Consider the following 55715-nt stretch of genomic DNA (forward strand, 5'->3'; position numbering starts at 1 on the left):
CGCCACCAGCCAGGGCAGCAACGCGCCCAGCACTGTGAGCAGGACGGTCATCGAGACGACGAACGCCTTCCAGCCGCCCCTGAGCCCGACCAGGAAGCCGGTCTCGGCTTCTTCCTCGGTGTCCTTCGCCGCCGGGCCCGCCAGCGACACGGTGATCGTGGAGAGGGCGGTCAGGTCGGCCAGGCGTCGCTTCTTGGCCTCCAGCGAGGCCAGGTCGGCCTCCCGTCGACCCAACTCGTTCTCCAGCGACACCAGGTCGGTGATCGAGGTGGCCCGGGACAGCAACCGGCGGGCGCTCTCCACCCGGGCCCGCTGACTGGTGATCCGGGCCTCCAGGTCGACGCTCTCCTCGGTGACGTCCTGAGTGTCGATCTGCCGGCTCTGCTGCTGACCGAGCTTCGCGATCTCCTCCACCACACCGGTGAACCTCGCCGCCGGCACCCGCAACTCCAACTCTGCCACCGCGTCAGCGTCGGCGCTGCGCCGCTGGTCGCCGCCGACGAAGCCGCCGGCCTGGGTGGCCACGGCGGTGGCCTCACGGGCGGCAGAGTCCACATCGTCCACCTGCACCCGCATCCTTCCGGTGTAGATGATCGCCCGCTGGTCGACCCGTAGGTCCGGTGCGCCGGCGCCGGCCCCCTCCGGCGCGTCAGCGGCGGCGTCCCGGCCCGCCTCGCCGCCGTTGGCCGGTGGCGCCTCGGCCGCCGAGCCGGCGGTGTCCTGCGCCCCGTCGCCGGCACCGCACCCTGTCAGCGCCAGGGCCGCCGCCAGTGTCGTAGCCGCCAGCAGCGCACCGCGGCGTCGTCCCACCTGTCCGTCCATCCCCGCTCCCATCGTCGTCAACCGGTGTGGCGATAGCTCGGACGCGACGCGCACATCGGCTGGTTCCGGCAGACTGCGCTGAGGACGTCACGATTCGATAATCGAGGAGTCACGATGCGGCTCACCAAGTACGCCCACTCCTGCCTTCGGGTGGAACACGACGGGGGAGTGCTCGTCGTCGACCCCGGGGTGTTCGGCGACGCCTCGGCGGCGCTCGACGGTGCGGACGCGGTGCTGATCACCCACGAACACCCCGACCACCTCGATCTGGCAGCGGTGCGCCTCCAACTCGACCGGCAGCCGTTCCCGATCTACGGCCCCGCCTCACTCGGCGAGACCCTCGGCGACGCGGCCGACGTGCTGCGCCCGGTCAGCGTCGGTGAGTCGTTCACCGCAGCCGGCGTCGCGGTGCGCGCGTACGGGGGGCGGCACGCCGTGATCCACCCCGACATCCCGGTGATCGACAACCTCGGTTACCTGATCAACGACGTGGTCTACCACCCGGGAGACTCGCTGGTGGTGCCCGACGAGACACCCGTCGACACGCTCTTCGCGCCGATCCACGCCCCCTGGTCGAAGTTCTCCGAGGTGGTCGACTTCATCCGCGCGGTGGCACCGCGACGCGCGTACGCAGTGCACGACGCGTCGCTCAACGACAACGGGCTGGGCGTGCTCGACCGGCAGTACACAGCGCTGTCCGGCACCGAATACCAGCGACTGGAGCCCGGTAGCCGGGTGGACGTCTGACCCGATGCCCGGCCTCTCCGCGGAGCTGGTGCAGCAGCTCTACCGCACCCCACCGGACCGGTTCGTGGCCGCCCGGGACGCCGCCGTGGCCGAGGCCCGCCGCGCCGGCGACCCGACCACCGCCCGGCAACTGGCCCGGCTGCGTCGCCCGACGGTGGCCGCCTGGTTGGTGAACCTCCTCGCCATCCGACGCCCGGAACTGGTGGCCGATCTGGTGCAGCTCGCCGACGCCCTGCGGGTCGCCCAGCGGGAGTTGCGCGGGCCCCGCCTGCGGGAGCTGTCCGCGCAGCGCCGGGCGGTGGTCGGCGCGCTGGTCGCCGAGGTTCGCAAGCTCGCCGCAGCCGAGCCGGACGCGCCACCGGCGAGCCGGCTGCCCCTGGCCGAGGTGGAGGCGACGCTGAACGCGGCGTTCTCCGACGTCGAGGTCGCCGAGCAGGTGCGGGCCGGCCGGTTGCTGCGGGCGGCCAGCTACGCCGGCTTCGGCGAGGTGCCCCGGCCCCAACTGCGGCTGGTCACCGACGATGACGAGGAGCGCGAGGAGGAGCGCCCGGCCCGCCGACCCGGCCCCCAACGGGGCCGTCCCGAGGCGGCACCCCGCACGGACCGGGCTGCCGAGCGTGCCGAGCAGGCAGCACAGCGGGCGGCCCGAGCCGAGCGGGCCCGGCGGCGCCGTGCCCTGGACCGGGAGTTGGCGAAGGCCCAGGCCGAGCAGGAGCGGGCCGAGACCGAGCTGACCGAGGCGACCGGGCAGGAACGCGACGGTGTGGCAGTACTCGATCGTCTTGAGGCCGAGCTGGCCGAGCTGGAACGGCGGCGCGCGGTCGCCGAGCAGGACCTCAGCCGGGCCAAGCTCGCCCGGCGTGCCGCCGAGCGGGCGGTCACGGTGGCCCGGCGACGCGCCGGTGAGGTCGAGGCGGCGGTCGAGGCACTGGCGGCCGAAGAGGGGAATGCGGACGAGGGCGGCGGCGCGGCAGACTGACATCGATGGACGACGACGAGTGTGCGGGCGGTACACGGCGAGTGGCCCCGGGTCGGGGCATGGTCGTGGTCGCCGGGTCGGGTTGCCCGAGCCGGGCGGCGCGATGACTCCGGAGCAGGTCGCAGCCGCCAGTAAGCCCGTCGTGCTCGACCTCGGCGACGCCTTCAGTCGGGACCCGACCACGTTGCGCCGGGCCCGACTGCTCGGCATCTCCGGCTGGGCCTTCTACATCAGCGGCCGGGCCGGTGCGCTCGGCGGTGTGCGGGCCGAGACGGCCGCCGCCGCCCTCGGGTTCATCGCCCCGGACGCGGTCGCCGACGGTTGGGACGCCGCCGCCCGGGTCGTCGCGCCGTTCGAGGTGGCCGCCGCGAGCCTCGCCGAGTGCTGCCGGTGGGGGGAGCAGCAGCTCGGCCCCCTGCCCGGCACCGAGCGCCTGTCGGCGCTCGTCGAGCGGGCCGTCGTGGCGGCGGAGGCCAGTGGCATGCCGCTCTTCGCCGCGTGGCGGGCCATGCCGCTCCCGGATCTCTCGCCCGGGGCTCGCAGCGCCGCCGGGCTGCGGCTGCTCCGGGAACACTTCACCGGCGCCTACCTGCTGGCGGTACGCGCCGCGGGGATGACCCCGTTGGAGGCGGTGCTGGCCGGTCCGGAGGGCGAGGCCGGGGCGGTGGCCTGTGGCTGGCCGCCGCCGTACCCGCCGATCGGGCCGTTGGTGCGCCGCCGGCTCTGGGCGGAGGCGGTGACCAACCGGCTGGCCGCGCCGGCGTTCACGGCCCTCGGGCCCGCCGACGGCGCGGAGTTGGTGGAGTTGCTGCACCGCACCCGGGCCGACCTCGGCTGAGCCTGCCGCCGGCCGGAAAAATGGGCGGCGTCGGAGCCGAGCGGCTGCCAGGATGTCCTGCCGTGACCCTTCCCGCTGGTTGGACGACGCGCCGACCCACCCTCGACGACGTGCCGGCGATCCTCGCGGTGGTGCACGCCGCCGACACCTTCGCCATCGGCCATCCCGACTTTGACGCCGAGGACGTCGCGGCGTCGCTGACCGGCCCGCACTTCGACCCGACCCGGGACTCCTGGCTGGCCATCGACCCGGACGACACGGTTGTCGGCTGGGCGACGCTGGACAACCCGACCGGGGTGGGCAGGGAGTTCGTGGAGGTCTACGTCGACCCGGTACGGGCCGCCGCCGTCCGCGCGCCGTTGCTGCTCCGCCAACTGGACCGGGTCGCCGAGCGCGCTGCCGAACGGGGTCTGCCGTCACTCACCGTCCGCTGCGCGGTCTTCGCCCCGGAACGCGACTGGGCACACGCCCTGCGCGGGCTGGGGTTCGCCCTCGTCAAGCGGTACGTCCGGATGAGCCGGCCGTTGATCGACCTGCCCGACGAGCAGGCCGGGCCACCGTCCGTGACGGTGCGACAGGTCCGCCCGGACGACGAGACCGACCTGATGCAGTTCCACCGGATCCATGAGGCCGCCTTCGGCGACACCCCGGACCACGAGCCGCTGTCGTACGAGCGGTGGCGGGCCCGGATCGGCGACCTGACCGCCTGGGACGAGTGGTTCGTCGCCGAGGTGGACGGGGTGCCGGTCGGCGCGTTGCAGTCCTCGGACCAGGCCCTCGACCAGCAGTCGGGTTGGGTGAAGAGTCTGTCGGTGCTGTCCGCGTACCGGCGTAGGGGAGTGGGTGCGGCGTTGCTGCGACGCGCCTTCGCCCGCTACGCCGAGAAGGGACGGCGGTCGGTCGGCCTGGGCGTCGATCTCACCAACCCGACCGCCCCGCTGTCGCTCTACCGGTCGGTGGGCCTGCGGGAAACCCACTGGACCGACATGTACGAGCTTTCCGTTCCGGCGGCCGGTGTGTGATTGACGACCCCGGTCCGGCCCGGCCGGCGCCGCGCTCGACAGCGGGAGCAGACTGGAGGCGTGCGATACGCGCTGCTACGCCGAGGCGGTGCCGGTGGGGCGGGCCCGCAACTCGGTGACGTAGTCGTCCGGGGCGCCCGCCTTCTCGGCGGCGTTCGCGATCTCCGACAGATACCACGAGGTCGGCAGGCCACCCTCGTACCCGTTGAAGACGTAGATCCACGCGGTCACGTCGCCGTCGAGGGTGGAGACCCGCACGTGCAGCTTGCGGTACGTGCCGGCGGTCACCCCCTCGATCTCGTCGAGTTGGCCCGCGTCGTAGGGGTGGATGTCGTAGAGCGCCACGAAGACCCGGTCACCGGGCGACTCGACGAGGGTGCTCACCGCGCCCTCCCAGCCGATCACATCCGCCCCGGCGAAGGTCAGCCGCCAGCCCTCCAGCCAGCCGGTGCCCACCATCGGCGAATGCGGACAGTAGGCACGCATCCGGGCAGGGTCGAGATTTGAGCCGTAGGCGGCGTGATGACGCACGGCGATGACGATAGCCCGGCCGACGGGTGGGGGAGAATACGACAGTGCGTGTCGAATGCGCTCGGGAGAAGAAAGTCACTGTGAGCATGGACGAAGGGCTAACGCTGTGAGCCGGATCGTGATCATCGGCGGGGGGCCGGCCGGGTACGAGGCGGCACTGGTCGCCGCCCAACTGGACGCCGATGTCACAGTGGTGGAGGCCGACGGTGCCGGGGGTGCCTGCGTGCTGTCGGACTGCGTACCGTCGAAGACCTTCATCGCCAGCTCGGGGGTGGTCACCGGCTACCGCGACACCGAGGAGTTCGGGGTGCACTCGGACGGCCTGGAGGCGGTCACCGTCGACGCGCGGGCGGTGCACGGGCGGGTCAAGCGGCTGGCCCTGGCGCAGTCCGCGGACATCCACGCCAAGCTGCTGAAGGCGGGGGTCACCTTCGTGGCCGGCACCGCCCGGCTCGGCGAGGACTCCCTCGGGCACACCCACCGGGTGGTCGTCACCCCCGCCGACGGCGGCGAGGAGTACTCGATCGACGCGTCCACAGTGCTGGTGGCCACCGGTTCGACGCCCCGCCAACTGCCCACCGCCGTACCGGACGGTGAGCGCATCCTGACCTGGCGACAGGTGTACGACCTGCCCGAGCTGCCCGAGCACCTGATCGTGGTCGGGTCCGGCGTGACCGGCGCGGAGTTCGCCAGCGCGTACCTGGCGATGGGGGTCGAGGTGACCCTGGTCTCCAGCCGGGACCGGGTGATGCCGCACGAGGACGCCGACGCCGCCTCCGCCATCGAGCGGGTGTTCCGCAACCGCGGTATGGAGATCCTCAACAACTCCCGGGCCGACGCGGTCCGGCGTACCGCCGACGGCGTCGAGGTCGAACTCTCCGACGGCCGCAAGGTGACCGGCTCACACGCGCTGATCACCGTCGGGTCGATCCCGAACACCGCGAACCTGGGTCTGACCGAGTACGGGGTGGAGCTGGGCCGGGGCGGTTACCTCACTGTCGACAGGGCTTCCCGGACCAACGTGCCAGGCATCTACGCCGCCGGCGACTGCACTGGAGTGCTGTTGCTGGCCAGCGTCGCCGCTATGCAGGGCCGGATCGCCATGTGGCACGCGCTCGGTGAGGCGGTCCGCCCGCTGCGGCTGCGTACCGTCGCGGCGAACGTCTTCACCGACCCGGAGCTGGCCACCGTGGGTGTCTCGCAGGACGAGGTGGACGCGGGCAAGGTGCCGGCCCGGCAGGTGATGCTGCCGCTGTCCGGCAACGCCCGGGCCAAGATGGATGACCTCTCCGACGGTTTCGTGAAGCTGTTCTGCCGTCCCGCCAGCGGTCAGGTGATCGGCGGTGTGGTTGTCGCTCCGAAGGCCAGCGAGCTGATCCTGCCCATCACCATGGCGGTGGAGAACAACCTCACGGTCAACGAGCTGGCCCAGACCATCACCATCTACCCGAGCCTTTCCGGCTCCATCACCGAGGCCGCCCGCCAGCTCATGCTGCACGAGCTGGAGTGACGACCCGACCCTCCTCGTCGATCATGGGCTTGTGGTGGCCGTCTCACACCGCCACACCCCTTTCCTGAGGCACCACAACTCCATGATCGACCCGCGCGGGCCGGGTCAGGGCCGTCGCTACAGTGGCCAGGACCGCCACCTCGGTGAGGATCAGGAGGCGTTCGGCCAGGCCGATGAGCATCCGGTCGCCGGGGTAGGCGGACCAGATCATCGCCGCCGCCAGGGCCAGGCTCAGCAGGACCAGGGCGCGTAGCGTCCGGGCGGCGGGCGTCAGGTCAGGTCGGCGGGCGAGCAGCCAACCGGCCGCGGGCAACGCCAGGAAGGCGATCACCGACGCGTACCGGTGCAGGTAGGCGGCGGTGGTCATGGCGGTGCCCGGTTCGTTCGTCGGCACCACGGCGGCCAGCAACAGCCCACCCACCCATGCGCCGAGCAGCAGCTCGGCAGTTCGCCCGGAGCGGGGTCGGGGTGGGCTGGCGCGGCGCAGTCCGTACAGCAACGCCACTGTGGCGAGCGCGAGCACCACCATGGCGATGTCGATGACGCCGCCGCGGTCGGAGACCGCGAAGTCGCTGATTGTCAACGCCCACGGGTTGAGGTCGTCGTTGACTTCGAGATGGCCGATCACGGTGAGCAGCGCCGCCAGGGCGATTCCGCCCAGGGCCAGCAGGCCGGTACTCCGGGAAACAGGCATGCCCCAGCCTGTCGCCGCTGACACCCCACCCGAATCCGGGACGGCCACCGAAAAAGTTCCCCGGGACCACCCCTAGAGGGCCGCCGCCAACCCGCCGCGATCTTGCACTTCCGGTCGTCCGAATGTGTGGCAAGCACCGATTGTCGGGACAGTAAGTGCAAGATCGCGGAGGCTGGGGCGCGGCACTCAGTCGATGGGGACGTCGACCGCGGCCACCGCGGCGGCGGCGCGGGCGTGGCGGGCGCTGACCATTGTCATCGCCCATCCCGCCGCGGCGAAGCCGGCCGCCGCGGCGGTGGCGATGATGGCCAGCCGCCAGGCCGACTCGGTCAGTGCGGTGCCGCCCAGGTGCCCGACCAGCGCGCCGTAGGTGGCCCAGCCCAGCGCGGCGACGGCCTCGTAGAGCACGAACAGGCGGTACGGGTAGCGGCTGCGCCCGGCCGAGAAACAGGCCGCCATCCGACCGCCGGGCACGAACCGGCAGAGCAGGATGACCAGCGGCCCGGGTTGTCGCAGACCCTGGGTGACCCGGCTGGCCACCCGGCGGGCGCGGCTCAGCTCCGCGTGCCGGGGCTGCCGCCGATCCGGTGCGCTGCGCCCGAGCAGGTAGCAGGCCAGGTCGCCGACGAATACGCCGAGCGCGCCGACGGCGATGGTGACCGGCAGGCTGAGCCCGCCGTAGACGGTGAGCGCACCACTGGTGATCATGACGATCTGGGTGGGGATCACCGGCACGAAGGCGTCCGCCACCAGCAGCGCGAGCAGCACCAGGTACGCCCACGTCGGCGACGCGACGTCAGTCAGAAGTTCGGGCACGCCTGCCACCTCGCCGGATGCGGCCGATTGGGTTTCTTGAGCCTGACGTCGTGTCCGGCGTCACGGTGGACGGCCCCGGCCCGTCGTGACCGTCGACACGACTGGGCCACCCAGCTACAACGAGGAAAATCGCTGCCGGGTGACGGGCCCGGAGGCTGGTCCACCCGTTCGAGGCGGGCGGCAGAACGGCGTTCGTCGGCGTACCGTTGTCGGCGCGGCCATGCCCGTCGGGTCCCCCGTTCCTGACGATTCGGCCGCCAGGGCCGCCGGCGGGTCCCGCGCCGGCGGCCCACCCCTCCGCCGCAAATCCGGGTGCATCCCCGAACGTCGCGCGGGTACTGTCGCCGTATGCGCAGCGCGGTAGTGATGACCACGACGCCGGGTGTCCCCGGCGTGCCGCTCTGACGTAACCACAGTCGACCAGGCCCCGGGGCGATCCGCCCCCGAGGGCAGCGCGCCGTTCGGAGCTCAGGTCGCCTCCGGGTCGTACCCGATCCAGGAGCCCGACATGATCGACCACCGTAGGCTCGGCCGCGAGCTGGACCTCTTCGTCTCCGACCCGCTGGCCGGTGCCGGCCTGCCGATCTGGCTGCCCGCCGGCGCCGCCGCCCGGCACGCCGTCGAGGAGTACGTCAGGGAGTTGGAGCGCCGCTCCGGCCACCAGCACGTCTACTCGCCGCCGCTGGGCAAGCGGGAACTCTTCGAACTCTCCGGCCATCTCGGTTACTTCGCCGACGACATGTTCCCGCCGATGCGGCTGAGCGCCGACGACGAGTTCGTGCTCCGGCCGGCGCTGTGCCCACACCACGCGTTGGTCTTCCGAGCGCGGGGCCGTTCCTACCGGGAGCTGCCGTTGCGGATCGCCGAGCTGGGTGGGATGTACCGCTCGGAGCGCTCCGGTGTGCTCGGCGGGCTGTCCCGGGTCCGCGCCATCTCGCTCAACGACGCGCACACCTTCTGCGCCCCTGAGCAGGTCGGCGCGGAGGTTGTCGAGATCCTCGGGCTGATCCGTGCCGCGCACGCCGCGCTCGGTGTCCGGCCGGCCGGGTTCCGGCTGTCGCTGCGCGGGCCGGGCGAGAAGTACGTCGGCGACGACGCGCAGTGGGCCCGCGCCGAGGAGTTGCTCCGGGAGGCGCTGGCCGGGGTGGAGTACGTCGAGGCGCCGGGGGAGGCCGCCTTCTACGGTCCGAAGATCGACATACAGATCGTCGACGCCGCCGGCCGGGAGTCGACCATCTCCACCATCCAGCTGGACTTCGACAAGCCGGAACGGTTCGACCTGTCCTACACCGACTCGGACGGCAGCCGGCGTCGGCCGGTAATGGTGCACCGCAGCCTGGTCGGCAGCATGGAGCGGCTGTTCGCGTACCTCATCGAGGTGCACGAGGGGGCGTTCCCGGCCTGGTACGCGCCCATCCAGTTGGTGTTGCTGCCGGTCGACGACGGTCAGGTCGACGCGGCGGCCGACCTGGCCCGACGGGCCGGCGACGCCGGCCTGCGGGTCGCTGTCGACGCCGCCGGCTCGCTGGGCGCCCGGGTCCGGGACGCGGCCAGCCGCCGCGTCCCGTACCTCGGGGTGTTGGGTGCCCGGGAGGTGGCCGACGGGCACCTCGCGCTGCGCCTGCGCGGCGGCCGCGCCCTGGCGCCGATGCCCGCCGACGAGGCTCTCGCCCTGATCGGCGGGCAGGTCGCCGCCCGCGCGACCGACCTGCTGCCGCAGGGCTGAGTCGCCGGCCGTCCCGGGGCGCTGCCACATGTTCTAGACCGCCGCCGGTTCGGCGGCCGGCTCGTCGTCGACGACCGCGCCGGTGAACTGCGAGCGGTAGAGCCGGTGGTACGCGCCCTGGGCGGCGAGCAACTGCTCGTGGGTGCCCTGCTCGACGATCCGACCGTCCTCCATCATCAGGATCAGGTCGGCGTCGCGGATGGTGGAGAGCCGGTGCGCGATCACGAAGCTGGTCCGGTCCGAGCGCAGCGCGGCCATCGCCCGTTGCAGCAGCACCTCGGTGCGGGTGTCCACCGAGCTGGTGGCCTCGTCGAGGATCAGCAGTGACGGCTCGGCGAGGAACGCCCGGGCGATGGTGATGAGCTGCTTCTCGCCGGCGCTGACGTTGCTGCCCTCCTCGTCGATGACGGTGTCGTAGCCGTCGGGCAGGCTGCGCACGAACCGGTCCACGAAGGTGGCTCGGGCGGCGGCGAGGATCTCCTCCTCGGTCGCGTCCGGCCGCCCGTAGGCGATGTTGTCGCGGATGGTGCCGCCGAACAACCAGGTGTCCTGGAGCACCATGCCGATCCGGCCGCGCAGGTCGTCGCGGCGCATCGTGGTGATGTCCACCCCGTCGAGCGTGATCCGGCCCGCGTCCAGCTCGTAGAACCGCATCACCAGGTTGACCAGGGTGGTCTTGCCGGCGCCGGTCGGGCCGACGATGGCCACAGTGTGTCCGGGCTCGGCGACCAGCGAAAGGTCGTCGATCAGCGGTTTGTCCGGCTCGTAGCGGAACGAGACGTGCTCGAACTCGACCCGACCGTGCGGGTCGGTGACCCGGGCCGGCGCGACCGGGTCGGGGGTCTGCTCGTCCGCGTCGAGCACCGCGAAGACCCGCTCGGTCGACGCCACCCCGGACTGGAGCAGGTTGGCCATCGAGGCGAGTTGGGTGAGCGGCTGGGTGAACTGGCGGGAGTACTGGATGAACGCCTGCACGTCGCCGAGGCTCATCGTGCCGGAGGCGACCCGCAGCCCGCCGACCACGGCGATCGCCACGTAGCTCAGGTTTCCGATGAACATCATCGACGGCATGATGATCCCGGAGATGAACTGTGCCCCGAAGCTGGCCCGGAACAACTCCTCGTTCTTCGCGTGGAACGCGGCCTCGACCTCACGCTGCCGGCCGAAGACCTTCACCAGCTCATGACCGGTGTACGCCTCCTCGATCTGGCCGTTCAACTCGCCGGTGTGCGTCCACTGGGCGATGAACTGCTTCTGCGAGCGCTTGGCGATGCGCTGGGTGACCAGCACCGACAGCGGCACCGCGACCAGGGCCACCAGGGCCAGCACCGGCGAGATCCAGAACATCACGGCCAGCACGCCGACGACTGTCAGCAGCGAGGTGAGCAGCTGGCTGAGGGTCTGCTGGAGGCTGGTGGAGATGTTGTCGATGTCGTTGGTGACCCGGCTGAGCAGCTCACCGCGCGGCTGCCTGTCGAAGTAGGGCAGCGGCAGCCGGTTGAGCTTCTCCTCCACCTCGGCGCGCAGCCGCAGCACTGTGCGCTGGACCACCCCGTTGAGCAGCCAACCCTGCCACCAGGACAGCAGGCTCGCCGCCAGGTAGAGCCCGAGCGCCAGCAGCAGCACCCGACTCAGGGCGCTGAAGTCGATGCCCACCCCCGGCACCACGTCCATCCGGGCCAGCATGTCGGCGAAGCTGTTGTTGCCGCTGGCCCGGGCCGCCGCGACGGCCTGCTCGGCGGTGGTGCCTGCGGGCAGTTGCCGACCGATCACCCCAGTGAAGATCAGGTCGGTGGCGTGGCCGAGGATCTTCGGCCCGGCAACGCTGAATCCGACACTCACCAGGGCCAACGTGATGATCGCGGCCAGGTGCAGTCGGTGCGAGCGCAGCCGGCCGAGCAGCCGCCGGGCCGATGGCCCGAAGTTCATCGACTTCTCGGCGGGCATTCCGGCGCTCATCCATCCCGGGCCGCCGCCCTGGCGGCCGGGCGGCAGCCGCTTCGGCGTCGCCGCGCCACCGCCGGTCTCCGGCGCGGTCTCCCCGCCCGGTTGCTGCGCGGTCTCGTCCGGCGTCCGTCCGTCGCCGGCCGGCTTCTGACTGGGTACGGCCGCGGTGCGCGGCTCGTCACGCTCGCTCATGCCGCCACCTCCGTGGTCTGCTGTGAGGCCACGATCTCGGCGTACGTCGGGCAGGTGTCCAACAACTCCGCATGTCGTCCCACTCCGACGACCCCTCCGTTTTCCAGGACGATGATCTGATCGGCGTCGATGATCGTGGAGACCCGCTGGGCCACGATGACCACAGCCGCCTGCGCGGTGACCGGCCGCAGGGCGGCTCGCAGCCGCGCGTCGGTGCCCAGGTCGAGCGCGGAGAACGAGTCGTCGAAGAGGTAGATCTCCGGTTGCCGGACCAGGGCCCGGGCGATGGCCAGGCGCTGCCGCTGCCCACCGGAGACCGTGGTGCCGCCCTGCGCGATCGGGGCGTCCAGCCCGCCGGGCATCTGGGCCACGAAGTCCCGGGCCTGGGCGATCTCCAGCGCCGTCCACAGCTCCTCGTCGGTGGCGTCCGGGTTGCCGTAGCGCAGGTTGCTGGCGACCGTTCCGGTGAACAGGTACGGCCGCTGCGGCACCAGGCCGATGCGTCGCCACAGCTCGTCCGGCGCCAACTCCCGCACGTCCACCCCGTCGACCAGCACCGCGCCGTCGCTGACGTCGACCAGGCGGGGGATCAGCGACAGCAGCGTCGTCTTGCCCGCGCCGGTGCTGCCGATGATCGCCGTGGTGGTGCCCGGTGTCGCCCGGAAGGAGATGTCGCGCAGCACCGGCTCCACAGCGCCCGGGTACTGGAAGCGCACCCCGCGCAGCTCCAGCTCGGCTCGGGTGGGCAGGTCGGTGACCGGCGCGGCGGCCGGCACCACCGAGGAGTCGGTGTCCAGCACCTCGACGATCCGCTCCGCGCAGACCGCCGCCCTCGGCACCATCATCAGCATGAAGGTGGCCATCATGACCGCCATCAGGATCTGCATCAGGTACTGCAGGAACGCGGTGAGCGCGCCGACCTGGATCGCGCCGGCGTCCACGCGCTGCGCGCCGAACCAGAGCACCGCCACGCTGGAGACGTTCAGCACCAGCATGACCACCGGGAAGATCAACGCCAGCAATCGACCGGTACGCAGCGCGGTCGCTGTCAGGTCGGCGTTGGCGACGGCGAAGCGGTCCGTCTCGTACGGCTCGCGGACGAACGCGCGGACCACCCGGATGCCGGTGATCTGCTCCCGTAGCACCCGGTTGACGGTGTCGATGCGGGTCTGCATCAGCCGGAAGCCCGGCACCATCCGACGGATGATCGCGCCGAGGGCGATGGCCAGCACCGGCACGCTGACCAACATCAGCCAGGAGAGCCCGACGTCCTCACGCAACGCCATGAACACGCCGCCGACGCTCATGATCGGTGCGGCGACGAGCATGGTGCAGCTCATCAGCACGAGCATCTGCACCTGCTGCACGTCGTTGGTGTTGCGGGTGATCAGCGACGGTGCCCCGAACCGGGCCACCTCGCGGGCGGAGAAGCGGTTGACGTGCCCGAACAGTTCGGCGCGTACGTCGCGGCCGAAGCCCATCGCGACCCGGGCGCCCAGGTAGACGGCGGCGATCGAGCAGACGATCTGGATCAGGCTGACCAGCAGCATCCAGCCGCCGGTACGCACGATGTAGTCGGTGTCGCCGCGGGCCACACCCTGGTCGATGATGTCCGCGTTGAGGCTGGGCAGGTAGAGCGAGGCCATGGTGCCCACGAACTGGAGCAGCACGACCGCCAGCAACGGTCTCTGATAGGTGCGCAGTTGGCCGCGCAGGAGTCGGATCAGCACGCCGGGTCCTTCGTTTCGGTGGGGCGTCCGGTCATCCGCGGGTCGTCTCCGCTGCCGATGACCTCAAGCAGGAACTCCCGGATCACCTGGGCTTTCGCCGGGTCGGCGTCGACCGAGGTGAGGGGCCGTCCGGAGTGCATGAGCGCGCCGAGCGCGGCCACCCGTTCCCGCCCGGCGGGTGTGATGGCGAGTCGGATGCTGCGTCGGTCGTTGTCGTCGCGCTGCCGCTCGACCAGACCGTCGCGCTCGAGCGTGTCGACGATGCCGGTCAGGGTCGCCGGGCGGACGAACCCCTTCTCGGCGACCGTCCGATGCGGCAACTCGCCGTGTCGGGCGAGCGTCATCAGGGTGATCATGCCGGCCTGGGTGAGGCCGTGCTCCTCGGCGAGGTAGCGGTTCCACCGCTGCCCGACCAGGTGCCCGGCCACCACCAACAGTCGGCCGAGCGGCACGTCCTGGAGGGTCACGAGTTCCACGAAGGTAGATTAGCCCCCTGATAGTCAGGGGCCAAACAATATTGCCGTGGCGGCGGCCACGAACACGACCTGCATTGCGGTGCGCTGCCCGAGCGGGGTGACCGGTCGGCCGGCGAGGGTCAGCTGCCGGCGGGCGGCCGAGACGTTGGCCGGAAACATGGCGAGCATGAGCAGGCCGAGCCCGGCCGCCGCCACCCGGGCGGTCGCCGGGAGCAGCAGGCCGACCGCGCCGATCAGCTCCAGCACGCCGGTGACGGTGACCAGCAGATCCGGCCGGGGCAGTCGGGGCGGGACCATCGCGATCAATCCGGCGCGGCGCCGTCCTGCGAAGTGCGCGACGGCGGTCAGCGCGAACATCACGGCCAACCCGACGCGCAGCGCGACGATCCAGCCGTCGAGTGCGGAGATGCCGGCCAGGCCGGCGAGTCGTGCCAGTGCGGTGCCGGCGATCAGGGCGATCAGGGGTGCCATCGGAATCCTCCTCCTGTGAACTTGTCAGTGGCAAGATTGCACGGTGGAGTGACATCTTGTCAATGACAAGATTAGGATCGGGGGGTGACCGACCCGCGCACCTACCACCACGGCGACCTACGCCGCGCCCTGCTCGCCGCAGCGCTGGACGCCATCGATGAGGTGGGGCCCGCCGCGTTGAGCCTGCGCGATCTGGCCCGTCGGGCCGGTGTCTCGCACGCCGCGCCCGCACACCATTTCGGCGACAAGGCGGGCCTGCTCACCGCGCTCGCCGCGCAGGGCTTCGATCTGCTGGCCCAGGCGTTGACCGCGGCGGATGGCGACCCGCTGGAGGCTGGCGTCGCCTACGTCGACTTCGCCGTCACGCGCCGCGCGTACTTCGAGGTGATGTTCCGGCCGGAGTTCTACCGGGCCGACGACGCCGAGCTGATCGCCGCCCGAGGTCGGGCCGGTGCCGTACTCCGTGCCGGGGTGGCGGCGCTACCCACCGGCAGTGCGCCCGTCGACCCCGGCCGGGACGCGCTCGCGGCCTGGTCGATCGCGCATGGCTTCGCCACCCTCTGGCTGGCCGGCGTACTGCCCGACCGGGTCGGCGACAACCCTCGCGCCGCCGCCCGCACCGTCCTAACCCGACTAGCGCCCTAACCCCCCCCACTCCACCCCACCCCCTTGCCGGTCGATCATGAAGTTATTGCCACGACACGCCGCTGCGGGAGGCAATAACTTCATGATCAACAGGGGGTGGGGGGTGGGGTTACCAGCTGGTGGGGAGGGGCATGCCTTCGGTGAAGCCGGCGGCGCTCTGCACGCCAACTATGGCCCGCTCGTGGAACTGGGTCAGGTCCCGTGCACCGGCGTAGGTGAAGGCGCTGCGCACCCCCGCGATGATCTCGTCGATCAGGTCCTCGACACCGGGGCGGGCCGGGTCCAGGTGCATCCGGGCCGAGGAGATGCCCTCCTCGAACACCGCCTTGCGGGCCCTGTCGTACGGGCTGTCGTCGGCGGTTCGGGCGCTGACCGCCCGAGCCGAGGCCATTCCGAAGCTCTCCTTGTACCGCCGGCCGTCCGCGTCGGTGTACAGGTCACCGGGGGACTCGTAGGTGCCGGCGAACCAGGAGCCGATCATCACGTTCGACGCGCCGGCGGCGAGCGCGAGCGCGACGTCCCGGGGGTGTCGCACCCCGCCGTCGGCCCACACGTGCCGGCCCAGTTGGCGGGCGGCGGCCGCGCAGTCGAGCACCGCGGAGAACTGCGGTCGACCCACGCCGGTCATCATTCGGGTGGTGCACATCGCCCCCGGGCCGACGCCGACCTTGATGATGTCCGCCCCCGCCTCCACCAGGTCGCGTACGCCCTCGGCGGTGACCACGTTGCCGGCCGCCACCGGCACCCCAGGGTCCAGCTTCCGGACCGCCTGAAGTGCGGAGATCATCCGTGCCTGGTGGCCGTGCGCGGTGTCCACCACCAACGTGTCCACCCCCGCCTCCAGCAGCGCCGAGGCCTTGCCCGTCACGTCCCCGTTGATCCCGACGGCCGCCGCGATCCGCAGCCGACCCCGGTCGTCCACGGCCGGCGTGTAGAGGGTGGCGCGCAACGCGCCCTGTCGGGTCAGCACCCCGACCAGCCGCCCCTCGGCGTCCACCACCGGGGCGAGTCGGCGACGGCCCGCCGAGAGCAGATCGAAACCGGTACGAGGATCCGCGTCCGCCGGGACTGTGTGCAGCTCGGTGGACATCACGTGGCGCAGCTGCGCGAAGCGGTCCACGCCCGTGGTGTCCGCCTCGGTGACCACACCCATCGGCCGGCCGGCGTCGTCGACCACTATCACCGCACCGTGCGAGCGCTTGGGCAGCAGGTGGATGGCATCGCCCACGGTCTCGGTCGGGCCCAGCGTGATGGGCGTGTCGTAGACCAGGTGGCGCTGCTTGACCCAGGCGACGACATTCGCCACCACCTCGATCGGAATGTCCTGCGGAATCACCGCGATGGCACCTCGGCGGGCGACCGTCTCCGCCATCCGCCGTCCGGCGACCGCTGTCATGTTCGACACCACCAACGGAATGGTGGTGCCGGTGCCGTCGCCGGTGGAGAGGTCGACGTCGAGTCGGGAGCCCAGGTCGGAGCGGGCCGGCGCCATGAAGACGTCGGTATAGGTCAGGTCGTGCGCGGGAGCCGCGCCGTGAAGGAACCGCACCGGACAATCATTCCCGCTCACGGCCAGTTCCACCGCCGGTGGTAGTGGAAAACACTCGCATCGTCGTTGGTCCTGGTCCGGTGGCGTCGTCGGTGCTCGCCGGAGGAGCGGGGCAGCACTGCGGAAGATGCCACAGCGAGGCCGGCCGGGTACGAACCGGTCAGCCCAGCAGGAGTGCCACGGCGAGTCCGGCCATGACGACCGCGATGACCGCGTCCAGCACCCGCCAGGCGGCGGCGCGGGCGAGCAGCGGTGCGAGGCGCTGCGCGCCGACGCCGAGCGCGGTGAACCAGACCACACTGGCCAGGGTGGCGCCGGCGCCGAAGATCCACCGGTGCGGGTGCTGTTGGGCCACGCTGCCCAGCAGCAGCACGGTGTCCAGGTAGACGTGCGGGTTCAGGTAGGTGAAGGCGGCGCAGGCGAGCAGCGTCGCTGCCAACGTGGCCGGCGGCCGTTCGGTGGGCAGCAGGGCGCCGGGACGCAGGGCGCGGCGGGCGGCGAGCCCCGCGTAGCAGAGCAGGAAGGCCGCGCCGCCCCAGCGGATCGCCATCAGCAGGCCTGGTCGACCGGTCACCAGCGAACCGACCCCGGCCACTCCCGCCATGATCAGCAGCGCGTCCGAAGCGGCGCAGGTCAGCACCACGGGTACGACGTGCTCGCGGCGCAGGCCCTGTCTCAGTACGAAGGCGTTCTGGGCGCCGATGGCGACGATGAGCGCGATGGAGATGGAGAAGCCGGCGACGGCGGAGGTGAGCACGGAGTCGACGCTAGGACCGTCGACGGCCACCAGTCCAACTAAAGATTCTCACGCAACTTAAGCTCAGCTAATGGATGGTCTCGACTCTGCGCAGCTACGGACACTCGCGGCGGTGGTGGCGGAGGGCAGCTTCGACGCGGCGGCCCGGCTGCTGCACGTCACGCCGTCAGCGGTGAGCCAACGGATCAAGGCGCTGGAGGAGACAGTCGGCCAGGTGCTGGTCCGCCGCGCCCGTCCGTGCGTGGCAACCGACGCCGGCCGTCCGCTGCTGCGCCTGGCCGGCCAGCTCGCGCTGCTCGAACGGGAGGCTCTGGCCGATGCCCGCGGCCCGCTGGCCGGCGGTGGCCGGATCCGGGTCGCCGTGGTGGTCAACGCGGACTCGCTGGCCACCTGGTTTCCCGCCGCGCTGGCCCGGTTGCCGCAGCGGGCCGGGCTCTCGTTCGACCTGCGGCAGGACGACCAGGACCACACCGCCGAGCTGCTCCGCGACGGTTCGGTGACGGCGGCGGTCACCGCCCAGCGGGAGGCCGTGCAGGGCTGCCGGGTGCTGCGGCTCGGGGCCATGCGCTACCGCGCGGTGGCCAACCCGGAATTCGCGGCGTCCCACTTCGCCGGAGGACTCACCGCAGCCGCGCTGGCGAGCACCCCGCTGTTGGTCTTCGACCGGAAGGACCGGGTGCAACACCGGTTCATCCGAGCGGTGGTCGGTCGGCCGCTCGACCCGCCGGTGCACTACGTACCGTCGGTGCCGGCGTTCAGCGAGGCGACCCGGCTCGGGTTGGGCTGGAGTCTGGTGCCGGAACAGCTCGCCCAGGCCGACCTGACCGCCGGTCGTTGCGTCGACCTCGTGCCGGGCCGACACCTCGACGTCCCGCTGTACTGGCAGCACTGGCGGCTGGAGTCGGACGTGCTGAACGCCCTGACCACCGCCGTCCGCACGGTCGCCGCCGAAGCCCTGCGCTGAGCGCCAGCCAGGCGGCTCAGGCGATGGTGCAGATGGGGGCACCGGCAGTGATCACGGCGCCGACCTCGGCGCTGAGGCCGCTGACCGTGCCCGCCTTGTGCGCGTGCAGCGGCTGCTCCATCTTCATCGCCTCCAGCACCACTACCAGGTCACCCTCGGCCACTGTGTCGCCGTCCGCCACCGCGATCTTGACGATGGTGCCCTGCATCGGCGAGGTGAGCGCGTCGCCGCCGACCGGAGCACCGGCCTTGGCGCCGCCGCGCCGGGTCGGCTTACGGGCGGCGGGTGCCGCTGTGGTCGTACTCCCGCCGAAGCCGGCGGGGAGACTGACCTCGATGCGCTTGCCGCCCACCTCGACCACGACGGTGTCGCGTTCGGCCGGCGCCTCGGCGGCGCCGGCGGCGGCGGTGAACGGCGGCACCGTGTTGTGGAACTCGGTCTCGATCCACCGGGTGTGCACTGTGAACGGTTCGGCGGTGAACGCCTCGTCGCGCACCACGAGCCGGTGGAACGGCAGCGCGGTGGCCATCCCGTCGAGGACCATCTCGTCCAACGCGCGGCGGGCGCGCTCCAGCGCCTCGGTCCGCGTCTCACCCGTGATGATCACCTTGGCGAGCAGTGAGTCGAAGTTGCCGCCGATCACGTCGCCGGCCGAGATGCCGGTGTCGACCCGCACACCCGGCCCACTGGGCAGGCGGAGCGCGCTGACAGTGCCGGGGGCCGGCAGGAAGTTGCGGCCCGGATCCTCACCGTTGATCCGAAACTCGATCGCGTGCCCGCGCGGCGTCGGGTCCTCGGTGATCCGCAGCTTCTCGCCGTCGGCGATCCGGAACTGCTCGCGGACCAGGTCGATGCCGGCGGTCTCCTCGGTGACCGGGTGCTCGACCTGGAGTCGGGTGTTGACCTCCAGGAAGGAGATGGTGCCGTCGACGCCGACCAGGTATTCCACGGTGCCGGCGCCGTGGTAGCCGGCTTCGCGGCAGATCGCCTTGGCGCTCTCGTGGATCTGCGCGCGCTGGGCGTCGCTGAGGAACGGCGCGGGCGCCTCCTCGACGAGCTTCTGGTGACGTCGCTGCAACGAGCAGTCCCGGGTGCCCACCACGATCACGTTGCCGTGCTGGTCGGCGAGGACCTGCGCCTCGACGTGCCTGGGCTGGTCGAGGTACCGCTCGACGAAGCACTCGCCCCGACCGAACGCCGCGACCGCCTCCCGGGTGGCCGACTCGAACAGTTGGGGGATCTCCTCCATCGTGCGGGCGACCTTGAGGCCGCGCCCACCGCCACCGAAGGCGGCCTTGATGGCGACCGGCAGGCCGTGGTCGACGGCGAACGCCATCACCTCGTCCGGGCTGGCCACCGGGTCCGGGGTGCCGGGGACCAGCGGTGCGCCGGCCCGCTGGGCGATGTGCCGGGCGGTGACCTTGTCCCCCAGGTCGCGGATGGCCTGCGGGGTGGGGCCGATCCAGGTCAGCTCGGCGTCGATGACGGCCTGGGCGAAGTCGGCGTTCTCACTGAGGAAGCCATAACCCGGGTGTACGGCGTCGGCGCCGGCCCGAGCGGCGACGTCGAGCAGCTTGTCGATGCGCAGGTAGGTCTCGGTAGCGCTGTCCCCGCCGAGCGCGTACGCCTCGTCCGCGAGGGTGGCGTGCAGGGCGTCGCGGTCGGAGTCCGCGTACACGGCGACGCTGCCCAGGCCGGCGTCGCGGCACGCGCGGATCACCCGGACGGCGATCTCGCCGCGGTTGGCGATGAGTACCTTGCGCACCTTCGTGGCTCCTCCCGGGCAGGTTACTGACGGGGAGTGTATCGGCCGCCCACGGCGGCCCTAACGATCGCTCAGTGTGGGATGCCGCACTGCACCCGCCACGGTTTAGTCAAACTTGGCTATTACGCTTATCGGGTGTCTTCGACTCGGATGATGATTCTCGGTCTGGTGCGGTGGATGCAACCCGTGCACGGCTACGACGTGCGCCGTGAGCTGCTGAGCTGGAGCGCCGACAAGTGGGCGAACGTGCAGCCCGGATCGATCTATCACGCCCTGCGCAAGCTCACCGAGGAGGGACTGCTCCGCGCCGTCGCGACCGAGCAGGTGGGCGCCCGTCCGGCGCGGACCACCTACGAGGTGACGGTCAAGGGAGAGGACGAGTTCGAGACGCTGCTGCGCAACTCCTGGTGGACCATCAGCGAGCCCGCCGACCCGTTCGTGGCGGCCTTCTCCTTCCTGCCGGCCATGCCGCGCGCCGAGGCGGCTGCCGCCCTGCGTAACCGTGCCAACCTGCTGCGCGCCGGCGTCGAATCCATGCGCGCCTCCCTGGAGTCCGACTGGGTGCGAAACCGCAAGCCCGTGCACGTGGGCTGGATGTTCGAGCTGTGGTCGGCGCGAGCGGAGGCGGAGATGAGCTGGTGCGAGCGGATCGCCGAGCGGATTGATTCCGGAGTGTCGTACCTGCCTGCTGAGCTGGATGAAGCGCAGGGTTGGTCGGGATGGAGGGACGGCTCGGAGCCGTCCGACACCGACGCGGAATAATCAACGTTGACTAAAAAAGCTATATCGCGTTAGCCTGCTGGCGGCACAGCGGGGGAGTGCGCCGTCCGGCGTCGTCCCACTCGACGGCCGGCCCGACCGGCCCGAACGACCAGGAGCAGAAATGATCGAGACCAGGGGGCTGCGGAAGTCGTTCCGCTCCCGCGCGGGTCGAGAGACGAAGACGGTGGACGCCGTGCGGGGCGTCGACCTTGACGTTGCCACGGGCGAGATCTTCGGCTTCCTCGGCCCGAACGGCGCCGGCAAGACCACCACGCTGCGGATGCTCGCCACGCTGATCGAGCCGGACGGCGGCGACGCCACCATCGCGGGCGCCGACCTGCGCAAGGACCCGGCCGAGGTGCGCCGCCGCATCGGGTACGTCCCGCAGGGCGGCAGCACCTGGGACGAGTCCACCGCCCGCGAGGAACTGGTGCTGCACGCCCGGATGTACGGCATCAGCAAGGCCGACGCGCAGCGGCGCGCCGCCCGCGCGCTGGACGCCTTCCAGCTCACCGAGTACGCCGACCGCAAGTGCAAGACCTACTCCGGCGGCCAGCGTCGCCGGGTGGAGATCGCCCTCGGCATCATCCACGAGCCGAAGATCGTCTTCCTGGACGAGCCGACCACCGGCCTCGACCCGCAGAGCCGCGCCCACATGTGGGACGAGATCCGCCGGCTCCGCGCCGACGGGATGACCGTCTTCATCACCACGCACTACCTGGACGAGGCCGACGCGCTCTGCGACCGGATCGCGATCATGGACAACGGCGAGGTCGTGGCCGAGGGCACCCCAACCGAGCTCAAGCGGGAGATCTCCGGCGACGTGGTGCTGGTCGGGCTCGACCTGGCCGCCACCCCACAGGCCGCCCAGACCCTCGACGGCGAGCCGTACGTCAACAAGCTGGAGACTGTCGACGAGGGCGGCCTGCGCCTCTACGTCGACGAGGGCGCCACAGCCATTCCGCAGGTGCTGCGCCGACTCGACCACGCCGGGCTGGAGCTGCGCTCGATCGAGCTGCACCGACCCAGCCTGGACGACGTCTTCCTCACCAAGACCGGCCGCTCGCTGCGCGAGTCCTGACCACCGGAGACGACTCTCATGAAATTCGCCCGTGACACGTGGCTGATCTTCCAGCGCCAGATCCAACTCCTGCTACGCAACCCGGTCTGGGTCTTCGTCGGCGTGTTCCAGCCGGTCATGTACCTGCTGCTCTTCGCCCCGCTGCTCAAGCCCGCACTGAACGCGCCCACCCAGGCGGCCGCCTACAAGATCTTCGTACCGGGTCTGCTGGTGCTGCTGGCCATCTTCGGTGGCCTGTTCCAGGGCTTCGGCCTGATCGCCGAGCTGCGAGCCGGCGTCATCGAACGCTCCCGGGTCACCCCGATCAGCCGGCTCGCCCTGCTGCTCGGCCGCTCGCTGCGCGACGTGGTCTCGCTCCTGGTGCAGGCGGTCATCATCACGCTCCTGGCGCTCATCTTCGACCTACGGGTGTTCATCGGGGACCTGCTGCTGGCGTACCTGATGCTCGCCCTGATCGCCCTCATGACCTCGGCCGTCTCCTACGGCGTCGCCCTCAAGGTCAAGAGCGAGGATGCACTGGCCCCGCTGATGAACACAGTGGCTCAGCCGGTGCTGCTGCTCTCCGGCATCCTGCTGCCGCTGACCTTCGCACCCGGCTGGTTGCAGGGCATCGCCAACTGGAACCCGTTCTCCTGGGCGGTCGACGGCACCCGGGCGCTGTTCGCCGGTGACCTGGGCAGCGACAAGGTCTGGCAGGGCCTCAGCATCACCGCGGTCCTCGCCGCGCTGGGCGTCTACTGGGCCGCCCGCCAGTTCGCCCGCAGCGTCCGCTGACGCCGGTTTTCGCTGTTCCTTGATGTTGGGGTGTCCCCTGGTGGGGACACCCCAACGCCGTGTTCGGCGGTTGCCGGCGGTCAGCGGTCAGCGGTCAGCGCTTGCCGGCGGTCAGCGGACCCGGGCGAGGGTGAGGCCGTCCGCGATCGGCAGCATCACCGGGTCCACCCGCACGTCCGCGAGGACCTCGTCGTTGAAAGCGGCGATGGCCCGGTCGCCAGCGTCCTGCGGGGCGATCACCCGACCTCCCCGCAACACGTTGTCGACGGCGATCACCCCGCCCGGACGCATCCGGGGCACCAACTCCGCCCAGTAGATCGGGTAGCCGGTCTTGTCCGCGTCAATGAACGCGAAGTCCAGGTGCCGCTCGTGCGGCAACTCCCGCAGCCCGTCCGCTGCCGGGCCGATGCGCAGGTCGATCAGATCCTGCACGCCGGCCCGCGCCCAGTAGCGCCGGGCGATGCCGGTGAACTCCTCGGAGATGTCGAAACAGGTCAGTCGCCCACCCTTGGGCAACCCGCGGGCGATCGCCAGCGACGAGAGCCCGGTGAACGTGCCGACCTCGACGGCCTGCCGCACGTCGAGCAGCCGGGTGAGGAACGTCAGGAACGCGGCCTGCTCCGGGGCCACCTGCATGGCGGCGTGCTCCGGCAACACCGACCGGGTCTCCTCGGCCAGGTCACTGATGATCTCGTCCGGCGGGGAGCCGTGGGCGACCAGATAGGCGTGCAGCTCGTCGGTGAGCGGGATCGACTTGGTGGTCATGACCGGACGTTACCGAGCGGCTCGACCGTCTGGCCGCCCGGCGCGACAATCGTCCACAGGTCGGTGATCCGCAGATCCAACTCGGCGAGGAGCCGGCGCAGCAGCGGCATCGACAACCCCACCACCGTCCCCGGGTCACCCTCGATCCGTTCCACGAACGGCCCACCCAGACCGTCGATCGTGAAAGCGCCAGCCACCGCCAACGGCTCACCAGTGGCAACGTACGCGGCGATCTCGTCGTCACTGATGTCGGCGAAGTGGACAGTGGTCGACGCGACAGCCTCCGCGCGCCGACCCGCAGTAACGTCGACGAGGCAGTGCCCGCTGTGCAGAACGCCGCTGCGTCCCCGCATCCGCAGCCACCGCCGAGTCGCGTCCGTCGCATCCGCCGGCTTGCCGAGAATCTCCCCGTCGAAGGCGAGCACCGAGTCGCAGCCGATCACCAACGTCCGCTGATCGGCGGTCGCGTTCAGCCGGGTCAACACCGCCTGTGCCTTCAGGCGCGCCAACTCCAGGCACAACTCCTCGGCCCGCTCGGTCACCACCAGGGACTCGTCCACCCCACTGACCAGCACCTCCGGCTCGACGCCGGCAGCCTGGAGCAACTTACGACGGGCAGGGCTCGCCGATGCGAGCACGAGGCGGAGCGGCAAAGTCTCAGACACCAGCCCGACGTTACCGCCCAGCCCTCCACCAAGACCGACACCCCGCCCAGCACCCACCGCCCGGTCGCCGCCCGGTCGGCCCGGCGTCGTGCGGCTCGGTGGCCGGGCGGCCTTGATCCACTCGACTTTCAGAAAGACGCGCTATCCCCTCGCCCCGGACACCGCGGTTTCCTGAAAGTCGAGTGGATCACCGCTTCGTTGATCGATCAGCGACTGATTCTGGGCGGCGGATCATCACCACGCCGCCGTCGCCGCGCTATCACGGCCCACCCCACCCCGGCAGCCACGAGCACCCCGAGCGTGGCCAGGCCGCGCACGGTTGCGCTATCGCTCCCATCACCCGGCTGAGCGGCAGCCGTAGTGGTCGGGCCAGCACCGGCCGGAGCGCTCACCGATTCAAACCCGAGCGGCGGTACGTCTGCCGTCAGCGCCGCCACAAGATCTATCACTCCATAGCCGTACTCGTCGTCACGCCCAGGAGGCCCCTTGTCGATGGCGGTAGCAGTGAGCCGGTGCGCCACCTCCCGGGCCGGCAGATACGGGTACTTGGACCTGATCAACGCAGCCGCACCCGCCACGATCGCCGTCGCGTCAGAGGTACCGGTGCCCTTGCGGTACTTGCCGTCGATGCTCGTGCTGTAGATGTCGACCGCTGGCGCAACCACGTCAATCTCCGGCCCAGTCACCGAGAAGGCAGCACGCTTCCCGTCTCGGTCGACTCCGCCGACGGCGATAACTTCCGGGTAGCGTGCGGGATAACCCACCATTTGCGTCCAAGGCGCATTGCCGGCGGCGGCAACAACTATGATGTCAGCTTGCAGGGCCATTCTGACTGCCTGTTGCAGGCGAGCGCTAACCCCGCCGACGATTGAAATGCTGATAACATCAGCGCCGGCGCTGATTGCATACTCTATTGCCGCTGCCAACGATTCCGAATCGCCCTCCTCGCCAGGGGGGGAACAAAATATCGGCAGAATCTTGACTTTCGGTGCGATGCCGAGCGCACCTGAACGTTCGTTGCCGTGGGCCGCGATCAGACCCGCCATTCCCGTGCCGTGACCGTCTTTGTCGGTCAACCCATCACCGCCGCCTCCGGCGATTACGTCCTTGCCAGGAAGCAGGTTGTCGCTTAGGTCAGGATGTTGATCTACGCCACTGTCGGGAAGTGCAACCACTATCCCATCGCCTTGGCTGATCTTTTGCGCATCGGCGACTTTCAGAAAATTAAGATGCCATTGCTCGGTCCGGGCATGATTGACGTGTGCTTGTAATGCGGGCTCTGGAATTCCTCCCGGAAGGCTCAATGCCAACAGAAGAGGCAAGGCGCGATAGAACCTCACCGAGGAAGGCCGAGAGCGGGGCCCGGGTCGATTGGGCCGTCCTCTTCGGGAGGAAGAACCACAGGTGCGACTCCTTGCTCAGTCCTCCACGGATGGTCCGGGTCCCATCGGTTAGACGCGCCGTCGCTGTTAACTTGAGCCCACTGGCCAGGGCGGGTGGGTGAGGCACCCGCGTGCCAATTGGCTCCAGTGCCAGGGGCGCCACCAATGGGCGACATGCCGCCGACGCTCCCGGAAGCGCGCGGAGCGCTTGGTCGCGAGCCTGCCCCTCCCGTTGGTGCTGTCCCAGCGCTACCACCGCCAATGACACCTCCAATTGGATTGACCCGGCGCGGCGCGGCCGGGCCGCTATTGGGTTGACCAATGCCAAGGCCGGGTGCTCCACCGATCAAGCCACTTGGTGGCATTGTTCGAGGCATTGGGGCCGTATTAACTCTGTTGGTTCCCTGTTGCTCCTTGGGCAGTGGCAGCCGCGTCGACCCGTGCTGCTCAGTTGACGGTCGAAGGATCCCTGACGCGTTGGGAATGCCCCCGAGGGTAGGGGGTTGTCCCGTTCCAGGTAGCTGGTTGGCGGGTCCAAGCTGTTGGCCGCGTGGCAGTTCTTGAACTGTAGGGAATGGTATTGCTGTTGCCCCACCAAGTACAGGACCAACTCCCCCTAGAATCGGCGTTCCGCCGCCGGGAGAGTTAATGGATGGGTCAACGGATGACGGAATTCGTGCAGTTGACCGAATAGGAACCGGAGCAATGGGGGGGATAACGGGTGCTGCGGCTGCTGTCGTGGCAGTCCCCTCTTCGTCCACGCGAGGAGCGGGCCGAGGGGGTGGTTTTTGGAGGGTGGCTTGGGCTTGCTGGAGTTCGCCGCTCAGGCTGAACATCATGGATCGGGCCTGCACGTTGAGCCGTTCCAGTTCCCCGTCAGCAACAGGCGGCGTGGTAGCCCGGTTGCCCATCACCGCTTTGGGGTCGGCGACCATCGACTCGTACGCCTGCTTCTGCTGGAATTTGGTCGCGTACTCCTCGTAGATCTTGCGGAGTGCGGCGCGGGTGGTGCCGATGGCCTGGGTTGCGGCGGAGAGTGCGGTGTAGTTCGCAGCGGCGGCGTCGTGGGTGCGCTGCACCTTGTCGATGAGTGCGTCGAGTTCGGCGAGGTAGGTGCGGGAGGCGGCGCTGGTCTCGGGGGGCCATGCCTCGGCGAGTCCGCGTCGGTACTGCTGGAGGCGGCCGAGGTGGGTTTGTGCCAAGTCGCAGACCTTGCGCCAGCCGGCGACCTGCTTCCAGTGGTTGGTGGTGTCGTGGTCCTGGAGGCAGGCCCACATGCTGTTGACGTCCATGAGGTGCCAGTCGGTGAGGCCGGAGGTGCGGCCGGTGCCCCGTTCGATCACGGCAGTACCACCGGCCCTTCGGCGTCGGGACCGGTCGGGTCGGTCAGTATCGACGTGGGGCCGCCAGGCAGCATGTTCAAGGGGTTGGCGAGGGCTCGTTGCACGTCGACCACTCGGGCGGCGGTGAAGGCGTCGCTGTCGGCGTAGTGGGTGGCGACCTGGTCGGCGGCGGCGGCCAGGTGGCCGGTGGCGCCTCGGACGGCGTACACCATGTCGGCGGTGGCCTGCTGCGTCTCGTGGTGCGCGTGCAGGAAGGTGACCAGCTCGATGAAGGCGTCGCAGGGGTTGGGCACCTTCGCTGACATGTCTTCGGCGATGTACGTCAGGTGCGGCGCGTAGTTGCTCTCAACCTCGGCGGCGAGCCGGTCGGCGAACTCTCTGAGCTGGCTGATGTCGGCTTCGATGCCGCCGTAACCGCGTAGCCAGGGTGCTGGCCGGTCCTCTTCGGGGATCATGGATCCTCCCTACCCGTAGCGGCACCGTTTCCCTGAGTGAGGTTAACGGCTCAACGCCACCCTGACAGCCCCCGTACGTGGTGGGTCTCGGGTCAGCGGGGCAGGCCGGCGGCGCGCCAGCCGCGGGAGTCGCCCGGTCGACTGCTGCGCGCCCAGGCGGACGCGGTCGCCGGCACGGGGGTGGCGGCCGGGCGGGTGCGGACGATGATCGCCCCCACCAGAGCGGCCAACTCCTCGGCGGTGGGCACGCCGCGGACGACCCGGAACAGCGGCTCTTCGGCAGACATGGCGCCAGGGTACGCGGCCGAAAGTTACGGGGACCGCACAGTGGCGTGCCGGCGGTGTGAGCGTCAGCGGGTCCGGGTACCGTCTCACCGATGTCGAACGCGCTTCCCCAACTCGTCGCTGACCGATACCGGCTCCTGTCGCCGCTCGGCCAGGGCGGCATGGGCCGGGTGTGGAAGGCGCGCGACGAGGTGCTGCACCGGGACGTCGCCATCAAGGAGTTGGTGCCGCCGCCCGGTCTCACCGACGAGGAACGCCGCGAGATGCGCGAGCGTTCGTTGCGGGAGGCGCGGGCCATCGCCCGGCTCAACCACGCCAACGTCGTCCGCATCTTCGACGTGCTGCGCACCGACGGCGATCCGTGGATCGTCATGGAGTACGTGGCGTCGAAGTCGTTGCAGGACACTCTCGCCGAGGACGGCCCGGTGTCGGTGGCCCGCACTGTGGAGATCGGCCTGGGTGTGCTGGGTGCGCTCAGCGCCGCGCACAAGGCGGGTGTCATGCACCGCGACGTGAAGCCCGGCAACGTGCTGCTCGGCGACGACGGCCGGGTGGTGCTGACCGATTTCGGTCTCGCCACCATCCCCGGTGACCCCAATGTGACCCGCACCGGCATGGTGCTCGGCTCGCCCGCGTACATCTCCCCGGAGCGGGCTCGGGACGGCACGGCCGGGCCGGAGGCCGACCTGTGGTCGCTGGGCGCGACGCTCTACGCGGCTGTCGAGGGCAAGTCGCCGTACGCTCGGCCGTCGGCGATCGGCACCCTGGCCGCGTTGGCCACCGAGCCGATTCCGCCGCCGAAGAACGCCGGCCCGCTCAAGGCTGTGCTCAACGGGCTGCTGCGCAAGGACCCGAACGAGCGGATCACCGCCGAGGTGGCGGAGCGCTTGCTGCGCCGCGCCGGGGGGAAGCGGTCGCGCGGGATCTCCCTGCTTGATGGCGTACGCCGGCCTGGGCCGAACGGTCCGCGCGAGCCGCGCCTGCCGGTGGTGCCGGCCCCGCGACCGGCCGAGAGTGTCGACCGGCCGGTGTCGCCACCGCCGGCCGCCGCCGCGACCTCCTCAGCTGCCACGTCTGCTGCCGCCGCGACCCCAGCCGCCGATGCCACGCCGACGGCCGTCGTTTCCGGTGCGGCCGCCGACCCGACCGCGCTGGTGTCGGGCGAGTCGACAGCGGCGGCGCCGGCCGAGCCGACCGCGACGATCGACCGCCCGTCCGAGGCCGACCCGACCGCTGCCGAGCCGACCGCGAAGGTCACGGCCGCGCCCGACACGAGCGGCGACGGTACGACGAACGTCGACGACGAGCCGACCGTTGTCGACGGTCCGCCGGTGGCTCCGGAGCAGCGCAAACCGACCACGCCGACGTCGCTCATGCCGCCGGTGGGTCCGACCGGCCGCGCGTCGGTGCCGCTCTCGGATGGCACGAAGCCGAACAACACCAGACGTAATCTGCTTATCGGTGCGCTGGTCGCGCTGCTGCTGATCGGTTTGGTGGTGATCGTGCCGATGCTGACCAGCGACGATGGCGACAAGGCCCCGCAGGCCAACCCGACCAGTGCCGCCGCGACCTCGGGGGCCGCGCCGACCTCCGCCGCCGCGCCACCGCCGCCCACCACCGGTGCGCCCACCCCGTCGGCCTCAGCCACCCCCTCGGCCGACCCGAACGCGTTGCCGGCCGGCTGGAAGCTGCACAAGGACCCCGAAGGCTTCTCCCTGCCGATTCCCGATGGTTGGGTGCGCCGCGACGCTGGTCAGAACACTGTCGTCTTCGACGAGTCCAACGGGCCGGGGGAGCTGCTCGTCCAGTGGACCCCCACGCCGAAGAAGGACGCATACGCCGACTGGAAGAGCATTGAGGGCGGCCGCAAGGACGAAGTCACCAACTACCAGTACCTAGACATTGTGCGCTGCAACTTCTGGAAGACCTGTGCGGACTGGGAGTGGCTGGAGACCCGGGACGGGCAGCGGATCCACGTCCGTAACCGCGGGTTCGTGACGGCCAAGAACCGCGGTTACGCCCTGCGGTGGGAGATCGCGGAGAAGGACTGGCAGGCCAAGCTGCCGGACTTCGACCGGATCGCCAAGGGTTTCGTGCCCGACCGTCAGGACTGAAACTCATTCGCATGACCTTGCGTCGTCGTGGGTAGTTGACAGTCGACGACGGAAGGAGGCACGACATGGGTTACCGACGGAGGGACGCTCGGCCCCGACTGGCACTGTGGATGCTCGTGGCGCTCGGCGACGCGATACTGCTGCTGGTCAGCGCGGGGGTTTCGGTGCTCGTCGCACTGCTCGGCGTCGTGATCGTTGCCGGCCTCGGCGTGGCTGCCTGGCGGATGCCCCGCCGGGGTGCCCTGGCTCGTGAGGATGCTGTGGTGCCGGCCCTGAGCCGGCGACGGGCCTGACCCGTTCCCGGTGGTGTGGCGGCAGCCGGACCGATTGTCGACCGTGTGGTGACAGTCGATCCCGCTGCCGCCAACGGCCCGGTCAGGTGTTGTTGGCCAACGCGATCAGGCGGCTCCGGTCGCCGTTCCAGTAGTTGCGGTCCACGTTGCCGCTGATCCCGGAGACCGCGCCGGTGCTTGTGTACTGCCAGAAGCTCCACACCGGCGCGCCGGCCGGCAGGGCGCCGGGGGTGCTCGACCAGCGGGCCAGCCAGAGCGGGTGGTTCGCCCACGGCCCGGTCCAGCTGCCGGTGCACTGGTTCCACCAGCTGGTGGTGGTGTAGATGACCGCGTACCGGCCGGTGCGGGAGCGGTAGGTGTTCAGGAAGTCCTGCACCCAGTTGCGCATCCCGGTGGTGCTGAGCCCGTAGCAGTAGCCGCCGGCGTACGGGTTGCCCTCGATGTCCAGCGCGGCCGGCAGGGTGCGGCTGTCAGCGGACCAGGCTCCGCCGTTGGAGGCCAGGTAGTTGGCCTGGGTGGAGCCGGCGGAGATGTTCGGGCGGGCGAAGTGGTACGCCCCGCGGATCACCCCGGCGTTGTACGCGTTGACGTAGTTGGCGTTGAAGTTCGGGTCCTTGTAGCTGGTGCCCTCGGTTGCCTTGATGAAGGCGAACTGGATGCCCGCGTTGCGGACGCTGGTCCAGTTGATGGTGCCCTGGTAGCGGGAGACGTCGACGCCGGGTGTGGTGGCGGCGGCCGCCGGTCCGGCGGTCGCGACCAGGGCCGCCGCCGCTGTGGCGAGGACGGTGAGGCCGGCCGCGAGCGCGCGGCGCAGCGATGATCGGGTACGGGCCATGAGTGCCTCCAAGGACGTGGCTCTATCGACATCCATCTTTGGAGATAAGTGCCCTAGATCACAAGGGTGACTGAAAAAAGCTTCATCGACGGCCGTTGGTAGTCCCGGTGACGGGAGTGGAACGGGAGATACGAGCCGGTGCCTCGGGAGCGACACGGAACGCCGCCGGTAGGCTCGCGCCCCATGATGTCGATCGACGGTCTGGGAGACCTGTGGGACACGCTGTTCGGCGCGCAGCCGGACCCGCCGGCGCTGCTGGTGCTGATCACCGGGGCGCTGGCGCTGGTGGTGGTCTCCACCCGGCTGCCGTGGCGGATCGCCCGTAACGCCATCACCATCGCCCACGAGGGCGGTCACGCCCTGGTCGCCCTGCTCACCGGCCGTAAGTTGCGCGGCATCCGGTTGCACTCGGACACGTCCGGGCTGACGCTCTCCGCTGGCCGTCCCACCGGACCGGGCATGATCCTCACCCTGCTCGCCGGATACGTCGCGCCGCCGCTGGTCGGGCTGGCCGGCGCCTGGCTGCTCGGCGGCAACCGGATCACACTGCTGCTCTGGGTGGCCGTGGCGCTGCTGCTGGCCATGCTCGTCATGATCCGCAACGTCTTCGGCGTGGTGTCGCTGCTGGTCACCGGCGCGCTGGTGTTCGCCGTCTCGTGGTACGCGACGCCGCAGGTCCAGGCCGCTTTCGCGTACACCGGGGTGTGGTTTCTGCTGCTCGGTGGGGTGCGGCCGGTGGTCGAGCTGCAACGGCTGCGCTCGCGGGGCCGGATGCCCGCCTCGGACGCCGACCAACTCGCCGGCCTCACCCCGTTCCCGGCGTTCTTCTGGGTGAGTGTCTTCGCCCTGGTCAACCTGGCGGCCCTGATCGCCGGCGCGCTCCTGCTCGCCGGCCCGTTCCTCACCAACCCCTGACGGTCCCCGCCCGCCGCCCAGGTCGATGATGGAGTTGTGGTGGGCCACAAAAACCGCGATCACTCTTCGTTCGGGCACCACAACTCCATGATCGACGGCGGGGGCGTGGGGCGGGGTGCGGGGCAGGGGTGGGGGTGGGGAGGGGAGGATTTGGGCATGCGATACGTGATCATCGGGGCGGGTGCGGTCGGCGGGACCATCGGCGTACGGCTGGCCCAGGCCGACCGGGACGTGACAGTGGTGGCCCGGGGCGCCCATTTGGACGCGATCCGCGCGCGGGGTCTGACACTGCGGCAGCCCGACGGTGAGGTCACCGCCCGGCTCGCCGCGGTGGACCGGCCCACTGACCAGCCGCTGCCTGCGGACACAGTGCTGATCCTCACCGTGAAGTCGCAGGACACCGCCGGCGCGTTGGCCGCCTGGGTGGACGCCGCGGTGGTCGGCGGCGGCACGGCGGGCGAACGTCTGCCGCTGGTGACCGCGCAGAACGGGGTGGCCAACGAGCGGGCCGCGCTGCGCCTCTTCGCCGACGTGCACCCGGTCTGCGTCTGGCTGCCGGCCACTCACCTGGACCCGGGCGTGGTGGTCGCCAACGGGTACCCGCATCCCGGGATGCTCCACATCGGGCGGTACCCCGGGGGCGCCGACGACACCGACCGGGGGATCGCCGCGGACCTGACCGCCGCCGGCTTCGTCGCCCCGGTCCGCGCCGACGTGCTGCGCTGGAAGTACGGCAAGCTGCTCAGCAACCTCGGTAACGGCCTCCAGGCGTTGCTCGGCCGGGACATTCCGGACACGCTGGTCGAGCGGGTACGCGCCGAGGGCGTCGCCGCGCTCGCCGCCGCCGGCATCGCGCACACCTCGCCGGAGGAGGAGAAGGCCGAACGCGGCGACCTGGTCGGGCAGCGCCCCGTCGACGGCGAGGCCCGCTCCGGCGGCTCCACCTGGCAGAGTCTGGCCCGGGGCACCGGCTCGACCGAAGTCGACCACCTCAACGGCGAGATCGCGCTGCTCGGCCGGTTGCACGGCGTACCGACGCCGGTCAACGTCGCCGTGCAGCGGGCCGTACGCCGGGCGGTCCGGGAGCGGATCGGGGCCGGCGCGTTCCCGCTCAGCGAGCTGGAAAAGTCGATCGCCTGACCGGGCAACCAACGGCCCTCGCCGGTGCGTGTTCCCAGCGACCGACACGGGGAGGTAGCGGGTGCCGGACGTCGACGGGTTCGACGAGTTCTACCGGGGGAGTCGGCAACGACTCCTCGGGTTCGTCTACGCCCTCACCGGCGATCGGGGTGAGGCGCAGGACGCCGTGCAGGAGGCGTACGTCCGGGCGTGGCAGCGCTGGTCGACAATCAGCGCGTACGACGACCCGGAGGCGTGGGTGCGGGTGGTGGCCAGCCGGATCGCCGTGAGCCGGTGGCGCAGCCTGCGTAGCCGCGCCCGTGCCTACCTGCGACACGGGGCCACCGAGACCGTTCCCGGGCCGGGCACCGACACGGTCGCCGTGGTCGCCGCCCTGCGTCGACTGCCCGAGGAGCAACGCGTCGCCATCGCCCTGTACTACCTGGTAGGCATGCCGGTCGCCGAGGTCGCGCGGGAGACCGCGGCTCCGGTGGGCACCGTCAAGGCCCGTCTCTCCCGGGGGCGTACCGCGCTCGCCGGCCTGCTCGCCGTCTCTGATCTGGAGGAGGCCACCGATGCGTGACGACCCGACGTTCGTCGAACAGATCCAGCGGGACCTGGGGGACGTGCGGTGGCTCGGCCCGGAGGAGATCCGCTCCCGGGCCCGTCGCCGCGGCCAGCGCAGGATCGTGGTGGCCACCGTCGTGCTGGCCCTCGCCGGGGTTTCCGCGGTGGCGGTCGCCGCCCCGAGGAAATCTCCGCCGCCGGTCCCGCCGGCCGCCGCGCCGTCCGCCGCGCCGACCCGGCACGAGATCGCCACCGAGGCCCTGTTGCAACCGGCCGACCTGCCGCAGCAGGTCGATGTGCAGCTCAGCCAATCGGGCCTGGGAGAGCCGGTCCTGCTGGACCACATGCTCGCCGTCTGCCGCAAGAGTCAGGGGCGATCGGCTGGCTGGCAGTATTCGATCCTGTCCCGCTCGCAGACCCTGGTGCCGAGGCGCGCTGCGGCAATCCTCGCCGAGTCCGACGGCCTGGTCACGCAGGATGTCTTCCGGCTGACCCCGGACGCCTCCGTTCAGCTTCTCGCCAATCTGGACGACACTGTCGCCCCGTGTGCCGAATGGACCAGCACCGGCGAATACAAGGTGGGGGGCGCAACGGGCACCGGGTCGGCCACGCACCGCTGGACAGTGGTCGAGCGGGACTTCGCCGGCGACGGGGCTGCGCTGCTGCGGCACACCGGTTCGCAGCCCGTTGACCGGAAGACGGGCGAGCCCATCGGTGCGGCACCTCGGCCGACCACCACCGCCGTGGTCCGGGTGGGCGACCTGATCACCGTGCTCAGTCAGGGACAGACCGGCACCGAGCTGGACCTGCGCCACCTGGCGGAGGTCGCCGCCAGCCGGATGTGCGTCGCCGCCAACCCGGCCTGCTGACCGCTGTTGATCCGCGCAACCCCAGGGTTGGTGCCCGCCGCCCGGCGGCAGCACCTGCCCCGACGTTGCGCGGATCGAGGGAGCGTGATCAGAGCGGGATGTTGCCGTGCTTCTTGGGCGGCAGGGTCTCCCGCTTGGTCCGCAGGACGCGCAGCGCCCGGACGATCTGGGTGCGCGTCTCGTGCGGAGCGATCACCGAGTCGATGTACCCGCGCTCGGCGGCCACGTACGGGTTGGCAAGGGTGTCCTCGTACTCGGCGATCTTCTCGGCCCGGACCGCCGCCGGGTCCTCGGCGCCGGCCAGCTCGGAGCGGTACAGGATGTTCACCGCGCCCTGCGCGCCCATCACCGCGATCTGCGCTGTCGGCCAGGCGAAGTTCAGGTCCGCGCCGAGGTGCTTGGAGCCCATCACGTCGTACGCCCCGCCGTACGCCTTGCGGGTGATCACGGTGACCTTGGGGACGGTCGCCTCGGCGTACGCGTAGATGAGCTTCGCGCCCCGGCGGATGATGCCGTCCCACTCCTGACCGGTGCCGGGCAGGAAGCCGGGCACGTCCACGAAGGTCAGCACCGGAATGTTGAACGCGTCGCAGGTGCGAACGAACCGGGCGGCCTTCTCCGAGGCGGCGATGTCCAGGGTGCCGGCGAAGTGCATCGGCTGGTTGGCCACCACACCGACAGGTCGCCCCTCGACCCGGCCGTAGCCGACCACGATGTTCTGCGCGTAGAGCGGCTGGACCTCCAGGAACTCCCCGTCGTCGACGACGTGCTCGATGACCGTGTGGATGTCGTACGGCTGGTTGGCCGAGTCCGGGATCAGGGTGTCCAACTCCCGGTCCTCGTCATTGACCTCAAGCGAAGCGGGGGCGTCGACGACGACCGGCTCGTCGAGGTTGTTCGACGGCAGGTACGACAGCAGCGCCTTGACGTAGTCGACAGCGTCCTCCTCGTCACTGGCGAGGTAGTGCGCGTTGCCGCTGCGGGAGTTGTGCGTACGGGCGCCGCCCAGCTCCTCCATGCCGACGTCCTCGCCCGTCACCGTCTTGATCACGTCGGGGCCGGTGATGAACATGTGCGAGGTCTGGTCGACCATCACTGTGAAGTCGGTGACCGCCGGGGAGTAGACAGCGCCGCCGGCGCAGGGGCCCATCACCAGCGAGATCTGCGGGATGACGCCGGAGGCCCGCACGTTGCGGAAGAAGATCTCGCCGTAGAGGCCGAGTGAGACGACACCCTCCTGGATGCGCGCGCCGCCGGAGTCGTTGATGCCGACCACCGGGCAGCCGATCTTCATGGCCAGGTCCATCACCTTGACGATCTTCTCGCCGAAGACCTCGCCGAGCGAGCCACCGAAGACCGTGAAGTCCTGCGCGAAGACGCACACCTGCCGGCCGTCCACCGTGCCGTAGCCGGTGACCACACCGTCGCCGTACGGGCGGTTCCGCTCCAGCCCGAAGGCAGTGGACCGGTGCCGGGCCAGCTCGTCGAGTTCGACGAAGGAGCCCTCGTCGAGCAGCATCTCGATCCGCTCCCGGGCGGTCTTCTTGCCGCGCGCGTGCTGCTTCTCCACGGCGCGGGCCGACCCGGCGTGCACCGCCTCGTCGACCCGGCGCTCCAGGTCCGCCAGCTTGCCCGCGGTGCTGTGGATGTTGGTCCCGGTCTCGGTAGTCACCCAGGGAATATAACGATGGTTCAGGTGGGTGCCGCTGTGCAGTACGCCTCAGTGTCGACCGGAGCACCGCCGTAGGCTGGCGGAATGTCGGGCTCCCCGTACACGAATCTGGACCGGCCGCCGCTGTCGGCGGCCCGGCTGCGCCGCGCGTTGACCGCACCGAGCGGGCCGTGGGCCCGGCTGGAGCTGCGTACCGAGACCGGCTCCACGAACGCCGACGTGGCCGAGGCCGCCCGGTCCGACGAGCCCGAGGGCCTGGTCGTGGTCGCCGAGCGGCAGACCGAGGGGCGCGGCCGGCGCGGTCGGGTCTGGCAGTCGCCGGCGCGGGCCGGCATCGCGACGAGCGTCCTGCTGCGGCCCGGCGAGGCGGTGCCGGATCGCGGCTGGCTGCCGGCGGCACCCACCGGGTACGGGTGGCTGCCGTTGTTGGCCGGCGTCGCGCTGGTCGAGGCGGTGGCCCGGCTGGCCGAGCTGGAAGCCACCCTCAAGTGGCCGAACGACCTGCTGATCGACGACGCGAAGTGCGCGGGCGTGCTGGCCGAGGCGGTGCCCGCACGGGCGCCGGACCAACCGCCGGCGATCGTGCTGGGCATCGGGCTCAATGTGACCTTGCGCGCCGACGAGCTGCCGGTGAATCCGACCGGGCTGCCGGCCACCTCGCTCCAGTTGGCCGGCGCGGTGGCCACCGACCGGGATCCGCTGCTGCGGGCGCTGCTGCGGGCGGTCGCCGACTGGTACGACCGTTGGCGTTCGGCGGGCGGCGACGCGGTGGCCAGCGGCCTGCGCGACGCGTACCTGGCGGCCTGCGCGACGATCGGCCGCGAGGTGCGCGTTCTGCTCCCCAACGGCGATTCCCTGACCGGCACCGCCACCGGAGTGGACCCGGACGGCCAACTGATGGTCACCACGTCAACCGGCGCCCGAACCCTGGCCGCCGGCGACGTCCTCCACCTCCGCTAACCCATCCCACCCCACCCCCGCCCCACCCCGTCGATCTTGCGGTTTCGGTCGAGGTGGATCGGGGTGAAAGCCGCGTAACGGCGACGGAAAGTGCAAGATCGCGGGCAGGCGGGGACGGGCCGCGTGGCGGATGTTGTGGGAGGGGTTGGGGGGTTTACCGTCTGCGCGTCTAGAAAATCGCGTTGGAGGTTCCCGTGGCGTTTCCTGAAGACGTGCTCACCGAGGACGAGCACGTCGTGCTGCACCTGCATCCGCACTGGAAGGCGTTGATCCGGCCGATCGCGGTGCTGGTGCTGGCCATCGCCGCGGTGGTGGTCGGCGTGCTCCTGTTGCCCGAGAGTGGCGGCGGTTCGATAGCGCTGGCCGTGATCGGGGCGATCGCCCTGGTCGGGGTGCTCTGGCTGGGCCTGTGGCCGTTCCTGGTCTGGCGCACCACCCACTACCTGTTCACCAACGAGCGAGTCCTGCTTCAGCAGGGCGTGTTCTCCCGGGACCGGCGGGATCTTCCGCTCGCCCGGGTCAACGACCACTCGATGAACCAGCGTTTCGTCGAGCGCCTGCTCGGCTGTGGGACGCTCACCATCGAGTCGGCAGGTGAGCGCGGCCAGTCGGTGCTCGCCGACGTGCCGGACGTCGGAAAGGTGCAGACCACCCTGTACGAGCTGGTGGAGGCACAGCACGACAAGCACTCGCTCGGCGATGGCGAGATGCGCGACATGCTCGCCGACATGCAGGACGGCAAGCCGCTGCGCGACACCACTACCTGAACCGGACGGTGGTGACCCGCCCCTGCCGTGCGGTCGGGGGCGGGTCAGTCGGGTCGTTGGGCCTGGGGTGAGCCGCCGCTCTCCGTCGGGTCGCCGTCGGAGGACCCGACGGTGGACGGATCCGCTGCGGTAGGGCCGCTGTCGGGCTGGTCAACCCCGAGCTGGTCAACGTTTGGCTGGTCAGCGGCGGCGGCTTCGGCCGCATCGGCGGCTTCGGTCTCGGCGGGCTCGGCTTCGACCGGTCGCACCGCGAACCAGCCGCGGAAGCGGGTCCGCAGCACCTCCTGCTCGGGCCGGTCGTCAGGGCCGAGGCGCAGCATGGTGCCGGTGAGGCTGACGGTGCCGAGCCCGGGCCGGGCGGTCGACGGCCGGGCGCCCATCACGTCGACCCGGACCGCGAGCCGGTCGCCGGCGCGCACCGGGGCGAGCCAACGCAGCTCCTCCAGACCGGGGGACGCGTCCGCGGCGGCCCGGGACAGCAGGTGGTCGACGTACGCGCGCATGAACAGGCTGACGGTGTAGAAGCCGCTGGCGATCAGACCACCGTGCCGGCTCGCGGCGGCCAGGTCCGGGTCGACGTGGTACCACTGCGGGTCGAAGCGGCGGGCGAAGGCGACCATCTCGTCGGCGTCCACGGTGACCACGCCAAGGTCGACGGTGAGCCCCGGGACGAGATCCTCGAAGAACAGCTCGGCCGGTCGCCCCGTGCCGGAGCGGGCGTCGGGGGTCGTCACCGGCGGGGCGCGCGACGGGTGCTGACGTGCAGCTCCGCGGCGAGTTCCGCGTCAAGGTCGACGGCGGGGCTGACGCTCAGCCGCGGGGGCCGGCCCTGAGCCGGTGCGCCGGCCGGGGGGTCGAGGCGTTGCGCGGACTCCGCCTCCTCCAGCTCGGACACCGATTCCGCCAACTCGGCGACCGGGTCCATCTCCGCCATGGTGTCCCACTCGTCGCGCGGAATGTCGTGCCAGGTGGAGTCGGTCTTCGCTGCCTCGTCCTCGGCCGGTGCGACGGGTTGGAAGACGAAGGTGCGGTAGGACCAGAACCGGAACAGCGTGGCCAGCAAGACGCCGACGGTCTTGGCCAGATTCAGCGCCAGCAGGCCGTGTACGCCGAGTCCGTACTTGGCCGCCGCCACGGCCCCCAGTTCAATGAGCAGACCAGCGCCGTTGAACAGGAAGAAAAGGAGATATTCCCTGCGAAGCGCCGATTTCGGGCGATCGCGGTACGTCCAGTGCCGATTCATGAGGTACGACGTGATGGTGGCGACGATCGTCGCGATCACTGTCGCCTTCAACTGACCATTGACGAAAACGGTCAGTGCAAGGGCATTGAACACCGCGTAATTGATGACGGTGTTGATGCCGCCGACGATGCCGAACTTGAGCGCCTCGTGGATGAACTTCTGCCAGCGCTCAGGCAGCAGGCGGACAAGACGCATGCGAAACACCTTAGGGCAGTCGGTGCGGCCGGCGATCACCGGCCGAACGAGGTGGGCGGCAGGTCACGCCCCGTGGTCTCGATCGGGATTCACCTGCGGAAGGGTCGGGGTTCCCGCTTCGACGAAGACGAACCGCCGGTACGACCAGAATCGAAACAGTGTGGCGAACCCCGTGCCGACGATGTAGCTGGCGAGATTGTCCGCCAGGCGCGTCTGGAACACCGCCGGCCAGATGGCTCCGAGCCCGTAGCGGCTCAGCGCGAGGCAGGCCACCGTGATGCCGAGACCGACAGCGTTGAAGAAGAAGAAGAGCGCGTACTCGCGAGCCGCGTTGTTGCGCTGGCGGTGCCGCCAGGTCCAGAACCGGTTGCCAACGAAGGCGACGGAGGCCGCGATCACTGTGGAGATCGTCTTCGCCGTCAGTTCTTCGACGCCGTGCTTGCTCGTCAGGTAGTTGAAGAGCGCGAAGTCGACGAGGAAGGCGAAACCGCCAACAGTGGCGAACTTGCCCATCTCGCGGATGAGGTGACCGAAGCGGTCGAGGAGTAAGCCGACGAGACCCCGTCGGGTCTGCCGGGGACCCGGTTGTTCCCCGGTCATCGTGGCGGCCACGGAGGGAGCCTACCGGCTGCCGGCCAGTCAGAGGGGCAGCAACGGCAAGCGGGCGTGGTCTCCCGCAGGGCCCCAGCGCCGCGTACGTGACCACTGCACAGAGCGTAGCCAATTGGGAGGACTGAGCCGCCGCGGAACGGGAATCACCGCATCGGTCGGCGGGGCAGGTCCACGGCCCGACCGCAACAAGCGTCCGCCGGGGTGCACAACAAGATTTGCGTGAAACTGCGCGGGAAAGCGGGTATCAGCTCGTGATGCCGCAGCGAGGCCGTAGCTTGTGCAGTTCTTCACAACCTGTCCCACTGACTCGGAAGGCTGCCCGGTTTACGCTGAGGCCAATCCCAGGTTTCCACGAAGGCGACGCATCGCGCCGCTGAGTCTCGTGCATCCCATAGATCGGTCAGCGTCGACCACAAGGAGATGTGTCATGGTTGCTCCGGCTGTTGTGCGGGGTATCGATCAGGCCCCGACGTCCCATCCGAAACTGCTCGCCTGGGTCCGTGAGGTCGCGGAACTGACCACCCCCGACCGTGTCGTCTGGGTGGACGGGTCCGACGAGGAGTGGCGCCGCCTCACCGATGAGCTGGTCGAGGCCGGCACCCTGATCCGGCTCAACCCGGAGAAGAAGCCCAACTCGTTCTACGCGCGCACCGACCCGACGGACGTCGCCCGGGTCGAGGAGCGCACCTACATCTGTTCCGTCGACGAGGCGGACGCCGGCCCCACCAACAACTGGATGGCGCCGGCCGAGATGAAGCGGACGATGACGGACCTGTACCGGGGCTCCATGCGCGGTCGCACCATGTACGTCATCCCGTTCGTCATGGGGCCGGTCGAGGCCGAGTCCCCGATGTTCGGTGTCGAGATCACCGACAGCCCGTACGTGGTCGCCTCGATGCGCATCATGACGCGGATGGGCACCCGGGTCCTCGAGGCCATGGGCGACGACGCGGACTTCGTGCACGCGCTGCACTCGATCGGCGCCCCGCTCGCCCCCGGTCAGCAGGATGTCGCCTGGCCGTGCAACGACACCAAGTACATCTCGCACTTCCCGGAGAGCCGGGAGATCTGGTCGTACGGCTCGGGTTACGGCGGCAACTCGCTGCTCGGCAAGAAGTGCTACTCGCTGCGGATCGCCAGCGTGATGGGCCGGGACGAGGGCTGGCTCGCCGAGCACATGCTGATCCTCAAGATCACTTCGCCGGAGGGCAAGACCTACCACATCGCCGGCGCGTTCCCGTCTGCCTGCGGCAAGACCAATCTGGCCATGGTCGAGCCGACCATCCCGGGTTGGAAGGTCGAGACCATCGGCGACGACATCGCCTGGATGCGGTTCGGCCCGGACGGCCGCCTCTACGCCGTCAACCCCGAGTACGGCCTGTTCGGCGTCGCGCCCGGCACCGACTGGAAGACCAACGCCAACGCCATGCGCACCCTGGACCGGGGCAACTCGGTCTTCACCAACGTCGGCCTGACCGATGACGGCGACGTCTGGTGGGAGGGCATGGGCGAGCCGCCGGCACACCTGATCGACTGGAAGGGCAACGACTGGACGCCGGAGAGCGACAGCCTGTCCTCCCACGCGAACAGCCGGTTCTGCACCCCGATCACCCAGTGCCCCATCCTCGCCGACGAGTACTTCGACCCGAACGGCGTGCCGATCGACGCGATCCTCTTCGGCGGACGCCGCAAGGACACCATCCCGCTGGTGACCGAGGCCCGCGACTGGGTGCACGGCGTCTACATGGGCGCGACGCTCTCCTCGGAGACCACCGCCGCCGCGTCCGGCGCCGTCGGCGTGGTCCGGCGGGACCCGATGGCGATGCTGCCGTTCATCGGCTACCACGCCGGGGACTACTTCCGGCACTGGATCGAGATGGGCAAGGGCGCCGACGGCGACGAGGCGAAGCTGCCGAAGATCTACTACGTCAACTGGTTCCGCAAGGACCCGGACGGCTCGTTCCTCTGGCCGGGCTTCGGGGAGAACTCCCGGGTGCTCAAGTGGGTCGTCGAGCGGATCGAGGGCACCGCCGCCGCTGTCGAGACGCCGGTCGGCATGGTCCCCGCGCCGGACGCCCTGGACGTCGAGGGCCTGGACATGACCCCTGAGGACGTTCGGATCGCGTTGAAGGTCGACCCGGACGAGTGGCGTAACGAGCTGCCGATGATCACCGAGTGGTTCGAGAAGTTCGGTGACAAGCTGCCCGGCGTGCTCTGGGCCGAGTTGGACGCGCTGCGCGCCCGCCTGGACGCCACACAGCCGCAGCGGTAGGTGTGAACGAGACAGTTCGCGGGCACCATCGGATTTCATGAGGACGGCCGCCGAGACCCAGGTCCGGCGGCCGTCCGCCGTCCGGGTGCTCACCACCCTGCTGGCGACGACCGCGGCGGCCACCGTCGTGGTCGAGCTGCTCAACTGGTGGTACGCCCCGGAGCAGGGATTCGGGCTGGCCGTACGGACCGGTTGGGCAATGCTGCGCTCGTTCGGTTTCCTGCTGCTGATCGGGCACGTGCGACGGGGTCGTACGGTGGCCCGCCCGTTCGGGCTGATCCTCGCGGTCACCACGATCTTCGCGGTCGGCCGGCTCATCGTGCCCCGGCAGGGGGTGCCGCCGCTGCCCGGGCTGCTTGGCTTCGCCATTCTCACGGCGCTCTGTGTCGCGGTGGTCTGGTTGCTCTACCGCTCGTCGGCATTGGCCGGGCACCTGGTCCGGCACCGTCCACGCCTCGTCATCGATCGGGACGGCATCTCCTGGCGGGAGAGCCCTCCCCGCCGACCACAGGCCAGTGCCTGGTTGTTGACCAGTCGGGTGGCGGCCTTCACCTACAGCCCGTTGATGCTGGTGCCGGCACTGGTGGCCGGGGGTTCCATCCTGGATGGTCGACTGACCGCGGTGCCGGCCGTGCTGTTCTGGTTCGGCGCGGGCATCACGGCCAGCTACGCGGTGCTGTTCTGCACCGCGTTCCTGATGCGGGGCAAGGACTGGGCGCGGGGCCTGCTGGTCGTCGTCACGGTGGCCGTACTCGCTGTGGATCTGCCGCTGTGCTGGTGGCTGCTGGGCGTGGACGGCCTGATCCGCGACGGCGCCCCCCTGCTGGCCGCCGCCGCCCTCACCCTCTACGGCCTACACCGAGCCACCCGCACCCCAGCCTGACCCCCCCGCCGTCGATCTTGCACTTTGTGTGGCGACAAAAGGTGCATTCCTCGCGGAACGTCGACACAAACTGCAAGATCGCGTGGCGGTGGGCGGCGGCAACGCCGGGCACGGCGAGCGGTACCCGAGGGGTGGGTGGGGGAGGATGGGGATGGCGGCGGTCACCACGGTCGGCGCCGGTGCGGCGTGGGTGGTTGTCGTCGGCGCGGGACCATGTCGCGCCACGTCGGGCTGACGGGAGGCGCGCGGTGGGCGACGAGTTCGACGTGGTGGTGGTGGGGGCGGGGCCGGCCGGGGCGGCAGCCGCGCTGACGGCGCGCCGGGCCGGTGCCAGCGTGCTGCTGCTGGACCGGGCCGATTTTCCCCGGGACAAGGCGTGTGGTGACGGGATCGCCGCGCATTCGGTGGACGTGCTCGCCGAGCTGGGGGTGACCGAGGCGGTGGCGGGTTACGCGCCGCTGCCGGCGTTACGCATGATCTCGCCCGGTGGCGGTGCGGTGGCTCGGGCGTTGCCCCGACCCGCGTACACGGTGCCCCGGGAGGTTTTCGACGCGCGGCTGGTGGCGGCCGCGGTGGCCGCCGGCGCACAGCTTCGCCGGCACACGGTGCGCCAGGTCGAGCCGCGCGCGGACCGGGTGGTGCTCGACGGGCAGGTGTCCGGCCGGGTGGTGATCGGCGCGGACGGCGCCGGCTCGGTGGTACGTCGGGCGCTCGGCCATCCGCAGAACCCCGACCGGCACCTCGCGCTGGCCATCCGGGGGTACGCCCCGGCTCTGCCCGGCCCGTCCGAGCAGCTCATCGTCACGTCGAAGGCGCGTTGGCCGGCGTACGCCTGGTCGTTTCCGATCGGTGACGGACGGGCGAACGTCGGGTACGGGGAGGTTCTGCGCGGTGAGCCGCTGAGCCGCGGGTACCTGCTGGACCGGCTTGCCGCGCTGCTGCCCGCCACCGATCTGGCGACAGTGACCGCGTTGCGCGCGCACCACCTGCCGCTCTCCACTCACCGGCCGTCGCCGGGGCGTGGGCGCACCCTGCTGGCCGGGGACGCCCTGTCGTTGATCAATCCGTTCACCGGGGAGGGGATCTTCTACGCGTTGCTCTCCGGCGCGCTCGCCGGGTCGGCGGCGGCCCGGTCGCCCGAGGGCGCTGCCGGCCGCTACGCCGACGGGTTGCGCTGCCGCCTCGGCACCCACCTGCGGCACAGTTCGGTGGCGGCCTGGCTGGCCAGGCGACGCCGGGTGGTGGACGCGGCGGTGCGGGCCGCGCGTCGCGACGACAGGGTGTTCTACGACGTGGTCGAGTTGGGACTGGGTGACGGACGCCTCACCGCTCGTACGCTCGCACTGATCGGCGCCGGTCTGGGCGGCGGGGATGGGGCTCCGAGGCAGTGAAGTGGCCGAAGGGTCGCTACGCTGCTAGGTGATGACGCTGCGGAACCTTATCTACTCCGTGTACGAGCGCCGGCTCACGGCGAAGCTCGCGGGTAAGCCGGTGCCCCGGCACGTCGGGGTGATGTGCGACGGCAACCGCCGATGGGCCAGGGAGATGGGCTTCGTCGACCCGAACGACGGGCACCGGGTCGGCGCGGCGAAGATCAAGCATGTCCTTGGCTGGTGTGACCAGGCCGGCGTCGGGCACGTGACCCTCTACCTGCTGGCCACCGACAACCTGCGCCGTCCGGCCGCCGAGCTGGACCCGCTCCTCAAGATCATTGAGGACCTGGTGGTGGAGCTCTCCGAGGAGGGCAACCCCTGGCGGCTGCGCATCGTCGGAGCGCTCGACCTGCTGCCGGCGCAGACCGCCGCGGCACTCAAGGGCGCCGAGGAGCGCACCCGCGAGCGCACCGGCGGCGCGGAGGTCAACATCGCGGTGGGCTACGGCGGCCGCCGGGAGATCACCGACGCGGTCCGTTCGCTGCTGCTGGAGCACGCCGCCACCGGGGGCACGATCGAGGAGTTGGCCGAGGTGCTGGACGTCGAGCACATCGCGGAGCACCTCTATACGCGGGGCCAGCCCGACCCGGACCTGGTCATCCGTACCAGCGGCGAGCAGCGGCTGTCAGGTTTCATGCTGTGGCAGTCCGCGCACTCGGAGTTCTACTTCTGCGAGCTCAACTGGCCGGATTTCCGGCACATCGACTTCCTGCGGGCCCTGCGCTCGTACGCCACCAGACAACGCCGCTACGGCGCCTGACCCAGGCGGCGACGCCGTCGGAGTCAGGCCAGGTGGGTCAGCGCCTGGGTGAGGAAGTCACCCAGGGCGGCTGGCGACTCGATGGTCAGGTCAGCGGCGTTTGCCACCTCGTGGCCGGTCTCCGGGTTGGCCACCGCGACGCAGACACCGAGGAAGTCCGGGTCGGCGGCGGCGCGAGCGCGCAGCGCGGCGAAGGCCTTGATGTCGGAGACATCGTCGCCGAAGTACCACGCGCCGGTGGCACCCTTGATCGCCTCGCCGATCACCATGCCCTTGTCCCGGTCGACAGGTGGCTTGAGCTCCAGCACCATCCGCCCGGCCTGCGAGCGCAACCCCAGACGGTCGGCCTGCGCCTGCCCCCACTGCTGCACTGTCGCGCCGAGTTGCGGGGCGGTACGCCAGTGCAGCGCTACCGAGAGCCGCTTGTACTCCACGAGCGTGCCGGGGGGCAGTTCCGTCCGAGCCAGGTCGGCCAGCTCCGCCATCGTCGGCACCCAGGGCAGCGCGGCCGGTTCGGTGACTGTCTCGCCGCCGGAGTGGCTGTGCTCCAGCCCGTAGAGGCCGTAGAGGTCCACGCCGGCGAGCCCGCCGAGCTGATCCCGAAGGAACTCGACGGGTCGGGCGGAGACGATCGCGACCCGCTGCACGACCGGAGCGAGTGCCTCGATCGCTGCCAACGCCTTGGGCGCCGGGCGTACCGCTGTCGGATCGTCGTCGACGGGCGCGAGCGTGCCGTCGAAGTCGAAGAAGAGCACGGTCCCGGCCGCCCGGCTGGCGGTTGTCTGCCAGGCCTGGTCGGCGTTCAACGGGGTCCTCGGCTGCTGATTGCCCAGATTCAACGGCGGCACGCGCGTCAGCGTACCCCGGCGATCCAGGCTCATTCCTGGCCGAGCGAACCCATTGAGCGGTACGCGATCAGCGTTCGGCGGCTCCTCGTCCGCGCCGGCCGAACGGCACCACCGCCGCCTCCTGGCCGTGGCTCAACAGGTAGCCCTCCACGAACCCGGTGTTGCGATCGCCGGTGTGGTTGTCGATCTCGTTGAGCCGTGCCACCAGGAACTCGGTGAGCGCGGTGATTCGGTTGTTCAGACGCTCGTGCAGCTCGGCGACGACGGCCAGGACGACCGCGGTGCCGGCGGTGATGAGCGCAAAGAGGTTGACGAGCAGCGGCAGCTGCCCGCCGTCGACCGCGAGGGTCACCGTGTTGCCGGTCGCCCACAGTGTCACCGACACCGTTGCGACCACGACTGCCAACCACTTCAGGGTCATGGACAGACCCCTCCTTCTGTCCCGCAGGGCTGGGTTCGGCCTTGTCCCGTCCCCCCGCCGATGACGAGCCCAAGCAGTACGAATAGGGACGCTAGCGTGCCCGTTCCAACCCCGGAGGTAAACGAATGAACCTGACCAGGCGTTCTTTCGCTATCTGAGGAACTAGCCTGCCTGATTGCCCCTTTTTCGGACATCGACCGGCAGCGTTGGGCGGTATGCGAGGTATCTGATGGTTTCCCGGATGTGGAACTTCTCCGCGTCCGACACCTGCGGATCGATCAGACGGCGCAGCAGGGCCTCCACGTCGGGGTCCATCGGAGGGGCGGTCTGGCCGGGGCGGGGGCCGGACGCGGCGCGGTCCCAGCCGAGTGCAGCGAAGGCGGCGGCCGGGTTCAACCCCAGGCCCTCGCAGAAGGCGACCACCCGTTCGGCCTCCGGGTCGCTGGCCCAGTCGCCCCGGACCCAGCGGTTGATGGTCTGCCGGGACACGCCGGTGCGTCGGGACACCTCGGTGCCGCTCCAGGCTCGGGTCGCCCGTGCCTCGTCCAGGGCCCGCCGGACGAAGGTGGCGAAGGCGATCTTCCGCGCATTGGCCGTCTCGGTCACTCCGTGACGGTACGGCCAGCCAGCCGCGGGTGCGCGCCCCGGCTCGCCACTGTCACGCGGACGTGACGAAGGGTTCGGATTTCCGGTAAACGAGTCAGTGCCACTGTTGAGGGGTGTCACGCGGGCAGAATAGATGAACGTAGTGGCAAACGTAAGCGGACGAAAAGCTGATACTGTCACGCCCATGGGACAATCTACGGTGTGTCACGTGCATGAGACGATTGGTGCTCACATGCGTCACGCCCCCGGTGCCAGGGGGTCGTGGTGACCGAGCTCGCCACCCGCGCCCAGGCCTTCGGGCTGATCGCCGAGGGGGTCGCCGCAGGGTTGACCGCCCCCTGGCGCCTCTACCTGGCCCGAGGCTGCCGCTACCTGTCGCTGAGCGTCGGTGATCGTGCCGAGTGGAACGCCTGGCGTACCCATCTCGGCTGCCCGGAGCTGAGCGTCCGGGTCTACGACGCCGGGGGCGAGATCCGCCGGTCCTCGGTGGCCGAAGTCGTGCTGGACGGCTGCCGGATCAGCGTCGAGCTGGTCGAGGAGGTCAGCACCGACGACCTGGACCGGCTGCTCGTCGCCGACCCCACCACGATCGAGCCGGAGGAGCGATGACCTGGCGTCCCGGCTGGGCCGGAGCTGCCCGATGAGCCCGTTCCTCGCGGTGTTCCTCGTCCTGGTGCTCGGTGCCACCAGTTACGCGGCCGGCCGGCTGCACGGGCAGCTCAGCTACCGCATCGGCTACCGCTTCGGGTACCGGCAGGGCTACTTCGACGGGGACCGGGGCGCCTGGAACCGGCGTCGTCGGGACGCCCAGGCGGCGATCGCCTCGGCCCTGTCGGTGTCGCCAGCGGGCGTGGTCCGCTCCGCCGGCGCTGTCGAACGCCCCGGCACCACGTACACCGGCTCGTCGTTCAGCGCGCCGGCCGCCCCGATCACCGGGCGGCACCCGACCGGCACGCTCGTCCGACGTACCGGTTGAGGTCGGCCGGCGGGGCTGCCCCGCCGACCGACGCCACGAGCGCGGTGCGTTGTCCGCGGCGGACACGCACCGTCGGGGTCACGTCAGACCGGTGACGGTGGCCCCACCGGCCGGGGTGCGCGCAGGGGGCATGCATCCCGGCCGGTTCCGCCGCGTTCACGACAGCGCGTTTCGGCTGGTGCGGGCGTCGCCGGAGTGCTGTTCACGAGCGCGTCTTGGGAGATCCACGTTCGGCCCCTAGCCGGGAAGGTCCGGCGGGGCTAGCGTCTAGGCATGGCACGGGGTTCTCCCGAGCCAGCCGGTCCGCCCGGATCTGCGACCTCGCGCATGGGGTTCCGCATCCGACCCCGTGTCCCCGGGCACCGGAGGAGGCGGAACACGGGTGGCGGGTGCCCATCCGTCGGAGCAGGCCTGTGACGACTCGCCGTACCATCGCCGGTGCCGACCAGACCCCGGCCGCGACTGCCACGCCCCGCCGAGCCACCAGGAGCCGCCGTTCGGCGGCCGCCGCGCCGGCCGACCCCAAGGAGCCGCGACCAGCCGGCCAGGCCTTTGTCCTGGACACGTCGGTTCTGCTCTCCGATCCGGCGGCGTTCCACCGGTTCGCGGAGCACGAGGTGGTGCTACCTCTGGTGGTCATCACCGAGCTGGAAGGCAAGCGACACCATCCGGAGCTGGGCTGGTTCGCCCGGCAGTCGCTGCGGATGCTCGACGACCTGCGGGTCCGGCACGGCCGACTCGACCGCCCGGTGCCCGCCAACGACGTCGGCGGCACCCTGCGGGTGGAGCTCAACCACACCGACGACGGTGTCCTGCCGCCCGGTTTCCGCACCGAGAGCAACGACGCCCGGATCCTCTCCGTCGCGCTCAACCTCGCCGCCGAGGGCCGGGAGGTGACACTGGTCAGCAAGGACATGCCGTTGCGGGTCAAGGCGGCCTCGGTGGGTCTGCGTGCCGACGAGTACCGCCACGGCCAGGCCAGCGACCCGACCTGGACCGGCATGTCGGAGATGGAGTTGAGCGAGGAGCAGATCGGCCAGCTGTACGCCGGCGAGACGCTCGACCTCGACGAGGCGGCCGGGCTGCCCTGCCACACCGGTCTGGTGCTGCACTCGGGGCGTGGCTCCGCGCTCGGTCGGGTGCTGCCGGACAAGTCGGTGCGTCTGGTCCGGGGCGACCGGGAGGCGTTCGGGCTGCACGGCCGCTCGGCCGAGCAGCGGATCGCTCTCGACCTGCTGTTGGACGAGTCGATCGGGATCGTCTCGCTGGGTGGCCGGGCCGGCACCGGCAAGTCGGCGCTGGCGCTCTGCGCCGGGCTGGAGGCGGTGATGGAGCGCCGCCGACACAAGAAGGTGATCGTGTTCCGCCCGCTGTACGCCGTCGGTGGCCAGGAGTTGGGCTACCTGCCGGGTTCGGAGTCGGAGAAGATGTCGCCGTGGGCCCAGGCGGTCTTCGACACGCTCGGCGCGGTGGTGCACGAGAACGTGCTGGAGGAGGTCACCTCGCGGGGCATCCTGGAGGTGCTGCCGCTGACCCACATCCGTGGGCGCAGCCTGCACGACGCCTACGTGATCGTGGACGAGGCCCAGTCGCTGGAGCGCGGGGTGCTGCTGACCGTGCTGTCCCGGATCGGGCAGGGCTCCCGGGTGGTGCTCACCCATGACGTGGCCCAGCGGGACAATCTGCGGGTCGGCCGGCACGACGGGGTGACGGCCGTCATCGAAGCGCTCAAGGGGCATCCGCTCTTCGCGCACGTGACCCTCAGCCGTTCGGAGCGGTCGCCGATCGCCGCAATGGTCACGGACCTCCTGGAGGACATCCCGATTTAACGGGTGTTATGCGGGCCTTCGTCCGCATTTTCGGTGTGGCGCAGATCACAAACGGTCTGGTTGGTTTCCCATCAGCCTCACTGTGCGCAATCGTGTCCCACGAGCGTCCATGCACCACCGGAATCGTTGGCGATCGTTCGTCACGAGACGGACGACATCGGCGAAGGTCGGTGCGTCGGCGCGGCCGGCAACCGGTCGGGGCGCTCGTGGCACGGCTGAGGGCCCACCTGTGGTCTGCGCCGCGCCACGTCCTTGCTCCCGACGAAGGGACCACTTCGTGAGTCGGCTGTGGAGCCGGTTGGGCGCCCGTACGGCTGCTGTAGCGCTGCTCTCCGTGGGCGTTGCCGGTGGCTTCTACCTGGGCGAAGACCGCGAAACCCAGCAACAGGGTCTGACCGAGCAGGTCAGTCTCGAGGTCGACCGGGCCGACCTCGCGTACCAGCGCGAGCGGCAGGCCGCCCACCAGGTGCAGTTCTCCAAGCAGCGGGCCGCCGAGTACCAGGCCAAGCTGCGGGCGGCGCAGGCCGCCAAGGAAGCCGCCGAGCGTGCTCGCCGTGCCGAGGCCGCCGCGGCGTCCCGTAAGCGCGAGCGCGCCGCCGCCAACGCCGAGGCCAAGCCGTACAACGGGCCGATCCCGGCGTCCTGCGCCGAGTACAGCGGCAACCGCAAGACCGGCTGCGCCCTGATGATCGACGCTGGTTTCGGCATCGCCGAATTCCCCTGCCTGGAGAAGCTCTGGACCAAGGAGAGCGGCTGGAACCACAAGGCCCGCAACTCCTCGTCCGGCGCGTACGGCATCCCCCAGGCGTACCCGGGCAACAAGATGAGCTCCGTCGCGTCCGACTGGCAGACCAACCCGGCCACGCAGATCAAGTGGGGGTTGGGCTACGTCAAGGGCAAGTACAAGACGCCCTGCGGCGCCTGGACCTACTTCCAGAACAACAACCACTACTGACAGCCCGCGAAGGCGGGGCAGGTGGCTCTCCACCCGCCCCGCCTTCGCGCGTACTCCGCACGGGACGTGAGTGGCGGTCGGCCGCTTTTGCTGATAGCAGTTGTGGAGTGACCCTGCACCCGTCAAGCGGCGACCCCTACCAGTTCGGCACCGAGGCGTTCTACGCCGCGCTCGGCCGGGCGTTCGTCGCCATGTGCGCGGTGGTCCCGTTCCTCTTTCTCATCGAGGCCGTCGACCAGGGGCTCGCGTTCGGCCTGGACGCCACCGCCGGCATCATCCCGCAGCGCATCGACGGGCTGGACGGGATCTTCTTCTCCCCGTTCCTGCACCACGGCTTCGATCACCTCTACAGCAACAGCATCCCGCTGATCCTGCTGGGCACCTTCGTCCTCGCCGCCGGCGCCCGCCGGTTCCTCTGGTCGACCCTGGTCATCATCCTGGTCAGCGGGCTCGGCGTGTGGTTCACCGGCTCACCCAACTCGGTGGTGGTCGGCGCCAGCGGGGTCATCTTCGGTTACCTGGGCATCCTGCTCACCCGCGGCATCGTCGAGCGCAGCTGGTGGAACTTCGCGGTCTTCCTCCTGGTCGGTCTGCTCTACGGCTGGCAGCTGGTCGGCATCCTCCCCACCGACGAGCGGATCTCCTGGCAGGGGCACCTCTTCGGCCTGCTCGGCGGGGTGGTGGCGGCGATCCTGTTCCGTCGGCGGCGACCCGCAGTGGGCGGCTCGGACTACTCCGGCTCCCCGCTCAGCCTGCCCTGAGGCGGTCCTCCGGCGCGGCTCTGGGACGAGCTTGCCCGGCCGTCGACGCCCACTTACGGTCGAGATCAGCACGCGTTGATCCGTGAGCGGAAAGCGACGGTACGCCATGCGCGAGGTCGATGTCGCCGTGATCGGGGCCGGTCCGGCCGGCCTCTTCGCCGCGTACTACGCCGGATTCCGGGGGCTCTCGGTGGCGGTGATCGACGCGTTGCCCGAGCCGGGCGGCCAGGTCACCGCCATGTACCCGGAGAAGCTGATCCTCGACGTCGCTGGCTTTCCCGCAGTCAAGGGCCGCGACCTGGTGGCCAACCTGTTGGCCCAGGCAGCCCCGTTCGATCCGCAGTACCTGCTCGGCACCCGGGTGGAGAAGCTGGCGTACGCCGACGGTCGCCCGGTGCTCAGCCTGGCCGGTGGCGAGCAGCTCGAGTGCGGCGCGATCGTGGTCACCGGCGGGCTCGGCAGCTTCAGCCCTCGGCCGTTGCCGTGCGCCGACGACGCCCCCGGCTCGGGGATCGTCCACTTCGTGACCGAGCCGACCGAGCTGACCGATCGGGACGTGCTGATCGTCGGTGGCGGCGACTCCGCCTTCGACTGGGCGCTCACGCTACAACCGCTGGCCCGGTCGGTCACCCTGGTGCACCGCCGGGAGAAGTTCCGGGCCCACGCCTCGACGGTCGCCCGGGTGCTTTCCCTGCCGGTGCGGCTGGTGGTCAACGCCGAGGTCACCAGGCTGCTCGGGGACGTCGCGGTGACCGGTGCCGAGGTGACGGTGCGCGGCGGCGCGACCGAGAGGCTGTCGGTGGACATCGTGGTGGCCGCGCTCGGCTTCACCGCCGACCAGGGCCCGCTCGCCGAGTGGGGGCTACGCCTGGACCGCCGGCGCATCCTGGTCGACAGCGCGATGGCCACCAACCTGCCCCGCGTCTACGCGGCGGGTGACATCACCGAATACCCGGGCAAGGTCCGGCTGATCGCCACCGGCTTCGGCGAGGCGGCGACGGCGGTCAACAACGCGGCCATGACCATCGACCCGAGCGCCCGACCCTTCCCCGGGCACTCCTCCGACGCCGGCTGACAGTCGCCCCGGCCGGGTCCGCGGTGCGAGAGCCGACGTCGTCGTACTCAGCGGCGGGCGGGTGGCGCCAGCGCGGCGATCAGCACCGCCACCATTGTCAACGCCGCCCCGAGCAGGGTGTTCACACCCGGGTGCGAGGCCGCCGTGGGAAGGACCAGGTCCAGCAGGACGGCGCCCACGATCTGCCCGGCGATGGTGGCCAGGCCGAGTAGCAGCACACCGGTGAAGCGGACGATCGCGGCGGCGATCGCGATGAAAACGATGCCGATCGGGCCGCCCAGGTAGAGCCACGGCTCACTCGGCAGGTGACCGCCGGGCCAGCCGCGTACGGCGATGTCGATCGCGAACGCGACGAGCAGGGTGACGGTGCCGACGGCGAAATTGACAAGCGTGGCGGTCAACGCGCTGTCGGCAGCCGCTCGGACCCGACCGTTGACGGCCTGCTGCCAGGCGATACCCACCCCGGCCAGCAGCGGCAGCACTGCCAGCGCCAGCGCGCCCGGGTCGCCGAGACGGTCGCCGACCGCCAGGCCGACCGCCAGCACCGTGAGCACCGCGCCGGCCAGCCGCTGCCGGGTGACCGGCTGCCGGCCGGTAGGGCCGATCCCGGCCCGGTCCACGGCGAGGCTGCTGCCGGTCTGGCCGGCGACCACAGCCACTGTGAAGACCGCCACGCCCAACGTGCCGATGGTGAGGCCCTGGGTGGCCACCAGGAAGGCCCCGCACATCCCACCGAGGCACTGCCAAGGTCGCAGCGTGCCGGTCCGCAGGGCCCGCCGCGTCGCGGCCAGCCCCCGCCGGCCACCGGGGGTGGCGGGCACCAGCACCAGCAGCACCAGCAGGCCGACGCCGAACGAGACGACAGCGGCGGCGAAGCCGTCGTCGAGGCGTACCCCCAACTCGCCGTTGATGCGCGACTGCACCGCCACCGCGACCCCGGAGGCCGACGCCAGCGCGACGCCGGTGATCCGGCGGGCGGCCGACAGGGTCTGCGGGGTCGCCGTGTCGGTGGCTGTCACTCCTGCTCGGCCAGCGGCCGACCGTCAAAGTCGACAGCGGAGTAGAGGGCCAGCTTCTCCAGCCGGTGGTACGAGTCGATGACCCGGATGGTGCCGCTCTTCGAGCGCATCACTATCGACTGGGTGTACGCGCCGCCCGCCCGGTAACGCACCCCGCGCAGCAGGTCACCCGAGGTGACCCCGGTGGCCACGAAGAAGCAGTTGTCGCCGGTGACCAGATCGTCGGTGCCCAGCACCCGGTCCAGGTCGTGCCCGGCGGCGATCGCCTTCTCCCGCTCCTGATCGTCGCGCGGCCACAGCTTGGCCTGCATCGCACCGCCCATGCACTTCAGCGCGCACGCGGAGATGATGCCCTCCGGGGTGCCGCCGATGCCCATCAGGACGTCGACGTCCGACTCGCCCCGGGCCGCCGCGATGGAGCCCGCGATGTCGCCGTCGGAGATGAACCGTATCCCCGCCCCGGTCCGGCGGATCTGCGTGACCAGGTCGTCGTGCCGGCTCCGGTCCAGCACGCAGACCGTCACCTCGGAGACGTCGGTGCCCTTGACCCTGGCGATCCGGCGCAGGTTCTCCGCGACACCGGCGTTGATGTCGATCACGTCGGCGTACGCCGGCCCGACGGCGAGCTTCTCCATGTAGAACACGGCGCTGGGGTCGAACATCGCGCCGCGCTCGGAGACGGCGAGCACCGCCACCGCGTTCGGCATGCCCTTGCTCATCAGGGTGGTGCCGTCCACCGGGTCGACGGCGACGTCCACCTCGGGGCCCGTGCCGTCGCCGACGTGTTCGCCGTTGAAAAGCATCGGGGCGTTGTCCTTCTCGCCCTCGCCGATCACCACCACGCCGCGCATCTGGATCGAGTTGATCAGCTTGCGCATCGCGTCGACAGCGGCCCCGTCGCCGCCCTCCTTGTCGCCCCGACCGACCCACCGACCGGCGGCCATCGCCGCGGCCTCGGTGACCCGGACCAGGTCGAGGGCAAGGTTTCGGTCGAGATCCTGTGGGATCCGCGTCCTGGTGTTCGTCATGACGGCTACTCCTCCTCGCGACGGTGCGGGGACGACCGGCGGCGGGGAGGCCCCCACTGCCGGCTTTGTCGCTGATCCTCACACGATGGCCGACCGGGCATCGGCGCGGGGCGGTGATGGCCCGGATACCGCCGGTCGGGCGGCTGCGAAGATGGACGGGTGGAACCCGCACAGCCAGCCGACCGCGTACCCGCCGACCGCACGCCGCCCGACGGTCAGCCGCCGGCCGACGTCCCCGCCGGCCACGGTGCTGAGCCCGCCGCGACCGACCCGACCCCACCGCCGCCGGCGGTGTCCGGCAAGTCCGAGCGGTCGCCGAAGGACATGGCGATCTCGCTGCTGGTGCTGCTCGTCCCGATCGCGCTGCTGCTGGCGTTCTACCGGGGATTCCTCGGCGGCGACCAGGCCACCACCGTCGATCCGGCGCCCGCCATCGAGCAGGCACGTTCGGCGAACGTCTTTCCGGTGAGCCAACCGCAGGGGCTCGGTGCCGACTGGAAGACGGTCAGCGCCCGCTACCAGACCGTCGAGGACGGTGCGAACCTGCGACTCGGCTACCTCACCCCGGAGGGGCGGGGCGTCCAACTGCTGCAGAGCAGCGTCCCGGCGGACCGTCTGCTCCCCGCCGAGCTGACCGGTCAGGCCCAGCCGCAGGGCCCCACCGAGCTGGCCGGGCGCGCCTGGCAGCTCTACACGGCCCGGGGAAACCAGCAGGCGCTGGTCCTGCTGGAGCCGACCCGCACGGTGATCGTCGTCGGCGACGCCCGGGACAACGAACTCCGCGAACTGGCCGGCTCGCTGCGCTGACCGGACCCGGTGCGATGGCCCCGCTGGCACCGAATCTGGGCAACAGGCCCGAAGGGTGATTGTCCGACGCGTCGACAGGGAACAAGGAGGGAGTGACCCGGGCGCGCTGCTCGGTCCGGGTCGCGCGACGCAGCCGACGGTGCTGCTGCGTCGCCGGAGTTTCCGGCGCCGTCCAGGTCGTCGGGTGA

The 55715-nt window shown here is 70.7% G+C and carries 56 protein-coding genes (1 of these 56 only partly in view); 30 read left to right on the plus strand and 26 right to left on the minus strand.

The genetic code is table 11. The features are described from left to right. Positions 1 to 843 carry the 5' portion of a DUF4349 domain-containing protein gene (locus AB0B94_RS29365; RefSeq protein ID WP_357287758.1) on the minus strand. Its footprint begins 117 nt before the window's first position, so the window shows 843 of its 960 coding nt (coding positions 1–843); its start codon is at positions 841 to 843; the stop codon falls past the left edge of the window. Between the two features lie 93 nt (positions 844 to 936). On the opposite strand from AB0B94_RS29365, the gene AB0B94_RS29370 reads away from it, so the two are divergent. The 4 genes from AB0B94_RS29370 (at position 937) to AB0B94_RS29385 (ending at position 4408) form a co-directional block, all read left to right on the plus strand. Next, positions 937 to 1569 (plus strand): MBL fold metallo-hydrolase, encoded by a 633-nt coding sequence (locus AB0B94_RS29370; RefSeq protein WP_357287761.1) that lies wholly within the window; start codon positions 937 to 939, stop codon positions 1567 to 1569. Positions 1570 to 1573: 4 nt separating this feature from the next. Further along, on the plus strand, positions 1574 to 2548 hold the full coding sequence (locus AB0B94_RS29375; protein ID WP_357287764.1) for a hypothetical protein: 975 nt from the start codon (positions 1574 to 1576) through the stop codon (positions 2546 to 2548). Positions 2549 to 2651: 103 nt separating this feature from the next. Continuing rightward, positions 2652 to 3386 carry a hypothetical protein gene (locus AB0B94_RS29380; RefSeq protein ID WP_357287767.1) on the plus strand — a complete coding sequence of 245 codons (735 nt, stop codon included), beginning with the start codon at positions 2652 to 2654 and terminating at the stop codon, positions 3384 to 3386. A gap of 62 nt (positions 3387 to 3448) precedes the next feature. Beyond that, positions 3449 to 4408 (plus strand): GNAT family N-acetyltransferase, encoded by a 960-nt coding sequence (locus AB0B94_RS29385; RefSeq protein WP_357287770.1) that lies wholly within the window; start codon positions 3449 to 3451, stop codon positions 4406 to 4408. A gap of 75 nt (positions 4409 to 4483) precedes the next feature. On the opposite strand, the gene AB0B94_RS29390 is transcribed toward AB0B94_RS29385, so the two are convergent. Further along, positions 4484 to 4939, minus strand: coding sequence for a gamma-glutamylcyclotransferase (locus AB0B94_RS29390; protein ID WP_112588201.1), 456 nt, complete (start codon positions 4937 to 4939; stop codon positions 4484 to 4486). Positions 4940 to 5045: 106 nt separating this feature from the next. On the opposite strand from AB0B94_RS29390, the gene AB0B94_RS29395 reads away from it, so the two are divergent. Further along, positions 5046 to 6449, plus strand: coding sequence for an NAD(P)H-quinone dehydrogenase (locus AB0B94_RS29395; protein ID WP_112588199.1), 1404 nt, complete (start codon positions 5046 to 5048; stop codon positions 6447 to 6449). Positions 6450 to 6492: 43 nt separating this feature from the next. Here the strand turns inward: AB0B94_RS29395 and AB0B94_RS29400 are convergent, their stop codons facing one another. Both AB0B94_RS29400 and AB0B94_RS29405 read right to left on the minus strand, forming a co-directional pair. Further along, the gene (locus AB0B94_RS29400; RefSeq protein ID WP_357287774.1) at positions 6493 to 7143 is read right to left on the minus strand and encodes a DUF998 domain-containing protein; all 651 of its coding nucleotides are present in this window, start codon (positions 7141 to 7143) and stop codon (positions 6493 to 6495) included. Between the two features lie 186 nt (positions 7144 to 7329). After that, on the minus strand, positions 7330 to 7959 hold the full coding sequence (locus AB0B94_RS29405) for a DedA family protein (RefSeq protein ID WP_357287779.1): 630 nt from the start codon (positions 7957 to 7959) through the stop codon (positions 7330 to 7332). Between the two features lie 508 nt (positions 7960 to 8467). On the opposite strand from AB0B94_RS29405, the gene thrS reads away from it, so the two are divergent. Continuing rightward, complete coding sequence (thrS, locus tag AB0B94_RS29410; protein ID WP_357287782.1) at positions 8468 to 9685, plus strand: threonine--tRNA ligase; 1218 nt, start codon at positions 8468 to 8470, stop codon at positions 9683 to 9685. A gap of 33 nt (positions 9686 to 9718) precedes the next feature. Here the strand turns inward: thrS and AB0B94_RS29415 are convergent, their stop codons facing one another. From AB0B94_RS29415 to AB0B94_RS29430, 4 genes are all read right to left on the minus strand, one after another. Then, on the minus strand, positions 9719 to 11632 hold the full coding sequence (locus AB0B94_RS29415; RefSeq protein WP_357287946.1) for an ABC transporter ATP-binding protein: 1914 nt from the start codon (positions 11630 to 11632) through the stop codon (positions 9719 to 9721). Between the two features lie 188 nt (positions 11633 to 11820). Continuing rightward, the gene (locus AB0B94_RS29420) at positions 11821 to 13554 is read right to left on the minus strand and encodes an ABC transporter ATP-binding protein (RefSeq protein WP_357287786.1); all 1734 of its coding nucleotides are present in this window, start codon (positions 13552 to 13554) and stop codon (positions 11821 to 11823) included. Further along, positions 13548 to 14030, minus strand: coding sequence for a MarR family transcriptional regulator (locus tag AB0B94_RS29425; RefSeq protein WP_357287789.1), 483 nt, complete (start codon positions 14028 to 14030; stop codon positions 13548 to 13550). The genes AB0B94_RS29420 and AB0B94_RS29425 overlap by 7 nt, the downstream gene beginning before the upstream one ends. Before the next feature lie 24 nt (positions 14031 to 14054). Next, complete coding sequence (locus AB0B94_RS29430; protein ID WP_357287794.1) at positions 14055 to 14501, minus strand: DoxX family membrane protein; 447 nt, start codon at positions 14499 to 14501, stop codon at positions 14055 to 14057. An 84-nt stretch (positions 14502 to 14585) separates the two neighbouring features. Here AB0B94_RS29430 and AB0B94_RS29435 point away from each other — a divergent pair, with 84 nt between their 5' ends. Further along, on the plus strand, positions 14586 to 15146 hold the full coding sequence (locus AB0B94_RS29435; protein WP_357287797.1) for a TetR/AcrR family transcriptional regulator: 561 nt from the start codon (positions 14586 to 14588) through the stop codon (positions 15144 to 15146). Between the two features lie 109 nt (positions 15147 to 15255). On the opposite strand, the gene AB0B94_RS29440 is transcribed toward AB0B94_RS29435, so the two are convergent. Further along, positions 15256 to 16695 (minus strand): GuaB1 family IMP dehydrogenase-related protein, encoded by a 1440-nt coding sequence (locus AB0B94_RS29440; RefSeq protein ID WP_357287800.1) that lies wholly within the window; start codon positions 16693 to 16695, stop codon positions 15256 to 15258. Positions 16696 to 16855: 160 nt separating this feature from the next. After that, the gene (locus AB0B94_RS29445; protein ID WP_357287803.1) at positions 16856 to 17452 is read right to left on the minus strand and encodes a LysE/ArgO family amino acid transporter; all 597 of its coding nucleotides are present in this window, start codon (positions 17450 to 17452) and stop codon (positions 16856 to 16858) included. Between the two features lie 70 nt (positions 17453 to 17522). Between AB0B94_RS29445 and AB0B94_RS29450 the strand changes: the two genes are divergently transcribed. Further along, positions 17523 to 18416 (plus strand): LysR family transcriptional regulator ArgP, encoded by an 894-nt coding sequence (locus tag AB0B94_RS29450; RefSeq protein WP_357287807.1) that lies wholly within the window; start codon positions 17523 to 17525, stop codon positions 18414 to 18416. Between the two features lie 16 nt (positions 18417 to 18432). Here the strand turns inward: AB0B94_RS29450 and AB0B94_RS29455 are convergent, their stop codons facing one another. Next, positions 18433 to 20181 (minus strand): biotin carboxylase N-terminal domain-containing protein, encoded by a 1749-nt coding sequence (locus tag AB0B94_RS29455; RefSeq protein ID WP_357287810.1) that lies wholly within the window; start codon positions 20179 to 20181, stop codon positions 18433 to 18435. 150 nt (positions 20182 to 20331) lie between these two features. On the opposite strand from AB0B94_RS29455, the gene AB0B94_RS29460 reads away from it, so the two are divergent. The 3 genes from AB0B94_RS29460 to AB0B94_RS29470 all read left to right on the plus strand — a co-directional run bounded on the left by AB0B94_RS29460 (position 20332) and on the right by AB0B94_RS29470 (position 22798). Further along, positions 20332 to 20943 (plus strand): PadR family transcriptional regulator, encoded by a 612-nt coding sequence (locus AB0B94_RS29460; protein ID WP_357287949.1) that lies wholly within the window; start codon positions 20332 to 20334, stop codon positions 20941 to 20943. Positions 20944 to 21064: 121 nt separating this feature from the next. Continuing rightward, on the plus strand, positions 21065 to 22024 hold the full coding sequence (locus AB0B94_RS29465; RefSeq protein WP_357287813.1) for an ATP-binding cassette domain-containing protein: 960 nt from the start codon (positions 21065 to 21067) through the stop codon (positions 22022 to 22024). An 18-nt stretch (positions 22025 to 22042) separates the two neighbouring features. Continuing rightward, entirely contained in the window at positions 22043 to 22798 is a 756-nt protein-coding gene (locus tag AB0B94_RS29470; protein ID WP_124823257.1) for an ABC transporter permease, read from the plus strand. 111 nt (positions 22799 to 22909) lie between these two features. Here AB0B94_RS29470 and AB0B94_RS29475 read toward each other — a convergent pair whose 3' ends face one another. The 5 genes from AB0B94_RS29475 to AB0B94_RS29495 all read right to left on the minus strand — a co-directional run bounded on the left by AB0B94_RS29475 (position 22910) and on the right by AB0B94_RS29495 (position 27695). Continuing rightward, the gene (locus AB0B94_RS29475) at positions 22910 to 23563 is read right to left on the minus strand and encodes an O-methyltransferase (protein ID WP_357287818.1); all 654 of its coding nucleotides are present in this window, start codon (positions 23561 to 23563) and stop codon (positions 22910 to 22912) included. Continuing rightward, positions 23560 to 24228, minus strand: coding sequence for a Maf family protein (locus tag AB0B94_RS29480; protein WP_357287821.1), 669 nt, complete (start codon positions 24226 to 24228; stop codon positions 23560 to 23562). Before AB0B94_RS29480 ends, AB0B94_RS29475 begins: the two co-directional genes overlap by 4 nt. 206 nt (positions 24229 to 24434) lie before the next feature. Beyond that, positions 24435 to 25514, minus strand: a complete 1080-nt coding sequence (mycP, locus tag AB0B94_RS29485) for a type VII secretion-associated serine protease mycosin (RefSeq protein ID WP_357287952.1) — start codon at positions 25512 to 25514, stop codon at positions 24435 to 24437. Positions 25515 to 26949: 1435 nt separating this feature from the next. Continuing rightward, positions 26950 to 27408, minus strand: coding sequence for a hypothetical protein (locus AB0B94_RS29490; RefSeq protein ID WP_357287825.1), 459 nt, complete (start codon positions 27406 to 27408; stop codon positions 26950 to 26952). 92 nt (positions 27409 to 27500) lie between these two features. Next, the gene (locus tag AB0B94_RS29495) at positions 27501 to 27695 is read right to left on the minus strand and encodes an acyl-CoA carboxylase subunit epsilon (RefSeq protein WP_357287829.1); all 195 of its coding nucleotides are present in this window, start codon (positions 27693 to 27695) and stop codon (positions 27501 to 27503) included. A gap of 90 nt (positions 27696 to 27785) precedes the next feature. Here AB0B94_RS29495 and AB0B94_RS29500 point away from each other — a divergent pair, with 90 nt between their 5' ends. Both AB0B94_RS29500 and AB0B94_RS29505 read left to right on the plus strand, forming a co-directional pair. Beyond that, complete coding sequence (locus tag AB0B94_RS29500) at positions 27786 to 29807, plus strand: protein kinase (RefSeq protein ID WP_357287834.1); 2022 nt, start codon at positions 27786 to 27788, stop codon at positions 29805 to 29807. 65 nt (positions 29808 to 29872) lie between these two features. Beyond that, the gene (locus AB0B94_RS29505) at positions 29873 to 30100 is read left to right on the plus strand and encodes a hypothetical protein (protein ID WP_357287837.1); all 228 of its coding nucleotides are present in this window, start codon (positions 29873 to 29875) and stop codon (positions 30098 to 30100) included. A gap of 82 nt (positions 30101 to 30182) precedes the next feature. Here the strand turns inward: AB0B94_RS29505 and AB0B94_RS29510 are convergent, their stop codons facing one another. Continuing rightward, entirely contained in the window at positions 30183 to 30935 is a 753-nt protein-coding gene (locus AB0B94_RS29510) for a GH25 family lysozyme (protein WP_357287840.1), read from the minus strand. A 183-nt stretch (positions 30936 to 31118) separates the two neighbouring features. Here AB0B94_RS29510 and AB0B94_RS29515 point away from each other — a divergent pair, with 183 nt between their 5' ends. From AB0B94_RS29515 to AB0B94_RS29530, 4 genes are all read left to right on the plus strand, one after another. Beyond that, a complete protein-coding gene (locus tag AB0B94_RS29515; RefSeq protein ID WP_357287843.1) occupies positions 31119 to 31850 on the plus strand; it encodes a M50 family metallopeptidase in 732 nt (243 codons plus the stop codon). A gap of 156 nt (positions 31851 to 32006) precedes the next feature. Continuing rightward, positions 32007 to 32990 carry a 2-dehydropantoate 2-reductase N-terminal domain-containing protein gene (locus tag AB0B94_RS29520; protein WP_357287846.1) on the plus strand — a complete coding sequence of 328 codons (984 nt, stop codon included), beginning with the start codon at positions 32007 to 32009 and terminating at the stop codon, positions 32988 to 32990. 61 nt (positions 32991 to 33051) lie between these two features. Beyond that, on the plus strand, positions 33052 to 33552 hold the full coding sequence (locus tag AB0B94_RS29525; protein WP_238666717.1) for a SigE family RNA polymerase sigma factor: 501 nt from the start codon (positions 33052 to 33054) through the stop codon (positions 33550 to 33552). Beyond that, positions 33545 to 34405 carry a hypothetical protein gene (locus AB0B94_RS29530; RefSeq protein WP_357287851.1) on the plus strand — a complete coding sequence of 287 codons (861 nt, stop codon included), beginning with the start codon at positions 33545 to 33547 and terminating at the stop codon, positions 34403 to 34405. Before AB0B94_RS29525 ends, AB0B94_RS29530 begins: the two co-directional genes overlap by 8 nt. An 88-nt stretch (positions 34406 to 34493) precedes the next feature. Here AB0B94_RS29530 and AB0B94_RS29535 read toward each other — a convergent pair whose 3' ends face one another. Further along, positions 34494 to 36077: an acyl-CoA carboxylase subunit beta gene (locus AB0B94_RS29535; RefSeq protein WP_357287853.1), complete on the minus strand. Its 1584-nt coding sequence runs from the start codon at positions 36075 to 36077 to the stop codon at positions 34494 to 34496. An 84-nt stretch (positions 36078 to 36161) separates the two neighbouring features. Here AB0B94_RS29535 and AB0B94_RS29540 point away from each other — a divergent pair, with 84 nt between their 5' ends. Further along, positions 36162 to 37037 carry a biotin--[acetyl-CoA-carboxylase] ligase gene (locus AB0B94_RS29540; protein ID WP_357287856.1) on the plus strand — a complete coding sequence of 292 codons (876 nt, stop codon included), beginning with the start codon at positions 36162 to 36164 and terminating at the stop codon, positions 37035 to 37037. Positions 37038 to 37231: 194 nt separating this feature from the next. Next, the gene (locus tag AB0B94_RS29545) at positions 37232 to 37804 is read left to right on the plus strand and encodes a PH domain-containing protein (RefSeq protein ID WP_357287859.1); all 573 of its coding nucleotides are present in this window, start codon (positions 37232 to 37234) and stop codon (positions 37802 to 37804) included. Positions 37805 to 37848: 44 nt separating this feature from the next. Here AB0B94_RS29545 and AB0B94_RS29550 read toward each other — a convergent pair whose 3' ends face one another. The 3 genes from AB0B94_RS29550 to AB0B94_RS29560 all read right to left on the minus strand — a co-directional run bounded on the left by AB0B94_RS29550 (position 37849) and on the right by AB0B94_RS29560 (position 39854). Further along, the gene (locus AB0B94_RS29550) at positions 37849 to 38538 is read right to left on the minus strand and encodes a MaoC/PaaZ C-terminal domain-containing protein (protein ID WP_357287863.1); all 690 of its coding nucleotides are present in this window, start codon (positions 38536 to 38538) and stop codon (positions 37849 to 37851) included. Beyond that, on the minus strand, positions 38535 to 39242 hold the full coding sequence (locus AB0B94_RS29555) for a GtrA family protein (RefSeq protein WP_357287866.1): 708 nt from the start codon (positions 39240 to 39242) through the stop codon (positions 38535 to 38537). Before AB0B94_RS29555 ends, AB0B94_RS29550 begins: the two co-directional genes overlap by 4 nt. Before the next feature lie 63 nt (positions 39243 to 39305). Continuing rightward, the gene (locus AB0B94_RS29560) at positions 39306 to 39854 is read right to left on the minus strand and encodes a GtrA family protein (RefSeq protein ID WP_238666713.1); all 549 of its coding nucleotides are present in this window, start codon (positions 39852 to 39854) and stop codon (positions 39306 to 39308) included. A 427-nt stretch (positions 39855 to 40281) separates the two neighbouring features. Between AB0B94_RS29560 and AB0B94_RS29565 the strand changes: the two genes are divergently transcribed. From AB0B94_RS29565 to AB0B94_RS29580, 4 genes are all read left to right on the plus strand, one after another. After that, positions 40282 to 42126 (plus strand): phosphoenolpyruvate carboxykinase (GTP), encoded by a 1845-nt coding sequence (locus tag AB0B94_RS29565; protein ID WP_357287871.1) that lies wholly within the window; start codon positions 40282 to 40284, stop codon positions 42124 to 42126. A gap of 37 nt (positions 42127 to 42163) precedes the next feature. After that, positions 42164 to 43009: a hypothetical protein gene (locus AB0B94_RS29570; protein WP_357287874.1), complete on the plus strand. Its 846-nt coding sequence runs from the start codon at positions 42164 to 42166 to the stop codon at positions 43007 to 43009. 248 nt (positions 43010 to 43257) lie between these two features. Beyond that, entirely contained in the window at positions 43258 to 44400 is a 1143-nt protein-coding gene (locus AB0B94_RS29575; protein ID WP_357287877.1) for a geranylgeranyl reductase family protein, read from the plus strand. 31 nt (positions 44401 to 44431) lie between these two features. Next, on the plus strand, positions 44432 to 45202 hold the full coding sequence (locus AB0B94_RS29580; RefSeq protein ID WP_091394347.1) for an isoprenyl transferase: 771 nt from the start codon (positions 44432 to 44434) through the stop codon (positions 45200 to 45202). Positions 45203 to 45225: 23 nt separating this feature from the next. On the opposite strand, the gene otsB is transcribed toward AB0B94_RS29580, so the two are convergent. From otsB to AB0B94_RS29595, 3 genes are all read right to left on the minus strand, one after another. Then, positions 45226 to 46050 carry a trehalose-phosphatase gene (otsB, locus tag AB0B94_RS29585; protein ID WP_357287882.1) on the minus strand — a complete coding sequence of 275 codons (825 nt, stop codon included), beginning with the start codon at positions 46048 to 46050 and terminating at the stop codon, positions 45226 to 45228. Between the two features lie 67 nt (positions 46051 to 46117). Beyond that, positions 46118 to 46471: a hypothetical protein gene (locus tag AB0B94_RS29590; RefSeq protein ID WP_238666706.1), complete on the minus strand. Its 354-nt coding sequence runs from the start codon at positions 46469 to 46471 to the stop codon at positions 46118 to 46120. Positions 46472 to 46633: 162 nt separating this feature from the next. After that, entirely contained in the window at positions 46634 to 47077 is a 444-nt protein-coding gene (locus AB0B94_RS29595; RefSeq protein ID WP_357287885.1) for an XRE family transcriptional regulator, read from the minus strand. A gap of 264 nt (positions 47078 to 47341) precedes the next feature. Here AB0B94_RS29595 and AB0B94_RS29600 point away from each other — a divergent pair, with 264 nt between their 5' ends. The 6 genes from AB0B94_RS29600 (at position 47342) to AB0B94_RS29625 (ending at position 52673) form a co-directional block, all read left to right on the plus strand. Continuing rightward, complete coding sequence (locus AB0B94_RS29600) at positions 47342 to 47686, plus strand: hypothetical protein (RefSeq protein WP_030328857.1); 345 nt, start codon at positions 47342 to 47344, stop codon at positions 47684 to 47686. 31 nt (positions 47687 to 47717) lie between these two features. Next, positions 47718 to 48053: a hypothetical protein gene (locus AB0B94_RS29605; protein WP_091394339.1), complete on the plus strand. Its 336-nt coding sequence runs from the start codon at positions 47718 to 47720 to the stop codon at positions 48051 to 48053. Between the two features lie 413 nt (positions 48054 to 48466). After that, positions 48467 to 49882: a PhoH family protein gene (locus AB0B94_RS29610; RefSeq protein ID WP_238666702.1), complete on the plus strand. Its 1416-nt coding sequence runs from the start codon at positions 48467 to 48469 to the stop codon at positions 49880 to 49882. Between the two features lie 277 nt (positions 49883 to 50159). Continuing rightward, complete coding sequence (locus AB0B94_RS29615; RefSeq protein WP_357287890.1) at positions 50160 to 50837, plus strand: lytic transglycosylase domain-containing protein; 678 nt, start codon at positions 50160 to 50162, stop codon at positions 50835 to 50837. A 107-nt stretch (positions 50838 to 50944) separates the two neighbouring features. Further along, positions 50945 to 51598 (plus strand): rhomboid family intramembrane serine protease, encoded by a 654-nt coding sequence (locus AB0B94_RS29620; protein WP_357287894.1) that lies wholly within the window; start codon positions 50945 to 50947, stop codon positions 51596 to 51598. Between the two features lie 106 nt (positions 51599 to 51704). Further along, complete coding sequence (locus AB0B94_RS29625; RefSeq protein ID WP_357287955.1) at positions 51705 to 52673, plus strand: NAD(P)/FAD-dependent oxidoreductase; 969 nt, start codon at positions 51705 to 51707, stop codon at positions 52671 to 52673. Between the two features lie 47 nt (positions 52674 to 52720). Here AB0B94_RS29625 and AB0B94_RS29630 read toward each other — a convergent pair whose 3' ends face one another. Both AB0B94_RS29630 and glpX read right to left on the minus strand, forming a co-directional pair. After that, on the minus strand, positions 52721 to 53692 hold the full coding sequence (locus AB0B94_RS29630) for a DMT family transporter (RefSeq protein WP_357287897.1): 972 nt from the start codon (positions 53690 to 53692) through the stop codon (positions 52721 to 52723). After that, positions 53689 to 54720 carry a class II fructose-bisphosphatase gene (gene glpX, locus AB0B94_RS29635; RefSeq protein WP_357287901.1) on the minus strand — a complete coding sequence of 344 codons (1032 nt, stop codon included), beginning with the start codon at positions 54718 to 54720 and terminating at the stop codon, positions 53689 to 53691. The genes AB0B94_RS29630 and glpX overlap by 4 nt, the downstream gene beginning before the upstream one ends. Before the next feature lie 159 nt (positions 54721 to 54879). Between glpX and AB0B94_RS29640 the strand changes: the two genes are divergently transcribed. Further along, positions 54880 to 55527, plus strand: coding sequence for a DUF4245 domain-containing protein (locus tag AB0B94_RS29640; protein WP_357287904.1), 648 nt, complete (start codon positions 54880 to 54882; stop codon positions 55525 to 55527). Positions 55528 to 55715 lie beyond the last annotated feature (188 nt).

This window comes from Micromonospora sp. NPDC048986 (genome assembly GCF_040649335.1).
Lineage (GTDB): Bacteria > Actinomycetota > Actinomycetes > Mycobacteriales > Micromonosporaceae > Micromonospora > Micromonospora alfalfae.

Excerpts from the sequence above, each read along its gene's own strand:
- AB0B94_RS29370 (WP_357287761.1), top strand. The coding sequence starts at position 937 with ATGCGGCTCACCAAGTACGCCCACTCCTGCCTTCGGGTGGAACACGAC.
- AB0B94_RS29375 (WP_357287764.1), top strand. The coding sequence starts at position 1,574 with ATGCCCGGCCTCTCCGCGGAGCTGGTGCAGCAGCTCTACCGCACCCCA.
- AB0B94_RS29380 (WP_357287767.1), top strand. The coding sequence starts at position 2,652 with ATGACTCCGGAGCAGGTCGCAGCCGCCAGTAAGCCCGTCGTGCTCGAC.
- AB0B94_RS29400 (WP_357287774.1), bottom strand. The coding sequence starts at position 7,143 with ATGCCTGTTTCCCGGAGTACCGGCCTGCTGGCCCTGGGCGGAATCGCC.
- thrS (WP_357287782.1), top strand. The coding sequence starts at position 8,468 with ATGATCGACCACCGTAGGCTCGGCCGCGAGCTGGACCTCTTCGTCTCC.
- AB0B94_RS29415 (WP_357287946.1), bottom strand. The coding sequence starts at position 11,632 with ATGCCCGCCGAGAAGTCGATGAACTTCGGGCCATCGGCCCGGCGGCTG.
- AB0B94_RS29430 (WP_357287794.1), bottom strand. The coding sequence starts at position 14,501 with ATGGCACCCCTGATCGCCCTGATCGCCGGCACCGCACTGGCACGACTC.
- AB0B94_RS29450 (WP_357287807.1), top strand. The coding sequence starts at position 17,523 with ATGGATGGTCTCGACTCTGCGCAGCTACGGACACTCGCGGCGGTGGTG.
- AB0B94_RS29460 (WP_357287949.1), top strand. The coding sequence starts at position 20,332 with ATGATGATTCTCGGTCTGGTGCGGTGGATGCAACCCGTGCACGGCTAC.
- AB0B94_RS29465 (WP_357287813.1), top strand. The coding sequence starts at position 21,065 with ATGATCGAGACCAGGGGGCTGCGGAAGTCGTTCCGCTCCCGCGCGGGT.
- AB0B94_RS29470 (WP_124823257.1), top strand. The coding sequence starts at position 22,043 with ATGAAATTCGCCCGTGACACGTGGCTGATCTTCCAGCGCCAGATCCAA.
- AB0B94_RS29475 (WP_357287818.1), bottom strand. The coding sequence starts at position 23,563 with ATGACCACCAAGTCGATCCCGCTCACCGACGAGCTGCACGCCTATCTG.
- AB0B94_RS29490 (WP_357287825.1), bottom strand. The coding sequence starts at position 27,408 with ATGATCCCCGAAGAGGACCGGCCAGCACCCTGGCTACGCGGTTACGGC.
- AB0B94_RS29495 (WP_357287829.1), bottom strand. The coding sequence starts at position 27,695 with ATGTCTGCCGAAGAGCCGCTGTTCCGGGTCGTCCGCGGCGTGCCCACC.
- AB0B94_RS29500 (WP_357287834.1), top strand. The coding sequence starts at position 27,786 with ATGTCGAACGCGCTTCCCCAACTCGTCGCTGACCGATACCGGCTCCTG.
- AB0B94_RS29505 (WP_357287837.1), top strand. The coding sequence starts at position 29,873 with ATGGGTTACCGACGGAGGGACGCTCGGCCCCGACTGGCACTGTGGATG.
- AB0B94_RS29510 (WP_357287840.1), bottom strand. The coding sequence starts at position 30,935 with ATGGCCCGTACCCGATCATCGCTGCGCCGCGCGCTCGCGGCCGGCCTC.
- AB0B94_RS29515 (WP_357287843.1), top strand. The coding sequence starts at position 31,119 with ATGATGTCGATCGACGGTCTGGGAGACCTGTGGGACACGCTGTTCGGC.
- AB0B94_RS29520 (WP_357287846.1), top strand. The coding sequence starts at position 32,007 with ATGCGATACGTGATCATCGGGGCGGGTGCGGTCGGCGGGACCATCGGC.
- AB0B94_RS29530 (WP_357287851.1), top strand. The coding sequence starts at position 33,545 with ATGCGTGACGACCCGACGTTCGTCGAACAGATCCAGCGGGACCTGGGG.
- AB0B94_RS29540 (WP_357287856.1), top strand. The coding sequence starts at position 36,162 with ATGTCGGGCTCCCCGTACACGAATCTGGACCGGCCGCCGCTGTCGGCG.
- AB0B94_RS29555 (WP_357287866.1), bottom strand. The coding sequence starts at position 39,242 with ATGCGTCTTGTCCGCCTGCTGCCTGAGCGCTGGCAGAAGTTCATCCAC.
- AB0B94_RS29565 (WP_357287871.1), top strand. The coding sequence starts at position 40,282 with ATGGTTGCTCCGGCTGTTGTGCGGGGTATCGATCAGGCCCCGACGTCC.
- AB0B94_RS29570 (WP_357287874.1), top strand. The coding sequence starts at position 42,164 with ATGAGGACGGCCGCCGAGACCCAGGTCCGGCGGCCGTCCGCCGTCCGG.
- AB0B94_RS29580 (WP_091394347.1), top strand. The coding sequence starts at position 44,432 with ATGACGCTGCGGAACCTTATCTACTCCGTGTACGAGCGCCGGCTCACG.
- AB0B94_RS29590 (WP_238666706.1), bottom strand. The coding sequence starts at position 46,471 with ATGACCCTGAAGTGGTTGGCAGTCGTGGTCGCAACGGTGTCGGTGACA.
- AB0B94_RS29605 (WP_091394339.1), top strand. The coding sequence starts at position 47,718 with ATGAGCCCGTTCCTCGCGGTGTTCCTCGTCCTGGTGCTCGGTGCCACC.
- AB0B94_RS29625 (WP_357287955.1), top strand. The coding sequence starts at position 51,705 with ATGCGCGAGGTCGATGTCGCCGTGATCGGGGCCGGTCCGGCCGGCCTC.
- glpX (WP_357287901.1), bottom strand. The coding sequence starts at position 54,720 with ATGACGAACACCAGGACGCGGATCCCACAGGATCTCGACCGAAACCTT.